Below are 57671 nucleotides of genomic sequence, written 5' to 3' on the forward strand. Positions count from 1 at the left end.
TGAAACGACCCATCCGACGCCTCCCGCTAACACCTCACAGCATAGCATATTACGTCGTTTTCACACAGCCTCGGTGGATTACGGCCCGGCCGCTTTCGAGCGCAAAGATCGCGTAAGCAGACGCTTGTTCATGAAGGTGGCATTAGACAGCTAAACGCGGCATTCGGCCATTTGTACCGTCAGCGAGTCCGAGCAACGGGGAGCCGGATCCCTAACCATCTCGTAATTGAGGACCTAGTCCGACAGGACGTTACGCGACTTGTGGCGGCTCTGCGCGCGCATTCTAAAGTACTTCGTCCCGCAACTAGCCACGTCCAATACGGCGCTTAGCGACTATAAGCCAGGTCGGCGGCTTCCTCAGATATCACATCTAGCTTGAAGGTGGACGCAAACAGAGTTTTCTCACGCGTATAGAAGAACGTCGGCAGTGGTGTTCCAGCGTCGATCAGTCCGATTACAGGCTGCGCGACCGCTCGCGCCAGCGTTCGCCATGCCTTCTTGTCCATCCCAGACGGGTCGCCTGAGCCATAAGGATGGGTGTGCCAATCGCCAAGAACGGTAATTAGGGCCTTGCTCCGACGCCATTCCGACTCGATGGCGCGGGCGTGAGCCGGATCGCGGCGCTCGAAGGTGTAGGCGGTGGCGACGTCCTGCGCCTGTTGCTCCGTGGCGCCGGTGATTTCCAGATGATGCCCGCGTCTCATGCCCAAAAGGAAGCCGCCCGTCTCGGCTGGCAGACGTCGCAGCCGCTGCGCGCGGATGCGGTCTACAACCGCCCGCGGTATCACCACCGTCGGCCTCAAGCTGGTGTGCACGCCGGACAATTGGCCGCCATGCCCGGACTGCTCGGATCGCGGCGCACCGATCGCTCCCAATCCAAGCGCACGGTCCGAAGCAGATGATGTGGGTGACCCCGCGCCCAATCCACCGCGTGCTGAACAGCGAGCGCGGCGGCCGCCGTCGGCGCCGCCGGGCCATAGGGCGTCATGAGCTGCTCGCCGCACGTTGCGACCGGCTCGCTCGGCGGCTCGCGTAGCGGATCGAATCGCGGGCGAGTCCCCTGATCAGGCTGGAGACATCGGTAACAGGCATAGCCCGGCTCGGTCGAAATGAAGCTCTGAACGGCGATCCCTGCACCGGAAATCCAGCAATGGAGTAGGGTCGGCTTCAGCGCCTCACGGCCAGCGCGCCCGAGATGCCAGGCGTTGAGCCAGTCACTCACCGCCTGTTCGCCGGTCGCGTCGATCAAGAGATCTGACGCTTCGAGGATCATCCGCTGGGATTGTGCAGGGGCCGGTCGGGAGACGACGTTTAGACCAGGGAAGTCGCGCAGCGTCGCTTCCGCTACCGCCTCGGCCTTGAAGCGCCCGATGGCAGACGCGCCGAGCGCATGACGACGGATATTGAACACGTCGAGGATGTCGCCATCGATGAGCGTCAACCGTCCTCGACCGAGCCCCGCGCCTATTTGCGCCAGCATACGGGCAAGATAGCCCCCGATCGCGCCGCAGCCCACCAGCGTCACCGCCTGATCGGCCAGAGGCGCTTCGTTCGCGCCGAGCACGCTCGCTAGGTCGGCACGGCGGCCATTTAGGCGCGTAATCCAGGTGGCGCGCGCCGCCCCCGTCTTCACCCAGCGTGACCAGGCACTCGGGCGTTCGAGCGAGCGCACGAAGGCCGCGCCGCTACGCGACACCATCAAACGCGCTATCGCGATCCCGTTGGGGGCTTCGATCGCCACCGCCGGGTCCGATGCATCCTGGGTCGCGAATGCGTCGGTGATGGCCGCAGGCAGCGCGCGATCCCAGTGCGCCGACCAATCTAGCAACCCGCCCAGCGTCGCCGGCTTGTCCTGGTGCGCCTCGAAGGAGAGACGCGCAGCCGTTTTCACCAAAGCGAGCTTCGGCTTTACCGCGGCCGACGTGCTCTTCCTAATGACCTTCGCTTCTCGGCATAGGTCCGCAAGCGAGTCGATATCGTAGCGGGATGCGCCCCAATAGGACGGGAACTCGCGCGCGATCTCCGCGGTCGCAGCCGAGGACAGGCCAGCGGTCAATAGTTCGGCTGCGCGCGCAATGATCCCTCGGGTCTGAGCAGGGGCACTATAGCGGTCGAACACGTGAAAGGCGCGGTTGATCACGCATAGCTCGCCCGCGTCGTCGAGGTGCGGCACCACCTTGCGCAAGAGCGCCGCAGGCTGCTCGACATACACTCGGGGCGGCTCGATAAACTCCAGGTCGTCGAACACCAACCGCAGGGCTATGGGTGTTTGTTTGACACGGACCTCGCCCGTCAAGGTCAGGCCACGAGCGGTAAGGTGTGCGGTGAAGCCGTCAGTGGCGACCGCGTCGATGACCGCTTGCGCGATCACCGCGCTCACCCCGATTGCGTCCGCGGCACCGTGGGCTTCGGCTGGACCTGCGCCGGGGTACTCCGCACCGCCGCGACGGCGCCGCCCATGGCGATCAAATCCTCGTTCGCGGGCACGCGGTCGCCAAAGACCGCTGTCGCGTGACTGAGAGCAAGTCCCTTGTGGAAGGTGCCGTCAATCGCCGCATCCATGCGGTCGGCTACGCTTAGAAAAATGCCGCGAACCCGCTGTCGGTAGTCGGGCGTCCAATCCTTACAAAGCAGCTTGTCGGTGTCGCCGGGAAATGCCGGGTTGCCGACTGGCTGCTCCACCTGCCGGGCGATCGCGCGCGCCGTCCTCACCAGCGCGATATCGAGCCGGGTCGGATCAAGATCCTTCATCGTCTCCATCGCGCTCACGACAAGCGCCATGATGCAGATCGACGACAGCCCTCCGTCGAAACGTGCGTCGCGCATGCCCTTGAAGCAGCGCGACAACTCCCGAACGATCGACCCGTGCAATTTCACGGCGTTCTCGAACCAGCCCTCAAGCTTGCGCGGGTCGGACTCGATCCAGCCGTCGTCCCGATGCGCGAGCATGATCTCCGCTTCGGCCAGGGTGCGATAGATGCGCTCGTCGAGATCGACGGAGTCACGCATTTGAAGCGATTTGGTGAGACTGTCCGCCGCCGTGAACTCTACGAGCTGCTCAAACGCACTGTCCTTGATGGCGTATAGGGGCAAGTCGATGTGGAGCCGCTCGCTGATCTCCACGCGGACGCACGACCCCTTACGCACGGGGTTCAAGGTCCAGCCCTCGCGCCGGCACAAGGGCGCCAGCGCCTTCTCCACCAGCTTGAAATAGGCCGCCGACGCGATCGTGGGGCGAACGCGGTTTCCGACTAGCACGAAGGACTGGGGGAGAAACACGCCATCGTCCTGGTCGATCTGCTGCCCCGGTGGGTTCTGGCAGTCATTCACTGTGTGGTAGGCGAAGCTACCCTGGATGCGGAACTTCGGCCGAGGCACCTGCGGGTCGAATGTCGTCGCGGCGAGTTCCCTGCCTAGCAGCTCCTCACGCAGAAGGTACTGGTTCCAGTTCCGAAAGGCGCCCCGAAGGGTGTCCCGGATCATCTCGCGCGCCGTAGCCAGCTCCCGCCGATCGAGCGTCTCGACCGCAATCTCGTCGAGATAGCCTTGGCCGACAGCCATCAACTTGTGCAGATTCAGCTTCGTTGCCATGCCGTCCCCACCTTTATGCTCAGTATGGGGCTGCTTCGGCTTGTGAACAAGAGGCGAACGGAACTCAGGGCGTAGCGGATCTTGGCGTGGGCACCAGGGGTAGAGCAAGTACCGCCGGGATTGCGCTTTGCAGCGAGACGCTTCACGTCGTCCTTATGAGCCAAACCGACCTTGGATTGACCGATGCTCTGCTCGGGCTCCTCGTTGAGGTCGACGCGCGTGCCGACGCCGACTTTTCAGGTACCGGTGTGATTGTCAGCGCGTCACCAAATGAACTGCCGATCCTTGCTCTGCGCTTGATCAGCGATCCGGGCGAGGTCGCGGATGTCGCAGGTATGCTCGCGACCATTTCCAATCCAGCGCACGAGCATCACGACGGGTTTCACGTGCTGAGCCCGAAGCTTCGTATCCTTCGCCTTGGGCAATACTTCTCGCCCCCGATCATCCACAACGCGCCCGTCGACCGCACTAGGCGTTTCGGCGGACGCTATCTCGCCGCGCTGTTCGGCTCGGCTGTTCCAGGAGTCGTCGCAACCGGCGTCGCGAGCTGCGAATTCGGCATCGCTGTCTTCCGTGAGGGCAAGGAGATCGCATATCGGTGCGGCCGTTCTCCGGCCGCCGTGACGGCTCAGGGAAATGCGTCGTGATCCTGGCGCTAAACCGGTCCATCATGCTGACAATCCTAGTCGCGTTGGTGCTCGCGCCGGTGGCGATCCTCGTCGGCTTCGACGTGGTGCGGACGCCCGCCGACATCCTCAAGTGGTCGAGTCGGATAGTTTCTTTCCTGACCTGCCTCAGCCTGCTTCTCAGCTGGACACCGGCCTTGCGCTTCGTCCACTGGATCACGCTGGGGCGCCTCTGGTGGTATCCCTGGATCGGAGGGGAGTGGCGGGCCGAGATCCGGTCCAACTGGCCGAAGATTGAGCGCCTCTACGAGGCCGCCAAGGGCAACGGGCGACGCTTCGATGCGCTGACCGAGCCGATCACCGAGGCCGACGCGAAGATCACGGGCGCCAATGTCACGATCAAAGTCGGCCTCTTCGAGATCGAGATCGAGATCGTGCCCGACGGTACGGAGAGGTGCAGCACCACCGATTACGTGCGGCCGAGCTGGGCCAAGCCCGAGAGGCCGAAGCTCAGCTACGTTTACACCCAGGTCGACCCGCTGCCGGTGGCCCCGACCGACACCCGGATGCATTCGGGGGCTGGGATCGTTCAGGTCATGTCGAACGGCGAGCTTCGCGGCGAGTACTGGACCAATCGCAAGGGCGAGAACGGCCTCAACACGTCCGGAACAATCATCATCCGCCGCGTCTCAGAGGAGGCGGTTTAACCCGTCACGTTGAGCGCGCGTAGCAGCAGCTCACTGAGGTTTGCTTTCGCCGGCAGCGCAAGAATGCTCTAAAACGGCGCCGTGGACTTCATCAACCTCAACCGCCGGTTCCGCTTGATCGACGCAGAGAAGCCGTTCGAGCTCACCGACTGGGAAGCCTTCGGAATTGATCGGGGCTTGGACTGGCCTGCCTTGTTAAAACGGCCGCGGGTGATCGTCCTCGCTGAAGCGTCGGCCGGCAAGACTGCCGAGTTCAAGGGCCAGCGCGATCTGCTCCGCGACGACGGCGAAGCGGCCTTCTATCTGACCGTCGAGACGCTCGCCAGCTCGGGCCTCGACCGCTCGCTGTCGCGCGACGACGCGCTGCTGTTCGCCGAATGGCGACGCTCGGCGGCGACCGGCTGGTTCTTTCTTGATTCTGTCGACGAAGCGAGGATCAACAAGAAGGATATCGAGACAGCGCTGAACGTCTTCGCCCGTGATCTTGGGCTTGCTTATGACCGGGCGCGCGTTCTGATTTCGTGCCGTGGCAGCGTCTGGACGGGCGAGGAGGATCTCGCGCTGGTCCACCGAACCCTGCGGCCGGAAACGCCTCGGCAGCCAAGGGCACCGGTCGATCGCAATGCCGCGCTCTTTGCCTCGTCCCGCACCGCCACGACCGAGACGAAGGTCGAGGACGGGCCGCGAGGGACGCTGCCCGACATTACCGTCGTCGGCCTAACCAAGCTCACCGCCGCCCAACGGCTGAGCTATCTCACCGCCGCCGGGATAGAGGATCCCGAAAGCTTCGAAGCGGCGCTCGTCGCGCACAACCTCGTTCAGTTCGCCGAACGGCCCGGCGACCTCAGCACGCTGGTGCGGTATTGGGCGAAAGCGCGCCGCTTCGACGGGCTGGTGCAGATGACCGAGCTCGGCATCACCGAGCGACTTACCGAACTGAGCAAGACGCGCCGCGAGCCTCGGCCTTGCCGCCACCATTGACCATGCGCAAACCAGTTACCGCGCACCGGTTGTCATAAGCGTCGAGCACGTGGCCGCGGAAGGCGGCGCTACGCACCTTGCGGTTGACCAGAAGCTGCGCGACACGCCGCTCGTCGGGCGGTGATGCCAGCAATGCGGCAGTGGGAGCATCGATGTTCCGTGGATCGAGCTCGAGCCGGATCGCGTGTTCGGGGGACAGCGTGTCGATAAGACCGCGGTTCACAATGGCGGCGAAATCAGCATCGTCGATGGGGCGAACCGATCGGCCGCGCAGCGCCCGACCGGCGATGGCCGGATTGTCCAACTCGCGCAGCATACGCTCGAGGAAGCGGCCGTCCGGATCACGGTACGGCACCGGGCGATCGAACTCGATGAAGTCGCTGATACGGGCATAAAAGAGCGTGCGGTCGGCGTGATCTGGGTCGATGCTGTGCACCCGATCGGCTGCCACATAGGCCTTTCGGCCACCAGCCGAGCCGGTCTCCCGGTAGACGATCCAGTCGCCGACGCATGCCTCAGCTGCGCGCAGGTAGACGCGCGGGAAGTGGTAGCGTTCGGCGATCAGGTCGTCGTAGCGCGATGCACCGCTGATCTCGAACACACCCTTCATGCCAGGATCGTGACGCGGTTCTCGGGCTGGAGCAACCTTGCTGACGATCTCCAACGGTCAGCATTCTTGAAGCAGGTTGTTGCTGAACGAACGGTCGCTTTCGAGGAGTGCAGATGCCGCCTCGAACGTCCGGGTCTAGGTCATCCTACTCCCATCCGGAGTTCTCCCTTCAGGCTTAAGGAGTTGGTCTTGGACGCGACCCCTGACCGAGGCAGCGCCGTGCTACTACAGCCGGATTGTTTGGAGGCGCAGAAACGAACTCCATCTCGAACTGCTGATCAGCGTTTGGCCCCAAGCAAGCATTGCCTGTTGCGAAATCAACCGTCACGCTAGCTATGGGCGAGGGCTAGGGGATTATGCGATGTCGGTAACAGCAGGACGGCTTCTGCGACAAGCGGGCGCTATTGCGATGTTCCTTCTCCCCGCACATGGAACGGCGCAGCTGAAAAAATCGCCAACCGGCCACGACCATGGCACCTTCGTGCTTCATAAATTCGCCCGAGCGATCGGAAAGGAAACCTGGCAGATCAAGCCGGATGCCAAGGGCAACACCGTACTTACCTCTGATTTTCTTTTTACCGATCGTGGCGGCAAGGTGCCGCTGAAGACGACATACGTCGCTTCCGCGGCGCACGAGCCGGTCTCGCTGAAGGTTGCAGGCAAATCCTCGCGGCTTTCCGAATTGAACGACGAGTTCCGGCTCGACGGCAAGCGGATCTCGTTGCTCCGCAGCGGCACGACGACGACCTACCTGACCAAAGGACCCGCTTTCTTGATCGACGGCTACTCGCCGGTCGCGATGCAAGGCGAACTCATGCGCTGGTGGCTGGCGCACAACAAGCCGGCGCTGATTGAGACGCCACCTGGCGGTTCCATCCATATTCAGCCCGCCGGAGACTTGATGGCCGGCGGCACGACGCTGCATGGCTACGTCGTCAACGGACTCATTTGGGGCGGGGAAACCCTCTGGCTGGACGACGACCGACAGCTGGCAGCGCTTGTCTCGACCGATGCCGAGTTCGACCATTTCGAAGCCATCCGCGAGGATCTCGAGCCGTCGCTCGGCACGTTCATCCAGGCGGCGGCCAAGAATAGTTTGGCGGCGCTCGCTCAACTAGCCTCAAGTGCCCAAGAGCCCCCAGCCAAGCGGCTCGCGATCGTCGGAGTGACGCTCATTGACGGCACGGGGGCGGCCGCCGCGCCCAACAGCACCGTCGTGATCGAGGATGGCCGCATCAGTAGCGTTTATCGCGGCGCGATGCCCAAGCTGAAAGACGTGACCGTCCTCGATGGGCATGGCAAATACCTCATCCCCGGTCTCTGGGACATGCACGCCCATTACGAGCAGGTCGAGTGGGGTCCGATCTATCTTGCTGCGGGCGTGACGACCGCACGAGACTGCGGCAACGAGTTCGACTTCATCACGACGGTCCGCGATACGCTCGCGTCAGGAAACAGCATCGGCCCGCGCTTGCTCATCGCAGGCATCGTCGATGGCACCGGCCCGCGTACGCTCGGCGCGATCACCGCAGACACGCCCGATGAAGCAGTGGCGGTCGTCCGAAGATATAAGGCTGCGGGCGCGCTTCAGATCAAGATCTACAGCAGTATGAAACCGGCATTGGTCCCGGTCATCACACGCGAGGCCCACCGCCTCAGCATGACCGTCACCGGCCACGTGCCCGATGGGATGACGACGGTGCAAGCCGTCGAAGCCGGGATGGATCAGATCAACCACATCAATTACCCGTATGCCGACTTCTTGCCCAAGGACCTCGTGCGGTCGGCGCCGGTGACCGATCTCGATTTTCAGACCCCTGCGGTCCAGCACGCGCTGGCTGTCTTCAGGCAGCACGCCACGGTATTTGATCCCACCATGACGGTGTTCGAAATGCAGTTGCACATGTCGACCATGCCCATCGCCTCCGTCGAACCCGGTATGGCGCATCTGCCCCCCCAATTGGCAGCGGCGCTGGACACGCCTGGCATTCCGCTATCGGAGGCCACCCACCTGGCGAAACTGTACTCAACGCTCACGGCAACGCTGCGGACGTTGCACGAGAACGGCAATCCGATCGTCGCCGGCACCGACCAGAGCGTTCCGGGCTACAGCCTCCACCGGGAGCTCGAAATCTATGTCGAGCAGGCGGGCTTTACGCCGATGCAAGCGCTGCAGTCAGCAACCATCGTGCCGGCCCGTGTAATGGGCCTCGACAAACAATTGGGTACCATCGAACCGGGCAAGCAGGCGGACATGGTCTTGCTCAATGCCGATCCGTTGGCGGATATTCATAATACCCGCCGCATCGCGAAGACGATCAGCGCAGGCGCGGTCTACGATCCCGCACCGCTTTGGACGGTGGTAGGCTTCAAGCCCTAATTGGAATACCTCGCGAGATCGCGGGCATCCGTGGCATCAAACACAGGCATGGCATGGATCTCGTTGGAAGGCGCAACAAACGGCGGCTCAGCGTCAAACTCTGTGAACGGCCGTCCGCTTTGGGAGCGCAGCGCAGCCGGGTGAAGGTCTGAAATTGGGTCTTTTCTGCCTGCAAGCGGCTGGCGGGCAAGTGGCACGAACAGACCTTCGACCGTTCGGCGCCGAGGCTGAAGACCATCGTAAAACTGACGGAAGTCCCAGTGCTACTTTTACGATGCTAGCCCCTGACGTTGCGCAGTGCTAGTTTTTATATACGCTCACCAAGTTCGTGCCGGGGGGTAACAATGATGCGTCGCAAGATCCTAGCAGCTTTCCTCAGCTCGGTTGCATCCGGCGTATCAGCACAGTCCGGCCTTCCGAGTGCACCGCCCAAAGCCGTGCCGCATCCGGTCACCGAAGCATACTTTGGCATGCAAGTCACCGACCGCTACCGATCCATGGAGAGTAAGGACGCCGAAACAATTATTTGGATGAAAGCACAGGATGCCTGGTCGCGATCTGTCCTTGATAGGATCACACCGCGAGAAGCATTTCTCGCGAAGATGACCACTTTCTCCGCCGCTTTTGGCAAGGTCGGCGGTATATGGGCGGCAGGCGGCAAGCTGTTCTACTTCGATCGTGCGCCGGGCAAGGATGTCTTTAGCCTCGGCGTTTTCGAGAACGGTCACAAACGAATATTGCTCGATATGGCAGCGTTCATGGCGGCCCACGGCGGTACGCCTTATGCAATTGACTGGCTGCAATCGTCGCATGACGGGGCAAAAATCGCCGTGGGTATTTCGGCCGGAGGGTCCGAAGATTCATCAATAACCGTTTTTGACGTTGCCACAGGGAGGGCTATCGCCGGCCCGATCGATCGGGCGGCGGATGACGGGGTTGATTGGAGCGAGGATGGATCGAGCCTCTTTTTCATTCGATCACAACCTTTTGGTCCCGCATCGAAGCCCACCGACAAATACCGCAACGAAGCTACCGATTATTGGGATCTTAAAAGCGAGCCGCGCGCGGTCCTAGGAGCTGCGTTACCTGGCGGTCCGATTACCGATCCGGATGAGGAAGGCTTCCTCAGGCACGTGCCGCACCGAAGCGAGCTGCTGCTTATGGGGGTTACAGGGGTCAAACCGGAGAGACGACTATGGTGGGGTAAGCCCGCAGATCCGCGGGCCCAACGTGTCACGTGGACGCCGATCGCCGCGTACGAAGACGGAATTACCAATGTCGAAATGAACAGGACAACGCTGTTCTTGATGACCCACAAGGATGCGCCTCGGTTTAAGATTTTAGCGCTGCCGATAGGCGGCACACTTGCCCAGGCGAAGACAATCATTCCCCCAAGCGACAGCCAACTCGTCGAAGGCGAAGTGGTAGCCGCAGACGGGCTCTACATCAGCGTACGAAGGGGGATCTATAGCCAGCTCTTACGCTTCAGCAACGATGGGAAGGTAAGCGAGATCGCTTTGCCGGTACATGGATCGATTGAAAATCTGGCGGCCGACGTGGACGAGCCTGGTGCAGTAGTTATGCTCGATGGTTCGAAAACACCTGTTGCGCACTATCGCTATGATCCGGCGCGCAAGGCGTTTGATGTGCTGCCACTCGACATCCATCCAGCGTTCGAACCTGACCGCTATGCCGTGTCCGATCTGGAGGCTATCGCAAGGGACGGAAGCAAGATTCCCCTCACGGTCGTCGGGCCGGCCGGGGCAATCCAGCCACGCGCGATGATCCTCACCGCCTATGGCGCCTATGGCAGATCGGACTTCCCTTACTTCGATTTCAATATGCCGACTTTCGTCGACGCGGGAATCAGCATGGCCAAATGCACTGTTCGGGGCGGTGGTGAACTTGGTGAAGCCTGGCGGCTGGCCGGTAAGGGCAAGGACAAGCCGAACACGTGGCGCGACGCTATTGCTTGCGCGGAAACGCTGATCGCAAAGGGGTATACGACCCCCGCCTTGCTTACCATAGAAGGTACATCAGCTGGTGGGATAATGGTCGGCCGTGCCGCGACCGAGCGGCCCGACCTGTTTGCCGCTGCGATCGACAGGGTCGGCGATGTGAACATGCTGCGCGCCGAGACAATGCCAGCGGGTCCAGCGAATATACCGGAGTTTGGTACGGTCACCGATCCGCAGGGTTTCAAGGACCTCTACGAGATGGACGTGATCCAGCACGTCAAGCTAGGCGTGCAGTATCCCGCGTTTTTGATCACGGCTGGCCTGAACGACGCTCGTGTTGAACCCTGGACCGGTGCGAAGCTCGCTGCGATGCTCGAAGAGAACCCTGCTCACCGCCCCGTGCTGTACCGCCTGGAGCAGCAGGATGGGCACGGATTAGGTAGTGCCAAATCTACCCGTGAGGCTGAACAAGCCGATATCGCAGCCTTTGTACTTTGGCAGACCGGCGCCCCTGCGTGGCAACCGCGTTGACCAAGGCCAGGATGAATAAGCGGCTGCTATCGGGGAACCGCTGAGCGTTGCTGGATGACCGAGAATGGGTCGAAGCAGCCAGCCCCATCATCCCTCGCAATGTTGGATTTTCCGTGCGACGCCCTCGGACATGCCAGCCGCTCGAACCCCGACATACGCGATTGCTGAAAGTGCAATCGCTCGCGCGGGGGCGATTCCCATCGCAACGTGGCCTCCACTTCGTCCACTTCCGATTGCATTTCCTGCAATCGTCGGCTGCGAATCACCCCCGGGCCCGCGCCTGCGGATAGGTCCCCAGCAGCCGTACCCATTTCGAATGGAACGCCAGTTCCTCGATCGCGCGGTCGAACCCCGCGTCGCCGGGCTTCCCGTCCACGTCCGCGTAGAATTCGGTCGCCGCGAAGGTGCCGCCGCGCTGGTAGCTTTCGAGCTTCGTCATGTTGACGCCGTTGGTCGCGAAGCCGCCCATCGCCTTGTACAGCGCGGCGGGGATGTTCTTCACCTCGAAGATCAGGCTGGTCATCCACGGCCCCGCGCCGGTCGCGGGCTTGCCGCCGCGCGCCAGCGTCACGAAGCGGGTCATGTTGTGGTCCGCGTCCGCGATATCGGTTGCCAGCAGCGTAAGGCCATAGGTGGCGGCGGCGGCGGGCGGCGCCAGCGCGGCGACGTGCGGGTCGCCGATCTCCGCGACCATCGCCGCGGCGCCTGCGGTGTCGGGATAGGCGACGGGCGCGATGCCGTGCGCCTTCAGCCAGTGGCGGCATTGGCCCAGCGCCTGCGGATGGCTCATCGCCTCGCGCACCTGGTCGCGCGTGCCGGTGCCCATCAGCGCGTGGCGGATCGGCAGGAAATGCTCGCCGGTGATGACCAGCCCCGATTCCGGCAGCAGGAAATGCATGTCCGCGACGCGGCCGTGGAGCGAATTCTCGATCGGGATGATCGCGCAGTCCGCGCGCCCGTCCTTCACCGCGTCGATCGCGTTGGCGAAGTCGAAGCATGGAAGCGGCAGTCCGTCGGGGAACGCCTGCACCGCGGCGACATGGCTGTTCGCGCCGGGCGCGCCCTGGAACGCGACGGTGCGTTCCGGTTCGGCGGCGGCGGCGGCGGTCATCGCGGCGACGATGGGGCGGGCGGGGGCGGCGAAATTCTCCACGGGGGCGAAGCGTTACGCGCTTGGCGACGCGATGAGCAAGCGCGCTTGCGGAGGCTTCGTGGCTTTTCTATGGGAATGAGGACGTATGACCGGGGCAGGCTGAGATAATGGACAATCGGACCAACACGATCGCGGGCTGGGTGCTGGCCGGTTGCGGGATCGCGCTCGGGCTGACGATCGTCGGGACCAAGATCTACGACACCGGCCGTCCCGAGAAGATGGGCTATGCAATCGAGGGAGTCGAGGATGCGGGCGGCGGCGGGGAGGCTGCGGCCATCCCCGTGGCGTCGCTGCTGCCGACCGCGGACGCTGTCAAGGGCGGCGAGGTGTTCAAGAAATGCGCCGCCTGCCACACGATCAACCAGGGCGGGGCGAACGGCATCGGCCCGAACCTGTACGGCACGCTCGGCGAAGCGATCGGCCAGGGCAAGGCGGGCTTCGCCTTCTCCGATGCGCTGAAGGGCGTCGGCGGCAATTGGGATTTCGAGAAGATGAACGCGTGGCTGACGAGCCCGCGCAAGTTCGCGGCGGGTACGAAGATGACATTCGCCGGCCTGTCGAGCCCGCAGGACCGGGCCAACGTGCTCCTCTATATCAACCAGCAGGGATCGAACCTGCCGCTCCCCGCCGCGCCGGCAGCCGGGGCAAAGCCCGATGCCAAGGTTGGTGGTGCCGCACCAACCGGTGCCACCGCAGCGCCCGGGGCGAAGAGCGCGGTGGACGCGGTCGCGACCGATCGCCGCAGCGCGACCGGCGACATCGCCAACACGGGCACCCCGGCATCTGGCGCGCCGTCGATCGATCCCGAAGCGGCCCGGCGCGGGGCGAAGGTGGGGAAGTAAATCCGGGCTTGCTGTCCTCACCGGAAGGGTGAGGGCAGGACGGACGGTGGTCTACGCTTCCCCCGCATCCTTCGCCACCGCCCGGTCCTGATAGAAGCGCTGCACGGCAGCCCAAGCCTCTTCTGCGGTCTCGACGAAGGTGAAGATCCCCAGGTCGCGTTCGCTGACCACGCCCTCCTCGACCAGCGCCTCGAAGTTCACCACCCGCTTCCAGAAGGCCCGTCCGAACAGCAGCACCGGGATCGGTTCGATCTTGCCGGTCTGGATCAGCGTCAGGAGCTCGAACAATTCGTCGAAGGTGCCGAACCCGCCCGGGAACGCCGCCAGAGCGCGGGCATGGAGCAGGAAATGCATCTTGCGCAGCGCGAAATAGTGGAACTGCATCGACAGCGCGGGGGTGACATAGGGGTTGGGGGCCTGTTCGTGCGGCAGGACGATGTTCAGCCCGATCGACTCCGCGCCGACATCCGCCGCGCCGCGGTTCGCCGCCTCCATGATCGACGGACCACCACCCGAGCATACGACGAACTGCCGATTGCCGTCCGCGTCGCGCGGCAGTACGCTGACGATCCGGGCGAGTTCGCGAGCGACCTCGTAATAGTGCGACTTCTCGACCAGGCGCTCGGCGATCCTGCGCGCCTCGTCGTCGGTCGCCAGCGCCAGCAGCGCCTCGGCCTTGGCGGGTTCGGGGATCCGCGCCGAGCCGTAGAACACGAAGGTCGACGCGATCTTCGCCTCGTCGAGCAGCAATTGCGTCTTCAGCAGCTCCAGTTGGAAGCGGACCGGCCGGAGATCCTCGCGTAGCAGGAAATCCATATCCTGGAACGCCAGGCGATAGGCCGGGTTCTCGGTCTGCGGCGTGCTGATCCCACGCTTGGCGGAGGCGGCGTCCTCTCCGGCGGGGGCGAAGACGCGAGTGGGTATGTGGGTGTCGGTCATCCGGGGCCGGTAGAGCATCGGTGCGCGGTACGCCAGCGACGGAAATCGGTGCGATCGTGCGGGTCGGCTGCAGGCCGGCATAACCCGCTTGCTACGATGCCCGGGCGTCCCTAGGGCCGTCGACGGGCCACGCTGTCCCAACGCAGCGCGCGCTCTCTGTGAGGAGAGAGACATTGACGGATATACTGACCGCTCCGGATACGGGTGCGCCGAATGCTGATGGTGCGAAGCCTGCGACGAAGCCGGCACGCCCCTATTTCTCCAGCGGCCCCTGCGCCAAGCCTCCGGGCTGGGACGCTGCGAAACTCGCCACCGCCTCGCTCGGGCGCTCGCACCGGTCCAAGATCGGCAAGCAGCGCCTGCAATATGCCATCGACCTGATGCGCGACGTGCTGAAGCTTCCCGATACGCACCGCATCGGCATCGTCCCCGGCTCCGACACCGGCGCGTTCGAAATGGCGATGTGGACGATGCTCGGGCAGCGCGGCGTGACGACGCTGGCCTGGGAAAGTTTCGGCGAAGGCTGGGTGACCGATGCGGTCAAGCAGTTGAAGATCGATCCGATCGTCATTCGCGCCGACTATGGGCGATTGCCCGATCTCGCGCAGGTCGACTGGTCGACCGATGTGCTGTTCACCTGGAACGGCACCACCAGCGGCGTGCGCGTGCCGGATGCCGAATGGATCCCGGACGACCGTGAAGGGCTGAGCTTCGCCGACGCGACGTCGGGCGTGTTCGCCTATGACGTCGACTGGGCGAAGATCGATGTGGCGACCTTCAGCTGGCAGAAGGTGCTGGGCGGGGAGGGCGCGCACGGCGTCCTGATCCTGGGCCCGCGCGCGGTGGAACGGCTGGAAAGTTACACGCCCGCCTGGCCGCTACCCAAGGTCTTCCGGCTCGTGTCCAAAGGCAAGCTGACGGAGGGCGTATTCAAGGGCGAGACGATCAACACGCCGTCTATGCTGGCGGTCGAGGATGCGATCTTCGCGCTGGAATGGGCGAAGGGGCTGGGCGGAGGCGGGCTGATCGCACGGTCGGATGCAAATGCCGCGGCACTCGATGCGATCGTCGCGGCGCGGGATTGGCTGGGGCATCTGGCCGCGGACCCGGCGAGCCGTTCGAAGACCAGCGTGTGCCTGACCGTCAAAGGCGCGGACGAGGCGTTCATCAAGGCGATGGCGTCGGCGCTGGAGAAGGAAGCCGCGGCCTACGATATCGCCGGCTACCGCGACGCGCCGCCGGGGCTTCGCATCTGGTGCGGCGCGACCGTGGACACTGCGGACATCGTCGCGCTCGGGCCGTGGCTCGACTGGGCCTATGCGGTGGCGAAAGCTTCTTAACCCTTTCCCTCTTTCATCGTCACCCCGGCCTCGAGCCGGGGTCCCGCTTCTTCGGCCCGCTGCGAATAGCGGGACCCCGGGTCAAGCCCGGGGTGACGGCTAGACTCTAGGATGAACCAAAATGCTCAAAGTCCTCATCTCCGATAAAATGGACCCTCGCGCCGCACAGATCTTCCGCGAACGCGGGGTCGAGGTCGATGAGATCACCGGCAAGACGCCCGAAGAGGTGATCGCGATCATCGGCGACTATGACGGTCTTGCGATCCGCTCCTCGACCAAGGTGACCAAGGCGATCCTTGATGCCGCGACGAAGCTGAAAGTGGTCGGCCGCGCCGGGATCGGGGTCGACAATGTCGATATACCCGCCGCGTCGGCGAAGGGCGTCGTCGTCATGAACACGCCGTTCGGGAACAGCATCACCACCGCCGAACACGCGATCGCGCTGATGTTCGCGCTCGCCCGCCAATTGCCCGAGGCGGATACCAGCACGCAGGCGGGCAAGTGGGAGAAGAACCGCTTCATGGGCGTCGAGCTGACGTCGAAGACGCTGGGCCTGATCGGCGCGGGCAATATCGGGTCGATCGTCGCGGACCGGGCGCGCGGGCTGAAGATGAAGGTCGTCGCGTTCGATCCCTTCCTGACGCCCGAACGTGCGATCGAGATCGGGGTGGAGAAAGTGACGCTCGACGACCTGCTCGCACGTGCCGATTTCATCACGCTGCATACGCCGCTGACCGACCAGACGCGCAACATCCTGTCGGCAGAGAATCTGGCGAAGACGAAGAAGGGTGTGCGGATCGTGAACTGCGCGCGCGGCGGTCTGATCGACGAGGTGGCGCTGAAGGCGGGCCTCGACAGCGGCCATATCGGCGGTGCCGCGCTCGACGTGTTCGTCAGCGAACCCGCCAAGGACTCGCCGCTTTTCGGGACGCCCAATTTCGTTTCTACCCCGCATCTCGGCGCTTCGACGACCGAGGCGCAGGTCAACGTCGCTATCCAGGTCGCCGAGCAGATGGCCGATTTCCTGGTCTCCGGCGGCGTCACCAATGCGCTCAACATGCCGAGCCTGTCGGCGGAGGAAGCGCCCAAGCTGAAGCCGTACATGGTGCTCGCCGAAAAGCTCGGCTCGCTCGTCGGCCAGCTGGCGCGTGGGGCGATCGACCGTATCTCGGTGCATAGCGAGGGCGCGGCCGCCGAGCTGAACGCCAAGCCGATCACGAGCGCGGTCCTTGCCGGCTTCCTGCGCACCCAGACCGCGACGGTCAACATGGTCAACGCGCCGCTGTTGGCACGCGACCGCGGGCTCGAGGTACGCGAAGTGCGTACCGAGCGCGAAGGTGATTACCACACGCTGCTACGAGTCGCGGTACGGACCGAAGACGGCGAGCGCTCGGTCGCAGGAACCCTGTTCGGCGATCAGGCACCGCGGCTGGTCGAGCTGTTCGGGATCAAGGTCGAGGCCGATCTGGCGGGACCGATGCTGTATGTGGTCAACGTCGATGCGCCGGGGTTCATCGGCCGGCTCGGTACGACGCTCGGCGAGGCGGGGGTCAATATCGGGACCTTCCATCTCGGACGGCGTTCGGCGGGGGGCGAGGCGGTGCTGCTTTTGTCGGTGGATGAGGCGGTGACGGGGGAACTGCTGACGAAGGTCCGCGCATTGCCGGGGGTGAAGACCGCGACCGGTCTGGTGTTTTGAACCTAATTCCTCCCCGTAAACGGGGAGGAATTTGCGTTGTGCTCCTACCACGCTATCAACCTCCGGGCATGACCGCGCTGCTTCCTCAGGGTTTCCACGACCGCCTGCCGCCCTTTGCCGACGCCGCCGCGGGGGTCGAGGCGCGAGTGTTGGAGGCGGCGCGGCTCTATGGTTATGAGCGCGTCGATCCGCCGCTGGCCGAATTCGCGGAGGGGCTCGGCGCGCGGCTGAAGGCGGGGGGGCTCGCGGATGCGGTTCGATTCGTCGATCCGGTCAGCCAGGCGACCCTTGCGATCCGCCCCGACCTGACCGCGCAAGTCGCGCGGATCGCCAGCGCGCGGCTGGGACATCATCCGCGGCCGGTGCGGCTGTCCTATGCGGGTACGGTGCTCAAATTGCGTGCGAGCGAATTATCGCCGGCGCGCGAAACGCGGCAGATCGGGGCGGAGTTGATCGGGCTCGACTCGGTCGCGGCCGCGCAGGAGGTCGTCGGCGTCGCGGTCGATGCGCTGGTCGCCGCCGGGGCGAAGGGCCTGTCGATCGACTTCACGCTGCCCGACCTGGTGGACACGCTTGCCGCCGGGCCGCTGCCGGTCGACCCGGCGTGGATCGGTCCTTTGCGCGAACGCCTCGATGCGAAGGATGCGGGCGGCGTCGCTGGCATCGCGTCCCCCTATCTGCCGCTGATTGAGGCGGCAGGACCGTTCGATCCCGCGATCGATCGGTTGCGGCGGTTCGATACCGGCGGCGTGCTGCGTAGTCGGCTCGACGCTCTGGTCGCGATCGCGACCCGGATCGGCGACCGCGTGACGCTGACGCTCGACCCGACCGAGCGGCACGGCTTCGAATACCAGACCTGGCTGGGCTTTTCGTTGTTCGCGGAGGGCGCGTCGCGTGAGGTCGGGCGTGGGGGCACCTATACGATCGTCCATGCGGATGGCAGCGAGGAACCCGCGACCGGGTTCTCGCTATTCGCCGATCTGTTGACCGGCGGCGCGCAGTCGGTCGAGCGACGGCGGCTATTCGTGCCGTTCGGCACCGCGCCGCAGGATAGCGCGGCCATGCGCCGCACCGGCTGGGTAACCGTCGCCGCGCTTGAGCCGAACGACACGCCTGGGGCGCAATTGTGCACGCATGTGCTGACGGATGGGATGCCCCGGCCGCTCGGCGATTGACACTTGCGGGGCGCACCCGCTAGCGCGCCCTCGCATCACTGAACCATCCGCGCGTCGAGCCCTGTCGAAGGGCGCGCGGGTCCGTCCGGCAGGCGGAGAATCATATCATGGCGAACGTAGCGGTCATCGGCGCGCAATGGGGCGACGAGGGCAAGGGCAAGATCGTCGACTGGCTTGCGAGCCGCGCCGACATGGTCGTCCGCTTCCAGGGCGGCCACAATGCGGGCCATACGCTGGTCGTCGGCGACAAGACGTACAAGCTGTCGCTGCTGCCATCGGGGCTGGTGCGTGGGACGCCGTCGGTGATCGGCAACGGCGTCGTGCTCGATCCGTGGGCGCTGCGCGACGAGATAGCGCGGTTGGGCGAGCAGGGGGTGGTCGCGACACCCGACGTGCTGCGCATCGCCGACAATTGCGCGCTGATCCTGCCGTTCCACCGGGATCTTGATGGCTTGCGCGAGGATGCGAGCGGGGCGGGGAAGATCGGCACGACGCGGCGCGGGATCGGGCCCGCCTATGAGGACAAGGTCGGCCGCCGCGCGGTCCGGGTGTGCGATCTGGCGCATCTGGACGATCTCGGCGCGCAGCTCGACCGCCTGACCGCGCATCACGACGCGCTGCGTGCCGGGTTCGGCCAGCCGCCGATCGATCGCCACCGTTTGATCGCCGATCTGCACGAGATTGCGGGTTTCGTCTTGCCCTTCGCCAAGCCGGTCTGGCGCGATCTCAATGAGGCGCGGTCGGCGGGTAAGCGTATCCTGTTCGAGGGCGCGCAGGGGGTGCTCCTCGACAACGACCACGGAACCTATCCGTTCGTCACCTCGTCGAATACCGTGGCCGGGGCCGCGGCTGCGGGATCGGGGATCGGCCCATCCGGCGTCGGCTTCGTGCTCGGGATTGCGAAGGCGTATACCACGCGCGTCGGCTCCGGGCCGTTTCCGACCGAACTGGATGACGAGACCGGCGAACGGCTGGGGCAGCGCGGGCATGAATTCGGTACGGTCACAGGGCGCAAGCGGCGGTGTGGCTGGTTCGATGCGGTGCTGGTCCGGCAATCGGCGGCGGTCGGCGGCGTCACGGGAATTGCGCTTACGAAGATCGACGTGCTCGACGGGATGGAACGGATCGCGATCTGCATCGGCTATCGGCTCGGCGACCGGACGCTCGACTATTTTCCCGCACACGCCGCGGACCAGGCGGCGGTCGTGCCGATTTACGAGACGATGGACGGCTGGCAGGGATCGACGGCCGGCGCACGAAGCTGGGCCGATCTGCCTGCACAGGCGATCAAGTATATCCGCCGCGTCGAGGAATTGATCCGCTGCCCGGTATCGCTCGTGTCGACGAGCCCGGAACGCGAGGATACCATCCTCGTCCGCGATCCCTTCGCCGACTGACGCAAACATGAAACCGGGCGACCTTGCGGCCGCCCGGTTTTCTGCGGCATCAAGCCGGTCGGCGATCAGCGCTGCGGCGGGGTCGTGGTGGTGCCGGTGCTGGTGCCGCCGCCCATCGTACCCGTGGTCGAGCCACCCATGGTCGACCCGGTCGTTCCGGACGACGAACCGGTACCCATCGATCCGCCGGTGCTGCTGCCCGTCGACATCGAACCGTCGGTGCTGGTGCCCGGCATCGCGGTCGACATCGACCCGTCGGTGCTCGTGCCCATCGTCGAGGACGTCGAACTGGTGCCCGACTTGCCGCGGGTCGACTTGCCGCGCGTCGTCTTCGTACCGGTCGTGGCCTGGCCATCGGTGCCCGACGACATCGTCGACCCGGCGGTCGATCCCGAGCCGGTCGAACCCATCGACCCGCCCGCGCTCGAACCGGTGCCGCCCGTCGTCTGGGCAGCAGCCAATGTCGGCAGCATCATCGCGGCGGCGGCGATCGTGATTGCAATACGCATCTTTTCTCTCCTGTATGTAGCAGGGGATGAACGATCGTTTAGCAAGTCCGTTCCGTGATTTGGCCGATCTGACCGCGATGGAGCAAGGACTGGTCGGCCAGAACGAGCGCCATCATCGCTTCCACGACCGGAACGCCGCGAATACCGACGCACGGATCGTGGCGACCTTTGGTGGCGATTTCCGTCGCTTCTCCGCCCCGCGTGATCGTGGCGACCGGCGTCAGGATCGAACTGGTCGGCTTGAACGCGACGCGCAGCCGGATCGGCTGACCGGTCGCGATTCCGCCGGCGATCCCGCCGGCATGATTGGACAGGAATGCGGGGCCGTCGGCACCGGGGCGCATCGCGTCCGCGTTGGTTTCGCCCGACAAGGCGGCGGCGGCGAACCCGTCGCCGATCTCGACGCCCTTGACGGCGTTGATCGACATGCAGGCGGCGGCGAGTTCGGCGTCGAGCTTGGCGTAGAGCGGTGCCCCCCAGCCGGCGGGCACCCCGGTCGCTTCGCACGCGACGACCGCCCCCAGCGACGACCCCGCCTTGCGCGCGGTATCGACCAGCGCCTCCCAGCGTCCCGCGGCGCCGACATCGGGACAGAAGAACGGGTTCGCATCGATCTGCGAATCGTCGAAATTCGCCGGATCGACCGCATCGCCGCCGATCGCCTCGACCCAGGCGCGGATCCGGACCTGGGGCACGACCAGCCGCGCCACCGCACCCGCGGCGACCCGGCTTGCGGTTTCGCGCGCGGATGACCGCCCGCCACCGCGCGGATCGCGCAGACCGTATTTCGCGTCATACGCGTAATCGGCATGGCCCGGGCGGTAGGCGCGCGCGACGTCGCCATAGTCCTTCGATCGCTGATCGACATTCTCGATCATCAGGCTGATCGGCGTGCCCGTCGTGCGGCCTTCGAACACGCCCGACAGGATGCGCACCAGATCGGGCTCGCGCCGCTGCGTCGTGAAGCGCGAAGTGCCCGGGCGGCGCTTGTCGAGCCAGGGCTGGATGTCGGCTTCGCCGAGTGCGAGGCCGGGCGGGCACCCGTCGACGACCGCGCCGATCGCGGGGCCGTGCGATTCGCCCCAGGTGGTGAAGCGGAACAGGCGACCGAAGCTGTTGACGCTCATGCGGAGGGGCCGCGCCTGAGGTTACAAAGTTTACGACAATGCGCGAGATTCACGCCCCCCGCTGCCGAAAGCGAACGAGGACAGGGCGTGAGGCGGCGGCGATCCATGTCACGGCCATGCCACAGCGCGTCCGTGTAGGACAGGCGCGACCGCGCCGTCGCGGCGGGACCGCGAGCGCGGTCGGACCGTCGGCGAAGCCTTGTGCCGCCGACCGGATCGCTCGCGGAAGTGGAGGAAGTGGAGGTGTGCCATTCGCCTTTCCACTTTGCGTAAAAACAACGGTTACGGCAAGGGGCGTCCGAACGGGCGACAGGTGATCAACGTAGCATCGCATCGTGCGAGCATGGCATATCGATTGGTTTGTAGGACAGAGGCGTATGTCCGGTTTCGACCCAAGTCGGATGCTCATGAGCGCAATCCGACCACCGAAAGCCGCCGTTCGTTCAACACCGCCTTTCCCGGTTCTCCGTCTCAGAGCAGCAATTTCAGGAAGCAATTGGGAACGGATTTCGAGAAAGCGGCACCTGCTGACATCCTCCGGCGAGACGGGCGGCATCGCTTTCCCGCTGTGGGCTCGTTTGTAGGACCGATGAACATCGTTATGAGGGCGGAACAACAACTCTCCTAAACGAGACGCAGGATGCAGAGTGCCCTTGATGTTGGTGATCAGGCCCGTGCCGAACTTGCAGACTTAATAGATCGGCAAATGAGACCCTTGGGGGAAGCGGTCCTGAACAAGCTGCCCCTTGCAGAAGGGCAAACGATCATGGACGTTGGTTGCGGGGCCGGAGAGGCAACTATGCAGCTAGCTGATCGGGTTGGCCCTTCTGGGCGTGTGATCGGTGTCGATATAGCTCCGCGTGTCCTGGCGCTTGCTAGCCGCAGGGCAGAGGGCGCACCTCAAGTGACGTTTGTGCAGGAGGACGCTGGCAGCATGTCGCTTCCCGATCGGACGCTAGACCTAGTCTATTCGCGCTTCGGAATAATGTTCTTTGCCGAACCTGTAGCCGCCTTCCGCAATTTGCATCGGATGCTGAAGCCCGGCGGTCAAATAGGCTTTGTCTGTTGGCGGTCGGTAGAAGAGAATGAGTTGGACTCTTTCTGCATCGAGGCCGCTGGTTTGCCGATCACGATCGATACATCGCCTTACAGCTTGGAAAAATCTGCCGCTATTCAGCAGGTGCTTGTCGCAGCAGGTTTTAGAAACATCACGATAGAGGCGCATGATGCGCCTATCGCCGCTGGCGATACTGCTACGACATTGAAAGTGGTGACGCGGGTCGGTGCTTTAGGGAAAGCGCTACGAGAAAATCCTGATCTTTTGCCCGAAGCGGAACCGGTAGTACGTTCCGCCCTTGCAGCGCGTGAGCGCGACGGCATGGTTCATCTGGGGTCGGCAACGTGGATCGTCACGGCCAGCGCGTAGAATAAGCCCGCGCCGGTAGGCGCTTGTCCATCGCTTCGCTTTGCCGATATTCGATCGTTGATCGGGAAAGGGCCCTGCCGGGTCAGGCGTGCTGGATCGAAGGGCGTCTTTACCGATCAGCGTTGTGGTCATCGAGCGTTCTGCGGCGCTTCGGGCGAGCCGAGTACCTTCACCCGCTCCTTGGTTAGCGCGTAGAGGCACTGCTGATACTCGAAGCCCTCCAGCGGAGCGCCAATCGCGACGGCGCTGCGATAGCTGCACTCCGCCGTGCGATAGCCGAGCCAGGCACGCTCGGACAGCACGAGACGCCGGATCACGGCCGGGTCGGATGGCGCGTGGGTGGAGCCGGGATGGCGCAGCGAGGCCATCACGTCGCGATAGACCGTGTTGAGAATGCTATCCGCAGCAACGAACGCGCCCTGCTCGCAGGACGCGCTGCCCGGAATGTCCGGATGCGCGGCGCTGCATTGCCTTAGCCGCGCCTCGATTGCGGGGAAGTTGCCGGTCGATTGCGCGGATGCCGGCGCAGACGCGATCAGGGTCAACGCCGCCGCTTCCAAAAGCCTCATCTCAAGTTCTCCGCCAAGCCGCATCGCTTTCCTGCGCCTTGCGGCTTGTATGTTCGGTGAACCGGGGCAGCGTTTCTCTTTTCACCATCGATTCCGAGAACGTCCGCGCCGTCTCGCTCGCCGTTCCTTTGCGGGAAGGCCGCTTTACCGGTGAGCCATAGCGAGCACGATGAGCGTCGCGGCCGTTGCGGCATGCAGGATCGTATGAAGAGCGTTCGGCACCATCCCGTTGCGTTCGGGAAGGAACGTCGCTGTGCCACCGAACATCACCCTGTAGCGTGCGGCTCTTACGGGGTCGGGTCGGACTAGGTAGGGCCACCACCAGGCGCGAAGTTCGCCGGCGAATAAGATGGCGTAGCTGATCCACAGCCAACTCCAGACCCATGATGGATGTCCGGTTCGTGCGAAGACGATGCTGGCAACCAGACCAACCGTGAAGGGCAGGCTCTGGATGACCGTAACTCGGATCAGCCGACCTCGGCTGTCTTGGGCCTGAGCCTCTACCACGTCGTTTAAGGGCCTCAGCGGGAGCCAATCGTGCAACCACAGGATCGCAACCTGTAAGGCTTGTAGGGCGATCAGCACCGAAAGCATCAGGCGGCTCCAAGACTTTTCCCCAGCAAGCTTGTCGCTGCGCTCGATCGTAGTCAAGATCCGCCGATCTCCTGGAACTCGATCCTCTTTGGGCAAGCCGGCGGCGCTCGACTACGTCAGTTATTCGCATCCGCTGGCCAGAGAGCGAACGGAGGGCTCACCACCATAACCGGGCCTAAATCCGCCCGCTATCACACCAAAGCGATATCCGGTGCGTCCTCCGCCTTCATCCCAATCACGTTGTAGCCCGCATCGACATGGTGGATCTCGCCCGTCACGCCGCTCGCGAGGTCGGACAGCAGGTACAATCCCGCGCCGCCGACATCGTCGATCGTCACGTTGCGCTTCAACGGGCTGTTCAGCTCGTTCCATTTCATGATGTAGTTGAAATCGCCGATCCCGCGCGCCGCGAGCGTCTGGATCGGCCCGGCGGAGACCGCGTTGACCCGGATGCCGTCGCGCCCGAGATCGACCGCGAGATATTTGACGCTCGTCTCCAGCGCGGACTTGGCCAGGCCCATGACGTTGTAATGCGGAATGACCTTTTCGGCGCCGTAATAGGTGAGCGTCAGCACGCTGCCGCCCGCCGGCATCATCTTCGCGGCGCGCTGCGCGACCGCGACGAAGCTGTAGACGGAGATGTTCATCGTCATCAGGAAATTGTCGAGCGTCGTGTCCATGAACCGGCCGCGCAGCTGGGTCTTGTCGGAGAAACCGATCGCATGGACGACGAAATCGATCGTCTCCCATTCCTTCGCCAGCGCGGCGAACGTCCGGTCGAGCGCGTCCATGTCCGCGACGTCGCAATCGAACAGGCGCGCGACGCCCAGTTGTTCGGCGAGGGGGCGGACACGCTTCTCCATCGCGGCACCCTGGTAGCTGAAGGCCAGTTCCGCACCCGCTTCGCTGAGCTTGCGCGCGATACCCCATGCGAGCGACTTGTCGTTGGCGAGCCCCATGATCAGCCCGCGCTTGCCCGCCATCAGTCCATTCACGCGCCGCTCCCCGCCGTTTCTGCCTGGCCCTCCTGTAGCGCCACCTCGGGTGGTTCTGCCAGCGCCGCGTTCAGATGCGCCCCGAAAACCAGCCCCAGCCCGACGAGGTAGAAGAACAGCAGCGCGACGATCACGCCCGCCAGGCTGCCATAGGTCATGTCGTAGCCGCCGAGCTGTGCCAGCACGATCGGCAGGAGCGCGGTGATCGACACCCACCAGACCGTCGTGAACAGCGCGCCGGGCCATTTGCGGCTGCCGGTGTAGCGGTATTTGGACGGCGTCACCGAATAGAACAGCGCGTACAACGCGAAGAACATGATGACCCCCGGGATCGCACGCGACACGCCGATCCAGGTCACGGCATCCGCGGCGAAGGGCAGCAGGCGGTAGATGAACTGCTCGACCGCGGTCAGGACGCCCTGCGCCAGGAACGACAGCATCGCGATCACGACCGAGGCGACGATCGCCAATGTCGATCCCAGCCGCGCCCGCCAGAACGGCGATGTGGACGTGACCCCGTAGGCGCGGCGGAAGATGTCGCGGATCGTCTCGACGAAACCGCCCACCGTCCAAAGCCCGACCAGCCCGCCCAGCCACAGCAGCGAGCCCGTCCGCGCGGCGAGGACGGTGGCGATCGGCGCGCGCAGGATCTCCGCGACCTTGTCGGGCACGACGTGGAGAAAGCTCTCGACCGCACGGTGCGTATCGTAGCTTTGCCCCAGCAGCGACAGGATCGCGGCGGCGACGATGAAGAACGGGAACAACGTCATGATCGCGAGATAGGCGAGGTTCCCGGCATGGATGAACCCGTCTCTGAAGACGCCGAAGATGGTGCGTTTCGCAATTTCGAAGGCGTAGGAGCCGGGCCGGACCTTCGCCAGCTGCCGGTCGAACCGCGCGCGCGCGGTGCCCCCATGACGGCCGCGATCTTCCGGGGTCAAAGTGATCGCATCGGTCATTACGATGTCAGACGCCCATCGCCGCCCGCGGGTTCCCGGCCTGTTCGACCGCCCAATGCTCGACGAACGCGGTCAGCGCCGCGTCGTCGGCCGGCACGTTCACCATCAGCGTGATCAACTGATCGCCGCGCCCGCCGCCCTTCTTGTGGAAACCCTTGCCCTTCAGCCGCAACGTCCTGCCCGAACTCGTGCCCCTGGGGACCGTCAGCATCACCGGTTTCTCGACCGTCGGTGCCTTGACCGAAGCGCCCAGCACCGCCTCGCCGAGCGTGATCGGCAGGTCGACCCGGACGTCGTCGCCATCGCGTACGAAGAAACGGTGCGGCAGGACCTCGATCGTGACGATCGCGTCGCCCGCGCCGCCGGGAGCGGGCTCGCCCTTCCCCGCGAGCTTCATCTGGGTGCCCGTTTCGACGCCGGCGGGGAGTTTCAGATCGATCGTCTTGCCGTCGCCGAGCGTCACGCGCTGCGCGCTCAGCATCGCCGCGTCGACGAACGGCACTTGCAGCGAATAGGCGATATCGGCACCCCTCGGCTGCGGGCGGCGGCCGAAGCCGCTCGCGAACCCGCCGCCGCCGCCGCCGCGCTGCGCACCGCCGAACAGCCCTTCGAAAATGTCGCTCATGTCGGGCTCGCCGCCACCGAACCCCTGGCTGCGAAACCCCGCGCCGCTCGACTGCGGCCGACCGCCGCCGCCCCCGCCATGGCCGAACGGTGCGGCGGGATTGCCGTCGCCGTCGATCTCGCCGCGGTCGAACCGTCCGCGCTTTTCCTTGTCGGTCAGCAGGTCGTACGCGCCGGTAACCGTGCTGAACCGTTCGGATGCTTTCGGATTGTCCTTGTTGCGATCCGGGTGCAGCTCCTTGGCGAGCTTGCGATAGGCCTTCTTGATATCGGCCTCGGACGCGTCGCGCGCCACCCCGAGCGTCTTGTACGGATCGGCCATTCTATCCCCGTTCGCGTGTATTGCCCGCCTATGTGGGGCAGGCGTTCCCCCAAGGCAATCAGGTGGCGTATTCGTCGACCGGCGCGACGTCGACGCTGACTTGCATGTCCTGCGCGCTCGCGCCCAGGACGACGCCGTCGACGGGTGCGATCTCGGCATAATCGCGGCCCACCGCCATCACGACATGATCCTGCGCCATCCAGATGCCGTTGGTCGGGTCGAGCCCTACCCAGCCGCGTGCGGGGCCGCACCACAGCAATACCCAGGCATGCGTCGCGTCCGCACCGACGAGCCGCGGCCGGCCGGGCGGCGGGATGGTGCGGATATAGCCCGAAGCATAGGCGGCGGGCAGGCCGGCGGCGCGAAGCCCGGCGATCATGATCTGCGCGAAGTCCTGGCAGACCCCGCGGCGGTGGGCGAACGCTTCGGCGGGGGTGGTGGTGACGATCGTGGCCGACCCGTCGAAGGTGAAATCGCGCTGGATCCGCCGGGCAAGGGCGATCCCCGCCTCCAGCGCGCCGCGGCCGGGGTCGAGATCGGGCAGGCAATAATCGCGGATCGCGGCGTCGAGCGGGATCAGCGGGGAAGGGTAGAGATACCCCGCGGGCCCTGACGCCGACAGGTCGCGACTGGCGCGCGCGAGGGTCGCGACCTCCGCCAGCGTGGGATCGTCCGCGGCGGGGACGGGGACGAGCCGATCGACGACGACGCGTGCGCGGCTTTCGATCGTCAGCGTGCGGACGGGCGTGTCGATCACCAGCCGCGTGACGTTCGCCACCCCCGCTTCCGCGCGCGCCGGCCGGAGCCGGCCCGCGGGCGCGACGGTCAGCGTATAATGCTCGAGCCGCTGGCCGGGCCAATCGACGGGCTTGAGCCGCAGGTTGCAGCGGGCGAATTCGACCGTGCCGCCATAGTCGAAGCGGGTGAGGTGCCGGATGTCGTAGATCACCTAATTCCGCCCCGCTTGGCAGGGAGGGGGACCGCCGCGCTCTTGCGCGGTGGGGGAGGGGGGGTGCCACGAGCGGACCGCCGATTGCCTGCCCCCTCCACCAGCTTCGCTGGTCCCCCTCCCCGTGCCGGGGAGGAATGAGCATGCCCCGTCATGCCAGCGTCAGCCCGCCGGCGCGCAAGGGTTCGGAGCCTTGCAGGAAATACCGCCGCGCGATCGCGTCGGACAGCGATCCGAGCCGCCGTTCGACATCGCCGAGCAGGTCCGCGTCCAGTGCCGCCGCAGTCGCGGTCGCCAGCACGGCGTCGAGCGCCACGCCTTCGGACTGCTGCGCCTCCGCCATGCCGTCGTCCGCCAACACGGGCAGTTCGCGCAAGCACGCGACGATCCGCTGCGACTGATAGGCAAGCGCGCGCGGGTTTCCCGGATCGAGTGCGACCAGATCGACGACGGGTACGCGCGCGATACCCGTCAGATACCGCTGGCGATAGCTGATCTGGCTGTCCGCCAGGTCGAGCAAGGTCGACAGATCGTCCGCCGACGCGCCGGACATGCCGAACAGCCGGATCGCGCGGGAGATGGTCGCCGCGCGCTCCACCCGGCGGCCGAGATCGTGAAAACGCCATGCCGCCGTCCGGCACATATGTTCCGCCGACAGCCCCGCGATGGCGACGTAGCGGCGCTGGAGCGAACCCGCACGGTCGAGCATCCCGCGGTGGGTAGGGAAGGGTGCTTCGAGCAGCCGGATCATGTCCGCGGACAACCGGTCGCGCGAACCCTCGCCGATGGCGCGGGCATGGCCGTTCATCGACGCGACCGACTGATGCCCCATGTCCTCCATCGCGGTGCGCGCGAAGGCCTGCAGATCGGCGCGACGGAGCGAGGGCGGGTGCGGCGCGGCACCCGCGCCCACGATCAGCCCGACCAGCCGACCGACCGTGTCCGCCGCCATCGCCGCACCACCGTCCACGTCGATCGAATTGCCGAGCAATACGCGGATCGCCGCCAGCAAAGCCTCGCCGCGCTCCAGATACCGGCCCAGCCAGTAGAGATTGTCCGCGACCCGGCTGGGCAGGGTACCCGGATTGCGACGGACTTGCAGCGACGTGCTGGCGGGGAGCAGCGATGTCGGCGCGACCGGATCGCTGCCATGGACGCACACGTCCGCCGACCACAGCCCTTCGCGCATCACCGCCGCGCGCGGGTCCGGATGCTCGCCGATCCGCGCGAAGCCGCCGGGCAGAACGGTCCAGCCGCCATCCGCGCCCCGCGCCGCGAACACGCGCAGCGTAAAGGGCCGCGCGACCAGCGAATCCTCGGCGACGACGGGCATCGTCGACAGGCGCACGATCTCCCGACCGACATAGTCCTGCGGCCGCCGTGCCATGTCGGCGAGCACCGCCGCGCGGGCTTCGCCGGTGATGTCGCTGCCCGGCACCGGCCGGTCGCCGGGCAATCCGAGCGGTGTCGCGCCGAACGCCGGTCCGATCAGCATCGCATCGAACGCCTCGACGATCCGTGCCGCTTCGCCCGGCTGGCCGCCCCACCATGTCGCGATGTTCGGGAGCTGGAGGTCATCGCCCAGCAGATGCTTCGCCAGCATCGGCAGGAACGCGCCGAACGCAGGTACCTCCAGCACGCCCGCCCCCGGTGCGTTCGAGATCACGACATTCCCGGCAGCATAGGCGTCGATCAATCCGGGGACGCCGATATGCGACCGGGTGTCGAACGCCAGCGGATCGAGCATCCGCGGATCGACCCGCCGCCAGATCGCGTCGATCCGCTTCAGCCCGCCGATGGTGCGGACGTACAGCCTGTCCTCCAGCGCGGCCAGATCGTCGCCCTCGACCAGCAACAGCCCGAGATAACGCGCCAGATGCGCCTGTTCGGGATAGGTCTGGTTGTAGCGTCCCGGCGTCAGCAGCCCGATCCTCGGATCGCTGCGCTTGCACAGACCCGCCAGTCCGTCGCGGAACGCCGCGAAGAACGGCGCGTGACGCTGGATGTTCAGCCTGTCCTGCAACCCGCCGAGCGTCCGCGCGAGCGCCAGCCGGTTCTCCAGCGCATAGCCCGCGCCGGCGGGTGCGCGCAGATGATCGGCGAGCACGAACCATTCACCGGTCGGTCCGCGGCCCAGATCCATCGCGACGAATTGCAGATGGCTGCCGCCGGGCGGCTCCAGCCCGACCATCGGCCGAAGGAAATACGGGTTGCCGGCCACCAGCGCCGCCGGGATCAGCCCATGTTCGACGAGCCGCGCGGGGCCGTAGAGATCGGCGAGGATCGTCTCCATCAGTTCGGCGCGCTGCACCACGCCGCGCGCGATCCCCGCCCATTCCCGGGCCTCGATCAGCAGCGGGACGGGGGAAACGGGCCAGGGCCGCTCGTCCGCCTCGCCGATGATGCGGAAACCCGTGCCGATATCGGCGGCATGGCGCTGCACCCGCTCGCGCGCATGACCCAGGTCGTCGGACGCGACCGCGGCCAGTTCCTCGAACATCGCGGTCCAGGCGGGATCGTCGCTTTGCGCCAGCACGTCGCCGGCATGGACGTGCGCGCGGTAGTCCGCGATCAATCGGCGCGCGTGGAGTCCGGCGTCGAACAACGTGGCCGCGTGCGTCGCCATCCTTGCCGCTGTCCCTGTTCCCGTGCCCCGGGTGCAGTTGCACGGGTTTGGCAGTATGGCGCAATGGTTAAATTGGTTCGTTGCCCGGCGACTATCCCCACCCCGGCGAAGGCCGGGGCCCAGTTGGGAAAAGCTTGGCATATCGACGGTCGACCGTCGTCACGCCGTTCATTGCAACTGGGCCCCGGCCTTCGCCGGGGAGGGTAGGGAGGTCGCGCGCCCGCCTCCTACAAATCCGGCAATACCTGATCTGCCACGCCCCAGTCCGCCAGCGCCCGCCCGTTCGCCCGCTCCACCAGCGCCGCGCCGTCGCGCACGTTCCATTTCGCCGCGGTGTCGATATCGCGCAGTTCGGTCCACGACACCGGCACCGCGACCGGCGCGCCGGCCCGCGCGCGCGCCGAATAGGGCATGATCGCGGTCGCACCGCGCTGGTTGCGCAGCCAATCGATGAAGATCCGGCCTTTGCGCTTCGCCTTCGTCATCACCGCGACATAGCGTTCGGGCTCCGCGCCGGCCAAAGCGCGCGCGAACCGGTCGGCGAAGTCCTTGACCGCAGGCCATTCCGCTTGCGGCGTCAGCGGCACGACGACATGAACGCCCTTGCCGCCCGACAGCAGCGGGAAGCTGACCAGGCCCAGTTCGGCCAGCTGTTCCTTCAGATGCTCCGCGGCCTTCTTGGTGTCGCCGAAGTCCAGCCCTTCGTCGGGGTCGAGATCGAACACCATCCGGTCGGGCTGCTCCAGCGCGGCGTTGGTCGATCCCCAGCCGTGGAATTCGATCGTTCCCATCTGGACGCACGCGACCAGCCCGTCGGCATCGTCGACCCACAGATAATCCTCGGTCGATCCGTCCTTCTCGCGGATCGGCACCTGATGGACCGCGCCGCCGAAGCTGCCGGCATCGTGCTTCTGGAAGAAGCACGCCTTGGCGCGACCCTGCGGGCAGCGGACGAGGCTGACCGGTCGCGCGCCGGCCCAGGGAAGCATGATGGGCGCCAACGATGCGTAATAGTCGGCCAGTTCGCCCTTCGTCACGTCGCTGTCGGGAAAGATCATGCGGTCGCGGCTCGAGACCTTGACGGTGACGGTGGACGGTTCGGGCAGCGCGGCCGGCGTCTCGGCAACCACGTCGTCCGCCGCCTTGTCCTCGCGCAGGCCGAGGAAGCTCGAATGGCGCAGCACGCCGTCTGGCGTCGTTTCGGCGAACGCGATCTCGGCGACCATTTCGGGGCGCACCCAGTGTGCGTGGCGGACGGCCGCCCGGGGCGCGTCGACGGTCGGCGTCTTGCGTTCCAGCCTGGCCATTCGCGCGGACAGATCGTCCATCGTCGCCTGATCGAACCCGGTGCCGACCTTGCCGGCATATTTCCAGCCGTCGCCTTCGCGCACCCCCAGCAGCAGCGACTTGAACCCGCGGGTCTTGTCCGACGGCAGCCACCCGACGATCACGAACTCCTGACGAAGCGTGCATTTGGTCTTGAGCCACGCCTTCGTCCGGCCCGCGCGGTAGGGCGCGTCCGCCAGCTTGGAGACGACACCCTCCAGCCCCTCGCGACACATCGCCTCGAACAATTTCTCGCCCGACCCGATGACGTGTTCGGCATATTTCAGGCGGTCGTGATCAGCGGGCAGGATCGCCGCGAGCCGATCCTTGCGCGTGACGTTAGGCAGGCCGGTCAAGTCCTCGCCATCCAGCGACAACAGGTCGAACGCGAAGCACGTCATGTCGCCGGCGCTGGATATCGCGTCCTTCAGCGTGGAGAAATCGGGCTTGCCGTCCTTGAACGCGACGATCTCGCCGTCGATCAGTGCGGACCGGACGGGCAGGGCTGCTGCTGCTTCGGCGATTGCCGCGAACTTGTCGGTCCAGTCGAGGCCGGAACGCGTGAAGACCTTCGCCTTGCCGTTCGCGACCGCGATGCGCGTGCGGTAGCCGTCATATTTCACCTCGTGCAGCCATGCGCTTCCGGTCGGGACGGTGTCGACCAGGGTGCAGAGCTGGGGTTCCCTGAAAGCGGAGGCATCCGACCCTGTTCTCCCGCGAACGCGGGAGCCCAGGGCCGCGGGCGGTGCGCTTGGAACCCTGGGCCCCCGCTTTCGCGGGGGAACAGCAGGCTTCCCCTCCTCGATCTCCATCATCGTCCGCCCGGTCGAGACGCTCGTCAGCCTCTCGTCGACCAGCACGTCGGTGCCACCCGCCGCGGCATCCTCGACCTTCCGCAGCAACCAGTTCTCGCGCTTCTCCTTCGCGCGGGGTTTCAGGCGGATGAGGATCCACTCGCCCTTCATCCGTTCGCCTTCGAGGACGAAGTGCAGATGGCCCTTGTCGATGTCCTTGGCCGACTTGCCCTTGACGGGCGACCACGTGCCGCGATCCCACAGCATGACGGTGCCGCCGCCATATTCGCCCTTGGGGATCGTCCCCTCGAACGTGGCGTAGGACAGGGGATGATCCTCGGTCCGGACCGCGAGCCGTTTTTCGTTCGGGTCGATGCTCGGCCCGCGCGTCACCGCCCAGCTTTTCAGGACGCCATCGACTTCGAGCCGGAAATCCCAGTGCAGCCGGGTGGCATCGTGCTTCTGCACCATGAAGCTGTTGCCATGACCGGGTGCGAGCGTACCGGCGGGTTCGGCGGTTTTCGCGAAGTCGCGCTTGGCGTTGTAGAGCGCGAGGGGGTCGATTTGCGTCGTCATGCCGGGCTCGTCCCGGCATCCAGGGTTGCGGGCGTCACGCTGCTTGGCTCTGGACCCCGGGACGAGCCCGGGGTGACCGGTGCGGCCTCAGGCACGTTTCTTCGCCGCGGGCTTCTTCGCCGGTGCCTTTGCCGCGGGCTTCTTCGCTGCCGGTGCCGCCTTCGCCGGCGCATCGTCCTTCGGTGCCGTCCCCATCGACTTCTTCAGCGCCGCCATCAGGTCGACCACGTTCGATCCACTCCGCTTGCCGTCGTCCTTGTCCTCGATGATCTTGCCGCCGCCCTTCGCCTTGCGCTTGCGCTCGACAAGATCCTTCAGCGCGTCGACATAGCGGTCGTGGAATTCCTGCGGGTGGAACGTGCCGCTGCGCTTGCCGATCAGCGCTTCGGCCAGTTCGAGCAGTTCGTCCGAGGGCTTGTCGTCGGGAATCTCCCGGAAATAGCCTTGCGCCTTGTGCACTTCGTCGGCGTAGCGCAGCGTCTCCAGCACCATGCCGCGCCCGCACGGCTTCAGGCTGACGACATATTCGCGGCCGCGCATCGCCAGCTGGCCCAAGCCCACCTTCTTCGTCCGCCGCAGCGCCTCGCGCAGCACGATGAACGCCTCCTCCGCCAGATCGTCGGCGGGCACCACGAAATAGGGCTTTTCGTAATACAGCACGTCGATCTCGCTCGCGTCGACGAACTGCGTCAACTCCAGCGTCTTCTTCGATTCCAGCTTCACCGCGTCGATCTCGTCCTGGTCGAGCAGGACATATTCGCCCTTCGAAATCTCGTAGCCCTTCATGATCTCGCCCACGTCGACCGGGCCGACCCCGGTGACGACTTTCTCGTAATGGATCGGCTGGCCCGACGGTTCGTGGATCTGCTTGAACGAAATCGCCGCGCCCGATTTGGTGGCGGAATAGATTTCCACCGGGATCGAGACGAGCGCGAGCCTGATCTGTCCCTGCCAATAGGCGCGTGCGGCCATGTCGATCGTTCCCCGTTTCGAAGGCGATTCAATCCTCAGGCGGGGGAGTCGTTCCCAATCCTCCCCGGGACGAGGAGGGGGACCGTCGGGCGAAGCCCGATGGTGGAGGGGGTGGGCCGCAAGTGGTTCGCTCGCGGCCTGCCCCCTCCACCATTTGCTTTCTGCAAATGGTCCCCCTCCCCGTACCGGGGAGGATTGGCTATATGCCCCGGATGACCACCAATCCCTTCGCCCTGTTCGACGAATGGTATGCCGCAGCGAAAGCCGGCGAACCCAATGATCCCAACGCGATGGCGCTGGCCACCGCGGACGCCGACGGTCGCCCGTCGGTGCGCATGGTGCTGTTGAAGGGGCATGGGCCGGACGGGTTCACCTTCTACACCAACCGCGGCAGCGACAAGGCGGCGCAGCTGGCGGCGAACATGCAAGGCGCGCTGCTGTTCCACTGGAAGTCGCTGCGCTGGCAGATCCGCATCGAGGGCGCGGTGGTGCTGGCGACGGACGCGCAATCGGACGCGTATTTCGCGAGCCGCGGCCGCGACTCGCGGCTTGGGGCCTGGGCATCGGACCAGTCGCGGCCGCTGGCGGACCGCGCGACGTTCGAGGCGCGGGTCGAAGAGGCCAGGGTGCGGTTCGAGGGCGGCGATGTGCCGCGGCCGCCGTTCTGGGGCGGCTATACGGTCGTTCCCGATCGGGTGGAATTTTGGCAGGACCGCGCGCATCGTCTACATGAGCGTCGCCTGTTCGTGCGCACCGGCGATGATTGGACGGAAGGGTTGCTGTACCCATGACGCAGGACGAACGCCGCAAGCTGCTGCCCCTCGCCACGCGCGCGGCGCTCGCCAGCGTGGCGATGGCGACGTTCCTGCTGCTGTTGAAGGGTTTCGCCGCATGGCTGACCGGATCGATCGCGATGCTTGGATCGCTTGCCGATACCGGACTCGATCTGCTCGCGAGCCTCGTGACGCTGTACGGCGTCCGGTTGGCGGCGACGCCGGCGGACAGCGACCACCGCTTCGGGCATGGCAAGGCGGAGGCGCTGGCAGCCTTGTTCCAGGTCGCGCTGATCACCGCATCCGCGGTCGGTATCGCCTGGCGCGCGATCCTGTCGTTCGGGAACCAGACCGCGACGACCGACGCGAATTTCGGGATCGGCGTGTCGATCGCGGCGATCGCGGCGACGGGCGTGCTGCTATGGTATCAGCGGCGTGTGATCCGAAGCACGGGATCGGTCGCGATCATGGCGGACAATGTCCATTACCAGTCGGACATGCTGCTCAACGGATCGGTGATCCTGGCACTGGTGCTGGACCAGTATTTCGGGTTCCACGATGCCGATCCGGTGTTCGGCATCATCATCGCGTCGTGGCTCGCCTGGGGCGCGTTCCAGGCATCGTCGAACGCGATCGACCAGCTGATGGACAAGGAATGGCCCGAGGATCTGCGCGCGCGCTTCCTCGATGTCGCGGCGCGGCAGGACGGGCTGAAGGGCATCCATGATTTCCGCACGCGGCGCTCGGGCAGCCACGACTTCGCGCAGTTCCACATGGAGGTCGACCGGCACCTGAGCGTCCACGACGCGCACGAGATCGTCGAGTCGGTCGAATGCAATCTGAAGAAGGCGTTTCCCAAGGTCGAGGTGCTGATCCACCTCGATCCGGAGGGTCATGTCGATACCGACGATCCGCTGGTCGAGGCGGACGTGACACCGCACTGGTTCGCGAAGAGGTTGTGATGCGCATTCCTTTCACGCAGGTCGACGCGTTTGCCGACAAGGCGTTTGCCGGCAATCCCGCGGCGGTGATGCCGCTCGACCAATGGCCGGACGACGCGGTGCTTCAAGCGATCGCCGCGGAAAACAATCTGTCGGAAACGGCGTTCCTCGTGGCGGCCGATGACGACCAGGCGGATTTCGAACTCCGCTGGTTCACACCGGTCGACGAGGTGCGGTTGTGCGGTCATGCGACGCTGGCGAGCGGGCATGTCGTGCTGTCGAACGACGCCGCGCGGGATCGAGTCCGGTTCCGTACCCGCAAGGCAGGCATGCTGGCGGTGGTCCGCGCGGGTGCCGGCTATGAATTGGCGCTGCCCGCCTGGAAGCCCGAGCCATGCCCGCTGCCCGAGATGGTCGCCGCGCTCGGTGTGACCGATGTCGCCGAGACGCTGTGGCGCGATGGCGGATACGGCGTGATCGTCCTCGAAAGCGAAGCGGCCGTGCGCGCGGTGATGCCCGACTTCGCCGCTCTCGCGGCGTGCGGCGATCGTCAGGCGATCGTCACCGCGCCGGGTGCCGAGACGGATGTGGTCAGCCGGATGTTCGCGCCGGGTGCGGGGATCGACGAGGACCCGGTGACGGGTTCGGCGCACGCGGTGGTGGTGCCTTATTGGGCGGAGCGGCTCGGCCGCGACCGCTTCACCGCGTTTCAGGCGAGTGCGCGGGGCGGGCGACTGACCTGCACGCTGGATGGCGAGCGGGTGGTGCTTGGCGGGTCGTGCGTGACGGTGATCGAGGGGACATTCCTGTTGCCTTGAATACTTCCTGGTCATGCGGGCCCGTCCCGGCATCAGAGCCGCGCGCGATAGGTTCTTGGCCCTGGACCCCGGGACAAGCCCGGGGTGACGGTAGCACGGCTACCGCTTCCGACCCTTCGTCATCGGATCGGGCTTCTTCGGTTTCACCCACCCCGGCGGCGGCACCATGCGCTGCTGGCTGGTGCCGAGCCCCATGCTTCCCGGCTGCTGGCGCACCAGCCCCGCCAGATCGTTCGCCGGATCGTCGCCGCCACCACGCAACACGCTGATCCGGTCGCGCAGCCGGCCTGCCTCCTCGAAGTCGAGCGCGGCGGCGGCGGCGTGCATCGCCGCCTGAAGCTCGTCGATCGTCATGCCGCGGCCCGTGCCGCCTCGGTTTCCGCGATCCAGCCGCCGCCCAGCACGCGCTCGCCCGCATACAGCACCGCCGCCTGGCCCGGCGCGACGCCGTATTCGGGCGCGTCGAACACCACGCGGTCGCCGACCAGCCGCGCCGGCACGGGCTTCGCCATCGACCGGACCTTCGCGGTCAGCGGCCCGGCGAAGTCGCCGCCAAGCCAGTTGACGCGCTCGACCCGCGCCGCATCGACCGCCAGCGCGGCGCGCGGGCCGACGACGACGCGGCGGGTGTCGGGTTCGAGCCGCACGACATAGAGCGGCTCCGGCACGCCGCCGATCTCCAGACCGCGACGCTGGCCGACGGTGTAATGGATCAGCCCGCGATGCGCCCCCAGCCGCCGCCCGGCCATGTCGACGATCTCGCCCGTGGTATCCACGCCCGGCCGCAGTTTCGCGACGAGGCCTGCATAATCGCCGTCCGGGACGAAACAGATATCCTGGCTGTCGGGCTTGGCCGCGACGCCGAGCCCCATTTCGGCGGCGATCGCGCGGACCCGGTCCTTGGGCAGACCGCCGAGCGGGAAGCGAAGATAGTCGAGCTGGGCCTGCGTGGTCGCGAACAGGAAATAGCTCTGGTCACGCGCCGGGTCCGCGCCGCGGTGCAGTTCGGCACCGCGCGGTCCCTCGACCCGGCGGACGTAATGACCGGTCGCCAGGCAATCCGCGCCCAGGTCGCGCGCGAGCGTGAGCAGGTCGGTGAATTTCGGGCCCATGTTGCACTGGACGCACGGGATCGGGGTGCGGCCCGCGATGTAATCGTCCGCGAACCGGTCGATCACGTCCGCGCGGAACCGCGTTTCGTGATCGAAGACATAATGCGCGATCCCCAGCCGATCGCAGACCGCACGGGCGTCGCGGATGTCGCGGCCCGCGCAGCACGAGCCGGCGCGCCCGATCGCCTCGCCATGATCGTAGAGCTGCAGCGTGACGCCGATCGTCTCCGCAGCCGTAGCCGCCGCCAGCGCGGCCACGACGGAGCTGTCGACACCGCCCGACATCGCCACGACGATACGCTTGCCCCGCGGGTCCGCCCCGATCTGAAAGTCGGCTTCCATCGCGGACGGGCCATAGCGCAAGCGCCGGCGGCGCGCAAAAGAACCGCGAATTCATACGTGTTCACGAAGCGTTGCGGCGGGCTTTACCCGGTTTTCATTCGCCCCGGCCTAGGGCGTACATCCCCCCGCCGTTCCAGCGAGTATGCTTTTTGGACCTGAGTTTTCCCCCCTTCGTCGGCCCGACCGAACTCACCGTGCTGCCCGCCGATCTGGCCGCGCTGATGACCGGTATCGCCGCGCGCCAGGCCGGCAGCACGACCGCCGCGATCCAGGGCGACCTTTCCTATCGGACGATCGACCCGCGCCTGTTCGCGCCCGTCGACGGCGCGTTCAACGGCCCGATGGCGGCGACGATCATACGTTGGAAAGAGCAATGAAGACCGCGTTTACCGAAGCGTTTCAGGCGATCTTCAAATCCCGCGCCTACACGCAGCATCACTGTTGGAGAGGGGGCCCCCCGCCCCGATCGAGGTTGAGTTTATGATCGAGAACCAGAAGATCCGTCCCGCCAAAGTCATCGGCCCGCTCGGCGAGCAGCTGACGATCGAGAGCTTGCCGCCCCCCTCCACCACGCGCTGGGTGGTACGCCGCAAGGCCGAAGTGGTCGCTGCGGTGAACGGCGGGCTGCTGTCGGTGGACGAGGTCTGCGAACGCTACGGCCTGACGCCCGAGGAATTCGCCGGATGGCAGCGCGCGATCGACCGATCGGGCATGCCGGGCCTGCGTGTGACCCGGATCCAGCACTACAATGCGCTTTACGAGCGTCAGCAGAAATATTGATCGAGGTTATCGGACCGCCTACGGAACAATAATCCCGGCTCGCGAGTCTGTTGGTCATCGCCCGGTAACGGGGACCAATAGAGGGACGCGATCATGGGTATCATCATCTGGCTTATCGTGGGTGGCCTGTGCGGCTGGCTGGCCGGGCTTATCATGCGCGACAATCAGGGCATCTTGCTGAATATCGTCGTCGGGATCGTCGGCTCGGTCATCGCCTCGGCGATCTTCGGTGCCGGGATCAACGAGGTGATCACGGTATCTACGTTCATCTATTCGCTGGTCGGTGCGATCATCCTGCTCGCGATTGTCAACCTCATCCGTCGCGGCCGCGTGCGGTAAGCATCGGCAATCGGAATTCAGGAAAGGCCGTCCGGGCGACCGGGCGGCCTTTTTCATGGCCGCGCTATTCCAGCAGGAATCGCACTGATAGCGTCGCCGTGACGTCCTTCTCGCCCGGCGCGATCGCGGTATCGACCTTTAGCTGGGCACGCGCGTAGACCATCGGCGCGTTGCCGCCGCCCGTATTCTCGCCCGACTCCGAAATCGAAACGATCCGCACGACGTGCAGGCCGGCCGCGCGCGCGTACAGATCGGCGCGGATGCGGGCGCGGCGCACCGCATCGGTACGCGCTTCGTCCAATGCGGCATCGGGATTGTCGAGCGACAGGTCGGGCCCGTCGATCTGGTTCGCCCCTTCCGCCACCAACGCGTCCAGGATCGGACCCGCCCGGGCGATGTCGTGGAACCGGATCGAGACGCTGTCGGTCGCCTGGTAACCCGTCAGCGTCGGCGGCCGATTGTCGGCGTAGCGATATTGCGGGTTCAACCTTACGCTGGCGGTCGCGATGTCGCGGGGTGCGATACCGGCCTTCTTCAACGCGGCCAGCACGCGCTGGATCCGCATCGCATCGTCGGCCAGCGCGGCGGATGCGGTCGCGGCCTGCGCCACCACCCCGGCCCGGATCGTCGCCAGGTCGGGTATGCGGGTCGTGCGCCCTTGCGCGGTGATATCCAGCACGGTGCCCGTCGCCGGGACCATCGGCGGGACCGATTGGGCACGGGCCCGGGCGGTCGCCGCGACCAGCGGCAGGGCGGCGAGGGCGGACATGGCGGTGCGTGACGGACGGAACATCGGGGCCTCCCAGCGAAGTGACGACGGGCATCGTGACACGGAAACGATGAAACCCCCGGTGAACGCAAGGGGTCGGCTTGCGGAAAACGGGCTTTTCGGCCATGTCGCTGCCCACTTGAGGTTGGTGACTTATTCCTATAACACAGTCACTCCGAAGGGTGGGGACGAACATGAATTACGAGTCGCGACAGATCGGCGGCGAAGACCGGGCCGCGTTGCCCGACTATACCGACGCCCGGCCGGGCCGCGGACGTCGCGCGCTCGGCCTCGTCGGCCTCGTGCTGCTCGCGGCCGTGCTGATCTGGGCGTTCTTCCTGCGCGGGCATGCCGCGCCCAATACGCAGCCCGTCGAGCAGGTGCCGAGCGTCAGCGTCGTCGTCCCCGGGCGCAAGACGATCGACCGTCAGCTGAGCGCGAACGGCAGCCTGGCCGCCAAGCGGGAAATGCCGGTCGGCGTGGCCGGCGAAGGCGGGATGGTCCGTCAGGTCCTCGTCGAGCCGGGCCAGTGGGTCCAGGCGGGGCAGGTATTGGCGACCATCGACCGGTCGGTGCAGACGCAGACCGCCGCTTCGCTCGGCGCATCGATCAAGGTCGCGCAGGCCGATGCGACACTGGCGCAATCCGAACTCGACCGCGCGCAGCAGCTGGTGGCGCGCGGGTTCATTTCGCGGTCGGATATCGAAACCAAGACCGCGACCCGCGACGCCGCCGCGGCGCGCGTCAAGGTGGCGCAGGCGCAGCTCGCGCAGCAGCAGGCGACCAATGGCCGGCTCGATATCCGCGCGCCCGCGGCGGGTCTGGTGCTGACCCGTCAGGTCGAACCCGGACAGATCGTCAATTCCGCGTCGGGCATGCTGTTCCGGGTGGCGATGGACGGCCTGCTGGAAATGCGTGCGGCGCTGAGCGAATCCGATCTGGCGACGGTCCATGTCGGCGCGCGCGCGACGGTGACGCCGGTGGGTTCGACCGACAGCTTCCAGGGCGTGGTATGGCAGGTGTCGCCGGTGATCGATCCGACGACGCGCCAGGGCATCGCGCGCGTGCAGCTGACCTACAATCCCTCGCTTCGCCCCGGCGGGTTCGCCGCGGCGACGATCGTCAGCGGTGCCAATGTCGCGCCGCTGCTGCCCGATTCGGTTTTGCAGAGCGACGACAAGGGCAATTTCGTGTATGTCGTCGGACCGGACGACAAGGTCGAACGCCGCAACGTGAAGATCGGGCAGGTCTCCGATTCCGGCGTGACGATCCTCGGCGGGCTGACGGGGACGGAGCGCGTGGTGGTGTCCGCGGGCGGGTTCCTGGCCCCGGGACAGAAGGTGAAGCCGATCGTGCAGAAGGCATCCTGATATGAATTTCCGCAACATCTCCGCCTGGGCGATCCGCAACCCGGTGCCGCCGATCGTGCTGTTCGTCGCGCTGACGCTGGCAGGCATCGTCAGCTTCATGGGGATGAGCGTCAACGATCAGCCGGATATCGATTTTCCCGTCGCGATCGTCGTCATCAGCCAGCCGGGTGCCGCGCCGACCGAGCTTGAGACGCAGGTCACGCAGCGCGTCGAGGCGGCGGTGCGGTCGTTGCAGGGCATCGACGAAATCAGTTCTACCGTGACGGAAGGGCAGTCTCAGACCGTCGTTCAGCTGGCGATCGGCACCCCGATCGACCGCGCGGTCAACGACGTGCGCGACGCGATCTCGCAAATCCGCGGCAACCTGCCGCAGGGCATCCTGGAACCGCAGGTGTTCCGCGCGAACACGACGGGCAACGATCTCGCCAGCTATTCGGCCGTCGCGAGCGACATGACCGTCGAACAGCTGAGCTGGTATATCGACAATACCGTGACCAAGGAATTGCTGTCGATCCCCGGCATGGCCGAGGTGGACCGCAACGGTGGCGTCAGCCGTGAAATCCGGGTGATCCTCGATCCGCTGAAGCTTCAGGCGCAGGGCGTCACCGCCAGTCAGGTCAACACGCAGCTGCGCTCGGTCAATCTGAACGCCGCTGGTGGTCGGGCCGAGATCGCCGGGTCCGAACAGTCGGTCCGCGTGCTCGGCAACGCCCGCAACGCGGTCGATCTCGGTCAGTCGCAGATCAACGTCGGCGGCGGCAGGACGGTGCGCCTGTCCGATCTGGGTCAGGTCCGCGACCTGTTCGCCGAACAGCGCAGCCGCGCGGTGGTGGACGGACGCCAGGTCATCAGCTTCGATTTCCAGCGCGCGAAGGGTGCGTCGGACGTCAGCGTCTACAACGAAGCGGTCAAGAAGCTGACCGCGCTGGAGCAGCGCAACCCGCGCGTGCATTTCGTGCTGCGCCAGAACAGCGTGAAGCGCACGGAAGAGAATTATCACAGCGCGATCGAGGCGATGATCGAAGGCGCGGTGCTCGCGGTCTTCGTCGTGTTCCTGTTCCTGCGCGACGTGCGCGCAACCGCGATTTCCGCGCTGGCCATTCCGCTATCGGCGATCCCGACCTTCTGGTTCATGGACCTGATGGGATTCACGCTGAACCAGATGACGTTGCTCGCGCTGTCGCTCGTCGCCGGTGTGCTGGTGGACGATGCGATCGTCGAGATCGAGAATATCGTTCGCCATATGCGGATGGGCAAATCGGCGTATCAGGCGTCGATCGATGCCGCGGACGAGATCGGGCTGGCGGTGCTGGCGACGACGATGTCGATCGTCGCCGTGTTCCTGCCGGTCGCGCTGATGCCCGGCGTGTCGGGGCAGTTCTTCAAGAATTTCGGCATGACCGTCGTCGCGTCGGTGCTGATGAGCCTGGCGGTCGCGCGTCTCGTCACGCCGATGATCGCGGCCTATTTCCTGAAGGCCGCGGGGCCCGCCAAGCATGGCGAGGGTCGCATGATGGACGGTTACATGGCGACGCTGCGCTGGACGTTGATCCGCGGGCGCGCCGGGGGTCAGGCGGCGGGGGGTTTCGGCCGGCGACTGATGGCGCGTCTGTGGGACCATCGTTTGTGGGTGACGGGGCTCGGCGCGGTCGCGTTCGTCGCGACGATCGCGATGTTCGGCGTGTTGCCGATGACGTTCCAGCCGGCGAGCGATAGCGATACCTCGACCGCGACGATCGACATGGTACCGGGAACGACGCTGGCCCAGACGGACGTGGTCGTGAAGCGAGTGGCCGCGCTGCTCGGCGCGCAGCCGGAAGTCGCATCGGTCTATTCGCGTACCGGCCAAAGCGGCGCGGTGAATTCGGGTCGCGTCACCGCGACGCTGAAGGACAAGCGCACGAAGACCAGCACGCAGTTCGAGCGCGATCTCGCACCGCAACTGGCGAGCATACCGGACGCGCGGATCGCCTTCCGGTCGCAATTCGGGTTCGGGACCAGCTCGCGCGACGTGAACGTGACGCTGGGCGGCGACGATCCCGTGATGCTGCAGCAGACCGCGGACAAGATCGTCGCGCAGATGTCCAAACTGCCGATGATCACCGCACCGCGCGTATCCGGCAATCTGCAACGACCCGAAATCGTGCTGAAGCCGCGGATGGATCTGGCCGCCAATCTCGGCGTGACGACCGATGCGCTGTCGAACGCGATCCGGATCGCGACACTCGGCGATATCGATCAGAACAGCGCGAAATTCTCGCTGTCGGATCGCCAGATCCCGATCCGCGTCGCGCTGGACCAGAATGCGCGGACCAGCCTGTCGACGATCCAGAACCTGCCGGTCGCGACCGCGTCCGGCGGCGCGGTGCCGCTCAGCCTCGTCGCGGATATCGGCCTGGGATCGGGGCCGACCAAGATCGACCGGGTCAATCAACAACGTCAGATCACGCTCGGCGCCGATCTCGCGCCCGGCGTCGTCAGCGGTGTCGCGAACAAGGCGATCCACGATCTGCCCGCGATGAAGGACTTGCCGATCGGCGTCGCCGAACTGACGCTCGGCCAGTCGAAATGGCAGGAGGAGATGGTCACCAATTTCATCATGGCGGTGATCGCGGGCATCTTCCTCGTCTTCGCGGTGCTGGTCCTGCTGTACCGCCGCGCGCTGCCGCCGTTCGTCAACATGGGGTCGCTGATGCTGGCACCGCTCGGCGGCCTGGTGGCGCTGTGGGTGGCGGGGCAGCCGCTGTCGCTCCCCGTCTTCATCGGCATCCTGATGCTGCTCGGCATCGTCGCGAAGAATTCGATCCTGCTGATCGACTTTGCGCTGGAGGAGATGGCGAAGGGGGTGGACGTCGTCACCGCGATCATCGATGCCGGGCACAAGCGCGCGCAGCCCATCGTCATGACCACGGTCGCGATGGTCGCCGGTATGGTGCCGACCGCCTTGTCGCTCGGCGGCGACGGATCGTGGCGTGCGCCGATGGGTATCGTCGTGATCGGCGGGCTGTTGCTGTCGACCGTGCTCACCCTGCTGATCGTGCCGGCGACGTTCAGCCTGGCGGTCGGGATCGAACGCTGGGCGGGCCCGCGGCTCGGACGCCGCCTGCTGACGTATCGCCCGGGCGACGACGGCAGCGAAGTCATCGGCATCGCCGGCCCCCGCGGTCCGGCGCTCGGCCCGATGCCCGGACGGATCGGTTACGACGACGACGGCACGCAGCCGGCGGAATGATCGCTTGAACCATCCCCCCGTTCGGGGATTGTCCGACGCGATGTCGAACCGCGCCATTCGTACGACCGCCGCTGGCGAGCCTGCGCCCGCGGCACTGGTGCGGATGCGGCTGGTGGCGACCGGGCTGCTGGTCGCGATGGCGATCCTGTTCCTCGTCGCCCGTGCGGCGCTGCGGAGCGGGCATCCCGCCGGATGGGGTTTCGTCCTGGCCTTTGCCGAGGCGGCGATGGTCGGCGGTCTGGCGGACTGGTTCGCGGTCACCGCCTTGTTCCGGCACCCGCTCGGCCTGCCGATCCCGCACACCGCGATCGTGCCGCGCAACAAGGACCGGATCGGCGACACGCTCGCGCAATTCCTGCGCGACAATTTCCTGATCCCCGCCGTCATCGCCCGGCGGATGCGGCCGCTCGACGTCGCATCCGCCATCGCGCGCTGGCTGACCGATCCGCCCGAGGGCGCGGGCGGCCGGTTCCGCAAGGGCGCGTCGAAGCTCGTCGCGCAGATGCTGGAAGGACTCGATCCGCAGCGAATGGGCGGGATGGTCAAGGCGGCGATCGCGACCCGGCTGCGCACGACCGGACTCTCGCCCGTGCTCGGCCGGCTGATGAAGGCCGCGATCGCCGAGAACCGCCACGCGCCGTTGCTGGAGGCGGGGGTTCGCTGGGGGGCGAAGGCACTGGCGCAGAACGAACATCTGGTCCGCCGGATGGTGCACGACCGCGCGGGCTCGATCTTGCGCTGGACCGGCCTCGACGAAACCGTCGCCGACAAGCTGATCGCGGGGCTCGACAAGCTGCTGACCGACATGGCGGACGATCCGCAGCATCCGTTGCGGCTGCGGGCGGAGGAGGGGCTCGATCGCCTCGCCTGGGACCTGCAATATGACCGCCGTGTGCGCGCGCGCGTCGAGGCGATGAAGGAGGAACTGCTCGCCAACCCGGCGATGCAGCGCTGGATCGACGGGTTGTGGGAACAGGCGCGCGGCAGCCTGCTGAGGATCGCGCGCGATCCGGAGGCGGCGATGGCGGGCCGGCTCGGCGAGATCCTCCGTCAACTGGGCGAGACGCTGCAGAACGACCGCCGGCTTGCGCGCACGATCAATCGTTTCGTTCGCCGCAGCGTCGTCGGCGTCGCGGCGGATTATGGCGACGGGATCGTCCGACTGGTGTCGGAAACGGTCCGCGGCTGGGACTCCAGGACGATCACGCGGCGCCTGGAAAATGCGGTCGGCCGGGACCTGCAATATATCCGCGTCAACGGTACCATCGTTGGGGGCCTGGTCGGGCTGACGATCCACGCGGTCGATCTGGTGTTGTAGAAGCGCACATAATCATTTCGTTTTCGGACGCCCCGTCGATCAACGTCATCCCGGGCTTGTCCCGGGATCCGGAGCCAAGCAGCGACACGCCCGTAACCCTGGATCCCGGGACAAGCCCGGGATGACGCAAGGGGTACCGACAGCCCTGATCGCCAATCGCGCCAGCGCGCCGTCGCACGCCGCAATCGTCTTGCCGTGCCTGCCGCTTTCCCGCAAAGGTACGGGCGATGAGCGCAACCGCCGACTTCGAACGCACCGACCAGGACGGCGGCACGCTGCGCTTCACCGGCAATCTTTCGCTGTCGCGGATCGGCGATCTGCCCGAACGGCTCGGAAAGCTCGACGGCCCGGTCAGGATGGTCGATCTGAGCGGAATAGAACGGATCGACACCGTCGGCGCGTGGATCGTCCACCGCTTCGCCGCCACGCACGATGCCGCGGTCGAGGGCCTGAACGACAATGACCAGCATCTGATGGATCAGGTGATCCGATCGGATCAGCCGGTCGACATGCGGCCGGGCCATGTCGGTGCGGTCACGCGCCTGGTCGGCGAGGTCGGTACCGCGGCCGTCACCGCGGGCCGCACGATGCTCGGGCTGCTCGGTTTCCTCGGCGCGACGGCGCTGGCCTTCCTCGCGACGATGCGGCACCCCGGCCGCTTCCGGTTCAACGCGGTGGTGCAGCAGTTCGAGGTCGTCGGCGTCTCCGCGCTCGGCATCATCGGCCTGATGAGCTTCCTGATCGGCGTCGTCATCGCACAGCAGGGCGCGGTCCAGTTGCGCCAGTTCGGGGCGGAAGTCTTCACGATCAACCTGGTCGGCCGCCTGACGCTCCGCGAGATGGGCGTCCTGATGACCGCGATCATGGTCGCCGGTCGATCGGGCAGCGCGTTCGCGGCGCAGATCGGCACGATGAAGCTGACCGAGGAGATCGACGCGATGCGAACCATCGGCGTGTCGCCGATGGAGGCGCTGGTGGTCCCGCGCACGCTCGCTGCGATCATCCTGATGCCGCTGCTCGGCTTCTACGCGTCGATGATCGCGTTGATCGGCGGCGGATTGCTGGTGTGGATCACGATCGGCGTGCCACCCGTCACCTATATCCAGCGGATCCGCGAAGTCGTGCCGATCACCGATCTGTACGTCGGCCTGATCAAGGCACCCGTGTTCGGCGCGATCATCGCGATCGCCGGCTGTTTCCAGGGCCTGCTCGTCGAGGCGGACGCCGAACAGGTCGGGCTGCGCACCACCGCGGCGGTGGTGCAGGCGATCTTCCTCGTCATCGTGCTCGACGCCTTCTTCGCGGTGTTCTTCACCTGGCTGGGGTGGAACTGATGCCCGTCGAAACCGCCTGGCCGCGCGGCGACGACATCGTCATATCGGTCAAGGGGCTGAAGAATTGTTTCGGCGACCAGGTCGTTCATGACGGGCTCGATCTCGACGTCAGGCGTGGCGAGATCCTCGGCGTGGTCGGCGGATCGGGCACGGGCAAATCGGTGCTGATGCGCTCGATCATCGGGCTGCAGGTGCCGAATGCCGGCGATGTCACCGTATTCGGTGAGAACGTGTTGCGGCTGAGCGACGCCGATGCGGTCGAACTGCGAAAGCGCTGGGGCGTGTTGTTCCAGGGCGGCGCGCTGTTCTCGACGCTGACCGTCGCCGAGAACGTCCAGGTTCCGCTTCGCGAATTCTACCCCGCGCTCGACCAGGCGCTGCTGGATGAGATCGCGTCGTACAAGGTCGTGATGACGGGCCTGGCGGCGCAGGCCGGTCCGAAATTCCCCGCCGAGCTTTCGGGCGGCATGCGCAAACGCGCCGGGCTGGCGCGCGCGCTGGCGCTCGATCCCGACCTGCTGTTCCTCGACGAACCGACCGCCGGGCTCGACCCGATCGGCGCGTCGGCGTTCGACGATCTGACCAAATCGCTCCAGAAGACGCTCGGGCTGACCGTGTTTCTCATCACCCACGATCTCGACTCGCTCTACGCCATCTGCGACCGGGTGGCGGTCATCGCGGACAAGAAGGTCATCGCGGTCGGGACGATCCCCGAACTCATCGCGCTCGACCATCCGTGGATCGAGGAATATTTCAAGGGCCCCCGCGGCCGCGCGGCGGTCGCCACGCAAGAAGCGCAGGCGGGGATCGCGGCCCACCGGACACCGGTGGACGCCGACCAACCGGCAAGGACGACGCGCTGATGGAAACCCGATCGAACCATGTCCTTGTCGGCACCGTGGTGCTGATCCTGCTCGCGGTCCTCGCGCTGTTCACGGTGTGGATCGCGCGGCTGGGCGGCGCGTCGACCAAGGAATACGACATCTTCTTCAAGACGTCTGTCGACGGCCTCGCCAAGGGGTCGGCGGTCACCTTCTCCGGCGTGCCGTCGGGCCAGGTGAAGGAGATCGCGCTGTGGAAGCCCGATCCCCAGTTCGTCCGCGTGCGAATCACCGTCAACCAGGACACGCCGATCCTGCAGGGCACCACCGCGACGATTTCCGGCGTCGGCTTCACCGGGGTCAGCCAGATTTCGCTCGACGGCGCGCGTAAGGGTGCCGAAGCCATCGGCTGTCCGGACGACAATCCGCAGAGCCAATGCCCCTACGGCGTCCCCGTCATCCCGACCAAGCAGGGCGGGCTGGGCGCGATCCTGAATTCCGCGCCGCAACTGCTGGAGCGGCTGTCGACGCTGACCGAACGGCTTACCGGGCTTCTGACCGACAAGAACCAGGCGTCGATCGCGGGCATTCTGGCCAACACCAACCGCCTGTCCGCGGCGCTCGCGGATCGGGGCCCCGAAATCGCCGCCACGCTGGCGCAGACGCGGGTCGCGATCCAGCAGGCGGGCGATGCGGCGCAGCAGATCGGCGCGCTGGCGCAGACGTCGAACGGCGTGCTGACCAGTGACATAAAACCCGCGATGGCCAATCTGGACCAGGCGATCCTGTCCGCGAAGAAGAGCGCGGACACGCTGAACGGTGCGGTGGAGGATGTGCGGCCCGGGCTCCAGTCCTTCTCGAAACAGACGATCCCCGAGGTCGGGCAGCTTGTCCGCGATCTCAGGGTCATGTCGGCATCGCTATCGTCGGTCGCCGAAAAGGTCGACCAGCAGGGTGCGGGATCGATCCTGGGCCAGCCGAAGCTCCCCGATTACAAGGGCAAGTGACATGAAGACACCGTTCCTCCTCTTCGCCGCGTTGCCGCTCGCGGGTTGCATCAGCTTCGCCGCGAAGCCACCCGCCTCGCTGCTGACGCTCGACACGCAGGCCAGCGTGCCGGTGGGCCAGGCCCAGAATTCCGCGACCGCCAAGGCGATCACGATCCAGGTTCCGGCGGTGCCGCAAAGCCTCGCGACCGCGCGTATCCCGGTGCAGGCGACGCCGACCTCGATCGCCTATGTGAAGAACGCTTTATGGGCCGAACCGCCCGCACGACTGTTCGCGCGGCTGCTGTCCGACACGATGACCGCGCGCACCGGCCGCGTCGTGTTGTCGAGCGCGCAGTCCTCGGTCGACCCGGGGGCACGGCTTTCCGGCGAATTGCGGACCTTCGGGCTCGACGCCGGGCAAAACCAGGCGGTCGTCATATTCGATGCGTCGCTCATCCGGATGAACGCGACGACGGTCGAGAAGCAGCGTTTCGAGGCGCACGTGCCGGTGACGGCGATCGACGGACCTAATGCCGCGACGGGGATCAGCGCCGCCGCCAACCAGGTTGCGCAGCAGGTCGCCGACTGGGTAGGGCGCTAGATTACGTTCAGCGCGCCCGGCGGGTCGCCAGCGGCACGTCGCACACGTCGACGCCGCCCAGCCCGACCGTCGGCGGCTTGGGCGCTACCCGGGCGGCGACCATTGCGGTGAAGCGTGGATTGTCGGCGGCGCGGTATTCGAACCGCGGTCGCGTCGCCGCCGGAATGTCGCTCGCCAGCCGGACCGACACGATCGGCAGCCGTTCCGCCGCGGTCGCATACATCCCCATCGCCGCCCCACTGCGCGGCAAGCCCGACAGATACGCCATCCCCTCGATGACGCGGCCGACGATGGCGTAGTTTCGATCGAGCCGTCGCGCCGACCCGCCGATCGGCGTGAACAATTCCGCGCCGCTGCCCGTATCGGGGCTGGCATCGCGCGCGACGCCGACGGTGCCGTAGCAGTGAGTGAGCCACGCCGCCCCACCGTCGGATGCCGTCGCCCAGCCGTCCGCCGTGATGCCGGACGCGGTGGAATATGCATCCGCGCGCGCCATCGTCTGCGCGACCCTCAGCCCGCCAGGCACGAGATCATATTCCGCCGCGGGCCGCACGGCGACACCGGGCGGCAGCGGCTTCTTCTCGGTCTGGTCGCCCCACTGCGTCACCCAATTGTCCTGCACGCGGTAGACGCTCGTGCCGTCCCACCAATGCGCCAGCGCGAGCGCGCGGACATTGGCGACATGCTCCGGCGCATAGGCCGCGGCGAGCCGGATCACGACCGTCCGATCCCCCGCCAGCGTCATGACGAGGAGCTGGTCGTCGGCGATCGCCACCCAGTCCGCCGCGACCGGATCCCCGGGGGTCGTTGCCGTCGGCGCGGCTGCGGGCGGGGCAGGGGGCGGAGGCGAAGCAGGCGCGGCCTGAAGCGCGGCGGCAAGCGCGAGGAGCGGAGCGATCATCGCGTCAACCTGCCCGACCGCGACGCCCTGCGCAATCGCTTGCGCTAACCACTGCCCCGCTCTACGGCCCGTCCCCTCCAGTGCACAGCGGAGCGGTGGCCGAGTGGTCGAAGGCGCTCGCCTGGAAAGTGAGTATACGCCAAAAGCGTATCGAGGGTTCGAATCCCTCCCGCTCCGCCAAAAGCCATTGTTTATTAAGCATTTTTCTATGCTACTGAACTGGCAACCCGGTCTGCAACCCTGTTTCATACCGGACAGATGCGGTCAAGCGTGGCCTGTAGCGGGTGATCTGAGGCAAATCCGTCATACCCCGCTGCTTAGGATGCAGGTGGGAGTCCGCTACGGCGAAGGTCGCTTGGTGCGACAATACCGGTCGTTTCAGGCGATCCTCGAAGGCCTGCTTCTCAACGCTCTAGTACTGGCCTCCAACGGCTATGCATTTTGCCTGATGCTACGGTCCATGCTCGAACGCTGGCACCTCGCCGGCAGCTTGGATCTAGCCGGGCTTCTGATGATCGGCTTCTTCGCAGCGGCCGCCGCCTATGCCGTGATCGTAGGATTTCGCGGCCTTGCCCGATCGGATGCGGTCGGCTTCTTCGCCGTCATCGTCGCCGGCATCATGCTTGCGGCTTTCGTGCTGGCCCGGCTGCCTGACGGGTTGTCGAGTCTCGCGACGAAGGAAGCGGTCCGTGCTGGGCAACCCGTCTTCGGCGCTTGGCCCAACAAGGACGCCTTCGGCCCGCTGCTCCTGCTTGCGGTCGGCTGGTGGCACTCCGCGCCCGGGCGCGGCATGCTGATACAAAGGGTCGTAGCGTCGCGGGACGAAGCCTCCGCGATGAAGACGGTCGGCGCCTTTGCGGCATTACACTACGTCGTCCGCCCCTGGAGCTGGTACGTCGTCGGTGCGGCGGCGCTGCTCTACCTGCCCGCCGGCGCCAACCCGGAGGGCGCACTTCCTCTGATCGCTGGTCGCCTCCTCCCGCCAGGCTTCTTTGGGATGATTCTCGCGGTCACCACGCTCGCCTTCATGGGCTGCGTCAACAGCCGCCTGAACTTCGGCGCATCCTACATCGTCAACGATGTTGCCGCCCCCCTGCTGCCAAGCGTTGGCCCGGTATGGATGCGGCTGATCGAGATCGCGACCGTGATCGCATTAACGATCTCGGCTGTGTTCCTCGTTCGCGCAGGCATCGTCTCTCAGATACGGGCTCTGTACCAGTTCCTGGCCATGATGCTCGCCGGTACAGGCTTCGTCGCTATCGCAAGGTGGTACTGGTGGCGCACCACCATAGTCTGCGAAATCGCCTCCCTAAACAGCGCGGTCGTGGTGGCGGGCGTCGCCGCTCTCCTCTTTGACATCGCGCGTCCAACTGAGTTCGCCGAGGCGGTCGCGGTCAACTTCCTCGTTGGCGCGGTAACTACCGTTGTGGCGGCGCTCGTCGGCCGGCCGACCGCGTCCGAGGTGGTTCGGCACTTTAATGACAAGGTGTCTCCGGGCGGCCCAGGCTGGCCTCCGCTCGGATCGAGGGAAGCAAATGCGTTCGGTATCCTGGCAACCCGTTGGCTATTGGCGACGGGCGCCCTGTTCGCGATTGTGGCGGCGGGCTCCCGCCTGCTCGCGTTGGCCTACCGAGACGCCGCTATCGCGCTCGCGGCGGCCGGAACATGCCTGCTGATTACCGCCATCTTGCCGGCAAAGCGGCTCGTTTGACGCCCGTCAGGCAGGAGGGCCAACTTGCCGGGCCTGGGAGAAAACCTGCGCGATGGGTAGGGACTGCCCTGTCCGTAGACCCTAAGTATAGAGTTGAGGCCATCGACCTCGCGCCCGATCTGCGCGGCCGCCCCGTCGTCCGGCGCAACTCGGTCAGCCGACGCGACCGGCGCGGCAGAGGCGAGCAACTTTCGCTCGTCGTCGGTCCAGATCGAGGCCGCGATGACGCAGCGGGCATCCTGCCCGCACCGTTCGATCCGGATGCGCCTCGCGTCCAGCATGCGCCGCGCCGCCCCCTCCAGCCGATCACCCCGGATCGACTGGACGAAGGGGAATAGCGCAGCCGCCATCGCGGCGGAATGCACATCCCTTACGGGTAGCGGCCCGGCTTCGGGCCGTGCGGCGACGAGGACTGTCGCCAACGCGAGCGAGGTCATCGCCGTCATAAACCCGTGTTGAAACAATGCTTCGGTCCGCTCAGAACTTGTACCGTAGCTGGACCAGCACCTCCCGGCCGTCGATCGACCGCGCGAGCTGCGGCCCCGGGGCGGGGATCCCGGACCCGAACGAGACCCGCGGATTGATCTCGGTTATCCCGATCTGGTCCGTCAGGTTCGTGCCCGACACCAGCAGGTTCCAGTGGTCGCCGTAGGTAGCCTCAACCCCTGCGCTAAGCGCGTAGTACGGGCGGAGCGCCTGGGCCTGGAGCATGTCGCTATAGCGGTGCCCAACGTAGTCGAGATTGTCGAAAATCCTCGCGGTCCCTCGGCCGAAGTCGGCCTTGTAGGCGGGCGAGATGCGCGTCTGGAAGTCCGGCTGCCGCGCAAGCTTCTTGCCGGTGAAGTTATCCGCCGCGACGCAGTATGTCACCGGAGTGACGCCGCCGGTGTAGTAGATGCATCCGTTAGTCTGCGTATACGTCCCGGTTGCGTAATTGCCCGTCGCGGCTAGGGTGAGGCCCCCAAGCGCGCTACCGCGACCGAACGGGGTCAGAACGAGCGAATACAGCAGTCCCGGCGTGTTCGACCCGTAGACGATCGTGCCAATGCCGGTTGTCGTCGTTCCGGGAACCGGAATGCCAGTGATCTGAACAGGCACGTTGCGGAACGTCCGATAGAAGCCGCTGATGTCCGCATACAGGAAGTCTGTGTTAATCTTGATGCCCGCTGATAATTATGAGCAGTCTGCAGCGGCCCGTAATTATTCACGGGCAGGCCGAGGACGTCCGACATCGACAGGAAATGAACGCCCTTGTTGGCGCGCACGTAGGCGCTGAACCGGTCACTGAAGGTGTAATTGAGGCCAGCGGTCCACGAGAAGCCAAGCTGGTTGAAGTGGTAGCGTGTCGAGCCCGTTCCGGTTAGGTAACGACCCGTTCCCCAAAGATCGGTAGCGTTGCCCGTCAGGTTGGTCGAGGCGGTGTTCTGGAGATACTCGTTGAAGCTCTGGTTTTCGCCGCGCCCACCCAAATCTAGCAGGAAGCCACCGAACTTCCAGCTGTCGCTGATGAAAAGGGCGTTATTGACGCCGCTGCCGCTCGCCGACTGGAGGCCGGTCGCGCCGTTGACGAACCCTTGCGCGTTCGTGAGCTGGTAGTTGGTCGTGCCGTTTGTCAGACTGACCTGGACCGGCGTCGGGTTGTCCTGCGCCTGGAGCAGGATATCGCCGCCCGTGTAGGAGAGCAGGTTGATGTCGTAGATCGAAATCTTATGACCAAACGTGACCGTATTGCCCGGGAAGACGTCAACGCTCAAATGTATCTCGTTCGAGGCGTCGTGAAATGCCTGCCGCAGGTAGCGCGTCTCGGCCTCCAGCACGTTCTGCGCCAGCGGGACGGCCGAGCCGTCCGTGGTAAGCGACGCAGTGATCCCGGTTATACCGGTCAGCTTGAGTTGGGTCTGGCGCAGCGTGACGAAGGACTGCAGGCTCTGCGGATTAATCGGTGAGCTGTAGAGGGCGTTGTTGAAGACGATGCCGCGGGTTACGTTGAAATTGTCGAGGATTTGGACGCCGTCGCCCGCCTTCAGCTGAAGTTCACCGCCAAAGGAGCCGCCGATCGCTCCGCGGCCGTCCGCACCGTTGCTCCTCAGCATGCCGGGGGCGCACCCGGTACCCGTACAGGGCGCGATGGGAAGATCGAGGTACTGGTTCGCCCGGCTGCTGAGCGTGCTCGTCAGGGCGCTGAAACCCGGACACGAGCCCTTTCACTCACCGCTCGCTGCTCCTCGTCGTCAACGAGCGTGGCACGGTGCGGCTGCCGTAGTGCCTGTCGAAAGAGGCCAAGGCGGCACTTGCCACGCTGGACGCGCATGGCGAGCGGACGGCCGTCTGCAGATCCGTGGGAAAGTAGGTTGTTCAAAGCCGCCAGCTTGCTGCTCGATCAAGGAATGGCAGGTTTAAGGGCAGCGCTGAATCAAGCCGAACGAACGTGATGAAGGCGCGAAGCTGCCGCCGACGCGTCGATGAACGAAAGGCGAATATCGAAAAACGCCGTGGTACCGCTGAGCGGCCGACTATGGGTCTTACTGTTTAATACGACGGATTCTCAATTACGTCCGATTACCAGATGTGCACCCGCTGCTCAGGCGCGAGGTAGAGAGTGTCGCCCGGCTTTACGTTGAACGCTCGATACCAAGCATCAACGTTGCGGATGACGCCGTTTACCCGATCGTTGGGTGGTGAGTGCGGATTGCTCGCGAGACTTTGACGCAGCAAATCTTCGCGGAATTTCATTCGCCATGCTTGCGCATACGCGAGGAAGAAGCGTTGATCGCCTGTCACGCCCCCGATCACGGGCGCCTTCCCATGCCGCGCCTGATACCGCTGGAACGCAGCATACGCCGCCTCCACGCCGCCAAGATCTCCGATGTTCTCGCCCAATGTCAGCTTGCCATTGAGCTTGACGCCCGGCACCGGCTCGAACGTACTATATTGTGCAGCTAGCGCTGCAGTTCGGGTCTCGAATGCCTTCTTCGCATCGTCGGTCCACCAGTTTTCGAGCTTGCCCGTAGGGCCGAACTGGCTTCCTTGGTCATCGAAGCCGTGGCCCATTTCGTGGCCGATTACGGCACCGATGGCACCATAATTGACGGCGGCATCGGCATTGGGGTCGAACATCGGCGGTTGTAGGATGCCGGCCGGGAAGGTGATCTGATTGGTCTGCGCGTTGTAGTAAGCATCCGACGTCTGCGGTGTCATTTCCCACAACCCGCGATCCACGGGCTTGGGAAAGCGCGAAAGGTCAAGACGATGCTGGAACTCTTCTGAACGGATGACATTGCCGAGCAGGTCGTCCCGGTCGATGACCAGGCTCGAGTAATCGATGTACTTGACGGGATGGCCGATCCGCGGATCGAACGCCGCGAGTTTGACCAGTGCAGCCTGTCTGGTCTTCGCATCCATCCACGTCGATGCGTCGAACCGCTCCTTGTAAGCGGCCCGTAAGTCTTCGATCAGCTCGCCCATTTTGGCTTCGGAGGTCGGCGGGTAATAACGCTTCACGTAGATCTGGCCGACCGCTTCGCCCATTTGCTTATCGAGCAGTGCTACGCCGCGCTTCCAGCGCTCGCGTTGTGCCTGTGTGCCGGAAAGCGTGTGCGAGTAGAACTGCCAATGAGCCGTGTCGAACGCGCTGGACAGATACGGGGCATTACTGGCGATGAACCGGAACGCCAGATAGTCCTTCCAGGTTTGAAGCGGGGTCGAAGCGAAAATCTTGCCCAGGGCCGTGATGGCGGAATTGGTAGCCATGAGGATTTGTGGAGAGGCATCGAAGCCGCTGGTCTTGAGCATCAGCGCCCAGTCGAACTCGGGCGCCTTGGCCTTCAGGCCGGCAAGCGTCTCTGGATCGTTCATGCGCGGAATGTCCCGCAGTTCCTCGGGCGACCATTGCGCATTGGCCATTGCGGTCTCCAGGGCGAAGATCCCCTCGGCCTTGGCGCTTGCATCCTGGATGCCGGCAAGCGTCAGCATCTGCTGTATTAAGGCGCGGTAGGCGGTTCGGTACGCATCATAGCGCGCGCCGGTCTTGATGAAATAATCGCGTGGCATGCCGAGATCGCTTTGCGATACGGCTGCAACGTAACGTGTCGGATCCGCCAGGTTGGGCGTGTCGTTGACATCCACCGGGGTTGCATAGCCAGGCGTGGCGAATAGCACCTGAAGGTCGGACGTGTTCCTCACGGCCGCTATGCGTTGGAGATACGGTGAGAGGGGTGCCGCACCTTTGCGCTCGAGCGCGGCGGTGTTCATCCAGCTGGCGTAGAACCCGCCGACCTGTTGGCCGACCTGCCCGAACGTTGCCGAATGGGCCGATACGTCGTCCAGGATCGAGCGAACCTGAATGTCGATCCCATCCACTACGTCGATGAACGCGCCAGCCATTGGGCGATCGGCGGGGAAGGGTGTACGCTTGTCCCAGCCGCCATTGGCGAACGACCAGAAGTCATCGCCCGGCTTTATGGCGGGATCCTCAGCAGTCAGGTCAACGCCGAACTTGCCATATTTGGGCGCGGTTGCCTGCTGTGCGATAGCTGGCATCGCGGTCGCGAATGCCAGAGTGCCAAGCCCCAACTTTGACCACGCTCTGATTGTCATCTGCGCGCACCTTTATCTGAGTCGAAGGAACGTAACTGTCGGGGCGAGACTTCGCAATACAGCCCGGGATGGAGTCCGATTCGACGCTGTCATCGCTCTTTTGCGCCCATTCTCGGGCTTCCCGCCCTATTTGCCGTGCGCTCGCGCCTTATGGGGCCGGCATGACCTGGACTACGGCCCTGCGCGCCGTTGCCGACCAGTGGCTCGAACTCGTTCCAGCATGGCGCATGTTCGGACGTCGGGTCGCGGCGCGCCTGCCTAACCATGGCGACTGCGCGCAGCTGTTTGCTAGCATGGACATGATCCTTCCGGGTATCGCGACCGCTGCCGGCAAACCGAGCGCAATACGTTGCCCTTCGAACAGCCAAGTTGAGAATCAGTGCCAATGAACAGATGTTGGAAGTTGGGCATCGCGAAAGGACCGCTGAACGTCTGCTTCTCGGTCTCACAGCGCTACGACATCGGCGATCTCGACTCAGCATCAATAGCTCCCGTTCAACGCGAAGCTCGAGGACTGTCAGGATTTCCGTGTGTGGGCGGGCGGTTTAACATTACGCCGCCATGGCCCTGATCAAGGGCTCGTCGAAGATGACGGCGATGTTGCACTCGGGCGAGGTCAGACCCGAT

General features: G+C 65.6%; 48 protein-coding genes and 1 tRNA gene. 26 read left to right on the forward strand and 23 right to left on the reverse strand.

Annotation, left to right across the window (positions count from 1 at the left end):
• Positions 1–326: 326 nt before the first annotated feature.
• From HUU99_RS08660 to HUU99_RS08670, 3 genes are read right to left on the reverse strand one after another with little or no spacing between them, the layout of a single operon-like run.
• Positions 327–815 carry a Mov34/MPN/PAD-1 family protein gene (locus HUU99_RS08660; protein WP_254603067.1) on the reverse strand — a complete coding sequence of 163 codons (489 nt, stop codon included), beginning with the start codon at positions 813–815 and terminating at the stop codon, positions 327–329.
• Positions 800–2380, reverse strand: a complete 1581-nt coding sequence (locus HUU99_RS08665; protein WP_174286185.1) for a ThiF family adenylyltransferase — start codon at positions 2378–2380, stop codon at positions 800–802. Before HUU99_RS08665 ends, HUU99_RS08660 begins: the two co-directional genes overlap by 16 nt.
• Positions 2377–3591, reverse strand: a complete 1215-nt coding sequence (locus tag HUU99_RS08670) for a CBASS cGAMP synthase (protein WP_174286186.1) — start codon at positions 3589–3591, stop codon at positions 2377–2379. Before HUU99_RS08670 ends, HUU99_RS08665 begins: the two co-directional genes overlap by 4 nt.
• Before the next feature lie 155 nt (positions 3592–3746).
• Here HUU99_RS08670 and HUU99_RS08675 point away from each other — a divergent pair, with 155 nt between their 5' ends.
• From HUU99_RS08675 to HUU99_RS08685, 3 genes are all read left to right on the forward strand, one after another.
• Positions 3747–4238 (forward strand): hypothetical protein, encoded by a 492-nt coding sequence (locus HUU99_RS08675; RefSeq protein WP_174286187.1) that lies wholly within the window; start codon positions 3747–3749, stop codon positions 4236–4238.
• A complete protein-coding gene (locus HUU99_RS08680; protein ID WP_174286188.1) occupies positions 4235–4924 on the forward strand; it encodes a hypothetical protein in 690 nt (229 codons plus the stop codon). The genes HUU99_RS08675 and HUU99_RS08680 overlap by 4 nt, the downstream gene beginning before the upstream one ends.
• Before the next feature lie 81 nt (positions 4925–5005).
• Positions 5006–5905: a hypothetical protein gene (locus tag HUU99_RS08685; protein ID WP_174286189.1), complete on the forward strand. Its 900-nt coding sequence runs from the start codon at positions 5006–5008 to the stop codon at positions 5903–5905.
• On the opposite strand, the gene HUU99_RS08690 is transcribed toward HUU99_RS08685, so the two are convergent.
• A complete protein-coding gene (locus tag HUU99_RS08690) occupies positions 5853–6515 on the reverse strand; it encodes an HNH endonuclease (protein ID WP_174286190.1) in 663 nt (220 codons plus the stop codon). The two genes, HUU99_RS08685 and HUU99_RS08690, sit on opposite strands and share 53 nt — an antisense overlap.
• 409 nt (positions 6516–6924) lie before the next feature.
• On the opposite strand from HUU99_RS08690, the gene HUU99_RS08695 reads away from it, so the two are divergent.
• Both HUU99_RS08695 and HUU99_RS08700 read left to right on the forward strand, forming a co-directional pair.
• Positions 6925–8895 carry an amidohydrolase family protein gene (locus HUU99_RS08695; RefSeq protein WP_174286191.1) on the forward strand — a complete coding sequence of 657 codons (1971 nt, stop codon included), beginning with the start codon at positions 6925–6927 and terminating at the stop codon, positions 8893–8895.
• A 347-nt stretch (positions 8896–9242) separates the two neighbouring features.
• Complete coding sequence (locus tag HUU99_RS08700; protein WP_174286192.1) at positions 9243–11384, forward strand: prolyl oligopeptidase family serine peptidase; 2142 nt, start codon at positions 9243–9245, stop codon at positions 11382–11384.
• A 262-nt stretch (positions 11385–11646) separates the two neighbouring features.
• On the opposite strand, the gene HUU99_RS08705 is transcribed toward HUU99_RS08700, so the two are convergent.
• Positions 11647–12537 carry a prephenate dehydratase gene (locus HUU99_RS08705; RefSeq protein ID WP_174286193.1) on the reverse strand — a complete coding sequence of 297 codons (891 nt, stop codon included), beginning with the start codon at positions 12535–12537 and terminating at the stop codon, positions 11647–11649.
• A gap of 107 nt (positions 12538–12644) precedes the next feature.
• On the opposite strand from HUU99_RS08705, the gene HUU99_RS08710 reads away from it, so the two are divergent.
• Complete coding sequence (locus HUU99_RS08710) at positions 12645–13379, forward strand: c-type cytochrome (RefSeq protein ID WP_174286194.1); 735 nt, start codon at positions 12645–12647, stop codon at positions 13377–13379.
• A gap of 51 nt (positions 13380–13430) precedes the next feature.
• Here the strand turns inward: HUU99_RS08710 and HUU99_RS08715 are convergent, their stop codons facing one another.
• On the reverse strand, positions 13431–14318 hold the full coding sequence (locus tag HUU99_RS08715) for a TIGR00730 family Rossman fold protein (protein ID WP_174286195.1): 888 nt from the start codon (positions 14316–14318) through the stop codon (positions 13431–13433).
• 173 nt (positions 14319–14491) lie between these two features.
• Here HUU99_RS08715 and HUU99_RS08720 point away from each other — a divergent pair, with 173 nt between their 5' ends.
• The 4 genes from HUU99_RS08720 to HUU99_RS08735 all read left to right on the forward strand — a co-directional run bounded on the left by HUU99_RS08720 (position 14492) and on the right by HUU99_RS08735 (position 19929).
• Complete coding sequence (locus HUU99_RS08720; protein WP_174286196.1) at positions 14492–15658, forward strand: phosphoserine transaminase; 1167 nt, start codon at positions 14492–14494, stop codon at positions 15656–15658.
• Positions 15659–15779: 121 nt separating this feature from the next.
• Entirely contained in the window at positions 15780–17357 is a 1578-nt protein-coding gene (serA, locus tag HUU99_RS08725; RefSeq protein WP_174286197.1) for a phosphoglycerate dehydrogenase, read from the forward strand.
• 68 nt (positions 17358–17425) lie between these two features.
• Positions 17426–18532: an ATP phosphoribosyltransferase regulatory subunit gene (locus HUU99_RS08730; RefSeq protein WP_174286198.1), complete on the forward strand. Its 1107-nt coding sequence runs from the start codon at positions 17426–17428 to the stop codon at positions 18530–18532.
• 107 nt (positions 18533–18639) lie between these two features.
• On the forward strand, positions 18640–19929 hold the full coding sequence (locus HUU99_RS08735; protein ID WP_174286199.1) for an adenylosuccinate synthase: 1290 nt from the start codon (positions 18640–18642) through the stop codon (positions 19927–19929).
• Between the two features lie 65 nt (positions 19930–19994).
• Here HUU99_RS08735 and HUU99_RS08740 read toward each other — a convergent pair whose 3' ends face one another.
• Entirely contained in the window at positions 19995–20438 is a 444-nt protein-coding gene (locus tag HUU99_RS08740) for a hypothetical protein (protein WP_174286200.1), read from the reverse strand.
• Positions 20439–20476: 38 nt separating this feature from the next.
• On the reverse strand, positions 20477–21565 hold the full coding sequence (gene aroC / locus HUU99_RS08745; RefSeq protein WP_174286201.1) for a chorismate synthase: 1089 nt from the start codon (positions 21563–21565) through the stop codon (positions 20477–20479).
• A 706-nt stretch (positions 21566–22271) separates the two neighbouring features.
• On the opposite strand from aroC, the gene HUU99_RS08750 reads away from it, so the two are divergent.
• Positions 22272–22991: a class I SAM-dependent methyltransferase gene (locus tag HUU99_RS08750; RefSeq protein WP_302479982.1), complete on the forward strand. Its 720-nt coding sequence runs from the start codon at positions 22272–22274 to the stop codon at positions 22989–22991.
• A gap of 128 nt (positions 22992–23119) precedes the next feature.
• Here the strand turns inward: HUU99_RS08750 and HUU99_RS08755 are convergent, their stop codons facing one another.
• From HUU99_RS08755 to HUU99_RS08795, 9 genes are all read right to left on the reverse strand, one after another.
• On the reverse strand, positions 23120–23560 hold the full coding sequence (locus HUU99_RS08755) for a lysozyme inhibitor LprI family protein (protein WP_174286203.1): 441 nt from the start codon (positions 23558–23560) through the stop codon (positions 23120–23122).
• Between the two features lie 144 nt (positions 23561–23704).
• A complete protein-coding gene (locus HUU99_RS08760; protein WP_174286204.1) occupies positions 23705–24211 on the reverse strand; it encodes a hypothetical protein in 507 nt (168 codons plus the stop codon).
• Between the two features lie 134 nt (positions 24212–24345).
• Positions 24346–25137: an enoyl-ACP reductase FabI gene (gene fabI / locus HUU99_RS08765; protein WP_174286241.1), complete on the reverse strand. Its 792-nt coding sequence runs from the start codon at positions 25135–25137 to the stop codon at positions 24346–24348.
• A gap of 8 nt (positions 25138–25145) precedes the next feature.
• Positions 25146–26108 carry a YihY/virulence factor BrkB family protein gene (locus tag HUU99_RS08770; RefSeq protein ID WP_174286205.1) on the reverse strand — a complete coding sequence of 321 codons (963 nt, stop codon included), beginning with the start codon at positions 26106–26108 and terminating at the stop codon, positions 25146–25148.
• Positions 26109–26115: 7 nt separating this feature from the next.
• Positions 26116–27054 carry a DnaJ C-terminal domain-containing protein gene (locus tag HUU99_RS08775; RefSeq protein ID WP_174286206.1) on the reverse strand — a complete coding sequence of 313 codons (939 nt, stop codon included), beginning with the start codon at positions 27052–27054 and terminating at the stop codon, positions 26116–26118.
• A gap of 58 nt (positions 27055–27112) precedes the next feature.
• Positions 27113–28003, reverse strand: a complete 891-nt coding sequence (locus HUU99_RS08780; protein WP_174286207.1) for a transglutaminase family protein — start codon at positions 28001–28003, stop codon at positions 27113–27115.
• Positions 28004–28154: 151 nt separating this feature from the next.
• A complete protein-coding gene (locus HUU99_RS08785) occupies positions 28155–30629 on the reverse strand; it encodes a circularly permuted type 2 ATP-grasp protein (protein ID WP_174286208.1) in 2475 nt (824 codons plus the stop codon).
• A gap of 227 nt (positions 30630–30856) precedes the next feature.
• Positions 30857–33325 carry a DNA ligase D gene (gene ligD / locus HUU99_RS08790; RefSeq protein ID WP_174286209.1) on the reverse strand — a complete coding sequence of 823 codons (2469 nt, stop codon included), beginning with the start codon at positions 33323–33325 and terminating at the stop codon, positions 30857–30859.
• 87 nt (positions 33326–33412) lie between these two features.
• Positions 33413–34297, reverse strand: a complete 885-nt coding sequence (locus HUU99_RS08795; protein ID WP_174286210.1) for a Ku protein — start codon at positions 34295–34297, stop codon at positions 33413–33415.
• Between the two features lie 212 nt (positions 34298–34509).
• On the opposite strand from HUU99_RS08795, the gene pdxH reads away from it, so the two are divergent.
• Genes pdxH through HUU99_RS08810 form a run of 3 tightly spaced genes read left to right on the forward strand, consistent with a single transcriptional unit; the run spans position 34510 to position 36829 of the window.
• On the forward strand, positions 34510–35088 hold the full coding sequence (gene pdxH / locus HUU99_RS08800) for a pyridoxamine 5'-phosphate oxidase (protein WP_174286211.1): 579 nt from the start codon (positions 34510–34512) through the stop codon (positions 35086–35088).
• Complete coding sequence (locus tag HUU99_RS08805; protein ID WP_174286212.1) at positions 35085–36032, forward strand: cation diffusion facilitator family transporter; 948 nt, start codon at positions 35085–35087, stop codon at positions 36030–36032. Before pdxH ends, HUU99_RS08805 begins: the two co-directional genes overlap by 4 nt.
• Positions 36032–36829, forward strand: coding sequence for a PhzF family phenazine biosynthesis protein (locus tag HUU99_RS08810; RefSeq protein WP_174286213.1), 798 nt, complete (start codon positions 36032–36034; stop codon positions 36827–36829). Before HUU99_RS08805 ends, HUU99_RS08810 begins: the two co-directional genes overlap by 1 nt.
• A 99-nt stretch (positions 36830–36928) precedes the next feature.
• Here the strand turns inward: HUU99_RS08810 and HUU99_RS08815 are convergent, their stop codons facing one another.
• Positions 36929–37183 carry a UvrB/UvrC motif-containing protein gene (locus HUU99_RS08815; RefSeq protein ID WP_174286214.1) on the reverse strand — a complete coding sequence of 85 codons (255 nt, stop codon included), beginning with the start codon at positions 37181–37183 and terminating at the stop codon, positions 36929–36931.
• A complete protein-coding gene (mnmA, locus tag HUU99_RS08820) occupies positions 37180–38283 on the reverse strand; it encodes a tRNA 2-thiouridine(34) synthase MnmA (RefSeq protein WP_174286215.1) in 1104 nt (367 codons plus the stop codon). Before mnmA ends, HUU99_RS08815 begins: the two co-directional genes overlap by 4 nt.
• 149 nt (positions 38284–38432) lie before the next feature.
• On the opposite strand from mnmA, the gene HUU99_RS08825 reads away from it, so the two are divergent.
• From HUU99_RS08825 to HUU99_RS08835, 3 genes are all read left to right on the forward strand, one after another.
• Complete coding sequence (locus HUU99_RS08825) at positions 38433–38660, forward strand: hypothetical protein (RefSeq protein ID WP_174286216.1); 228 nt, start codon at positions 38433–38435, stop codon at positions 38658–38660.
• A gap of 103 nt (positions 38661–38763) precedes the next feature.
• Positions 38764–39063, forward strand: coding sequence for a CtrA inhibitor SciP (gene sciP, locus HUU99_RS08830; RefSeq protein ID WP_174286217.1), 300 nt, complete (start codon positions 38764–38766; stop codon positions 39061–39063).
• 93 nt (positions 39064–39156) lie between these two features.
• Positions 39157–39402, forward strand: coding sequence for a GlsB/YeaQ/YmgE family stress response membrane protein (locus HUU99_RS08835; RefSeq protein WP_174286218.1), 246 nt, complete (start codon positions 39157–39159; stop codon positions 39400–39402).
• Between the two features lie 64 nt (positions 39403–39466).
• Here the strand turns inward: HUU99_RS08835 and HUU99_RS08840 are convergent, their stop codons facing one another.
• Positions 39467–40195, reverse strand: coding sequence for an SIMPL domain-containing protein (locus HUU99_RS08840; RefSeq protein ID WP_254603060.1), 729 nt, complete (start codon positions 40193–40195; stop codon positions 39467–39469).
• 170 nt (positions 40196–40365) lie between these two features.
• Here HUU99_RS08840 and HUU99_RS08845 point away from each other — a divergent pair, with 170 nt between their 5' ends.
• The 7 genes from HUU99_RS08845 (at position 40366) to HUU99_RS08875 (ending at position 49836) form a co-directional block, all read left to right on the forward strand.
• On the forward strand, positions 40366–41541 hold the full coding sequence (locus tag HUU99_RS08845) for an efflux RND transporter periplasmic adaptor subunit (RefSeq protein ID WP_174286219.1): 1176 nt from the start codon (positions 40366–40368) through the stop codon (positions 41539–41541).
• Between the two features lies 1 nt (position 41542).
• Positions 41543–44773 carry an efflux RND transporter permease subunit gene (locus tag HUU99_RS08850; RefSeq protein WP_174286220.1) on the forward strand — a complete coding sequence of 1077 codons (3231 nt, stop codon included), beginning with the start codon at positions 41543–41545 and terminating at the stop codon, positions 44771–44773.
• A gap of 103 nt (positions 44774–44876) precedes the next feature.
• A complete protein-coding gene (locus HUU99_RS08855; RefSeq protein WP_174286243.1) occupies positions 44877–46091 on the forward strand; it encodes a DUF445 domain-containing protein in 1215 nt (404 codons plus the stop codon).
• A gap of 227 nt (positions 46092–46318) precedes the next feature.
• Entirely contained in the window at positions 46319–47425 is a 1107-nt protein-coding gene (locus HUU99_RS08860; RefSeq protein ID WP_174286221.1) for an ABC transporter permease, read from the forward strand.
• Positions 47425–48288: an ABC transporter ATP-binding protein gene (locus tag HUU99_RS08865; protein ID WP_174286222.1), complete on the forward strand. Its 864-nt coding sequence runs from the start codon at positions 47425–47427 to the stop codon at positions 48286–48288. The genes HUU99_RS08860 and HUU99_RS08865 overlap by 1 nt, the downstream gene beginning before the upstream one ends.
• Positions 48288–49253, forward strand: coding sequence for an MlaD family protein (locus HUU99_RS08870; RefSeq protein ID WP_174286223.1), 966 nt, complete (start codon positions 48288–48290; stop codon positions 49251–49253). The genes HUU99_RS08865 and HUU99_RS08870 overlap by 1 nt, the downstream gene beginning before the upstream one ends.
• A 1-nt stretch (position 49254) precedes the next feature.
• The gene (locus HUU99_RS08875; RefSeq protein ID WP_174286224.1) at positions 49255–49836 is read left to right on the forward strand and encodes an ABC-type transport auxiliary lipoprotein family protein; all 582 of its coding nucleotides are present in this window, start codon (positions 49255–49257) and stop codon (positions 49834–49836) included.
• Positions 49837–49843: 7 nt separating this feature from the next.
• Here HUU99_RS08875 and HUU99_RS08880 read toward each other — a convergent pair whose 3' ends face one another.
• Positions 49844–50737, reverse strand: a complete 894-nt coding sequence (locus HUU99_RS08880; RefSeq protein ID WP_174286225.1) for a peptidylprolyl isomerase — start codon at positions 50735–50737, stop codon at positions 49844–49846.
• 89 nt (positions 50738–50826) lie between these two features.
• Between HUU99_RS08880 and HUU99_RS08885 the strand changes: the two genes are divergently transcribed.
• Both HUU99_RS08885 and HUU99_RS08890 read left to right on the forward strand, forming a co-directional pair.
• Positions 50827–50917, forward strand: a tRNA-Ser gene (locus HUU99_RS08885).
• Between the two features lie 142 nt (positions 50918–51059).
• On the forward strand, positions 51060–52448 hold the full coding sequence (locus tag HUU99_RS08890; RefSeq protein WP_174286226.1) for a sodium:solute symporter family transporter: 1389 nt from the start codon (positions 51060–51062) through the stop codon (positions 52446–52448).
• A gap of 477 nt (positions 52449–52925) precedes the next feature.
• On the opposite strand, the gene HUU99_RS08895 is transcribed toward HUU99_RS08890, so the two are convergent.
• Together HUU99_RS08895 and HUU99_RS08900 are read right to left on the reverse strand one after the other, a co-directional pair.
• Positions 52926–53609: a TonB-dependent receptor domain-containing protein gene (locus HUU99_RS08895; protein ID WP_174286244.1), complete on the reverse strand. Its 684-nt coding sequence runs from the start codon at positions 53607–53609 to the stop codon at positions 52926–52928.
• Between the two features lie 1398 nt (positions 53610–55007).
• On the reverse strand, positions 55008–57044 hold the full coding sequence (locus tag HUU99_RS08900) for a M13 family metallopeptidase (RefSeq protein ID WP_174286227.1): 2037 nt from the start codon (positions 57042–57044) through the stop codon (positions 55008–55010).
• Positions 57045–57671: the final 627 nt, after the last annotated feature.

It is taken from the genome of Sphingomonas bacterium (assembly GCF_903642285.1).
Classification (GTDB): Bacteria; Pseudomonadota; Alphaproteobacteria; order Sphingomonadales; family Sphingomonadaceae; genus Sphingomonas.

Coding starts and splice junctions, on each gene's coding strand:
- aroC (WP_174286201.1), bottom strand. CDS start 21,565: ATGAGCGTCAACAGCTTCGGTCGCCTGTTCCGCTTCACCACCTGGGGC.
- HUU99_RS08855 (WP_174286243.1), top strand. CDS start 44,877: ATGCGGCTGGTGGCGACCGGGCTGCTGGTCGCGATGGCGATCCTGTTC.
- serA (WP_174286197.1), top strand. CDS start 15,780: ATGCTCAAAGTCCTCATCTCCGATAAAATGGACCCTCGCGCCGCACAG.
- pdxH (WP_174286211.1), top strand. CDS start 34,510: ATGACCACCAATCCCTTCGCCCTGTTCGACGAATGGTATGCCGCAGCG.
- HUU99_RS08870 (WP_174286223.1), top strand. CDS start 48,288: ATGGAAACCCGATCGAACCATGTCCTTGTCGGCACCGTGGTGCTGATC.
- HUU99_RS08805 (WP_174286212.1), top strand. CDS start 35,085: ATGACGCAGGACGAACGCCGCAAGCTGCTGCCCCTCGCCACGCGCGCG.
- HUU99_RS08755 (WP_174286203.1), bottom strand. CDS start 23,560: ATGAGGCTTTTGGAAGCGGCGGCGTTGACCCTGATCGCGTCTGCGCCG.
- HUU99_RS08750 (WP_302479982.1), top strand. CDS start 22,272: ATGAGACCCTTGGGGGAAGCGGTCCTGAACAAGCTGCCCCTTGCAGAA.
- HUU99_RS08860 (WP_174286221.1), top strand. CDS start 46,319: ATGAGCGCAACCGCCGACTTCGAACGCACCGACCAGGACGGCGGCACG.
- HUU99_RS08700 (WP_174286192.1), top strand. CDS start 9,243: ATGCGTCGCAAGATCCTAGCAGCTTTCCTCAGCTCGGTTGCATCCGGC.
- HUU99_RS08740 (WP_174286200.1), bottom strand. CDS start 20,438: ATGCGTATTGCAATCACGATCGCCGCCGCCGCGATGATGCTGCCGACA.
- HUU99_RS08730 (WP_174286198.1), top strand. CDS start 17,426: ATGACCGCGCTGCTTCCTCAGGGTTTCCACGACCGCCTGCCGCCCTTT.
- sciP (WP_174286217.1), top strand. CDS start 38,764: ATGATCGAGAACCAGAAGATCCGTCCCGCCAAAGTCATCGGCCCGCTC.
- HUU99_RS08810 (WP_174286213.1), top strand. CDS start 36,032: ATGCGCATTCCTTTCACGCAGGTCGACGCGTTTGCCGACAAGGCGTTT.
- ligD (WP_174286209.1), bottom strand. CDS start 33,325: ATGACGACGCAAATCGACCCCCTCGCGCTCTACAACGCCAAGCGCGAC.
- HUU99_RS08710 (WP_174286194.1), top strand. CDS start 12,645: ATGGACAATCGGACCAACACGATCGCGGGCTGGGTGCTGGCCGGTTGC.
- HUU99_RS08675 (WP_174286187.1), top strand. CDS start 3,747: ATGAGCCAAACCGACCTTGGATTGACCGATGCTCTGCTCGGGCTCCTC.
- HUU99_RS08845 (WP_174286219.1), top strand. CDS start 40,366: ATGAATTACGAGTCGCGACAGATCGGCGGCGAAGACCGGGCCGCGTTG.
- HUU99_RS08840 (WP_254603060.1), bottom strand. CDS start 40,195: ATGTTCCGTCCGTCACGCACCGCCATGTCCGCCCTCGCCGCCCTGCCG.
- HUU99_RS08775 (WP_174286206.1), bottom strand. CDS start 27,054: ATGGCCGATCCGTACAAGACGCTCGGGGTGGCGCGCGACGCGTCCGAG.
- HUU99_RS08690 (WP_174286190.1), bottom strand. CDS start 6,515: ATGAAGGGTGTGTTCGAGATCAGCGGTGCATCGCGCTACGACGACCTG.
- HUU99_RS08785 (WP_174286208.1), bottom strand. CDS start 30,629: ATGGCGACGCACGCGGCCACGTTGTTCGACGCCGGACTCCACGCGCGC.
- HUU99_RS08770 (WP_174286205.1), bottom strand. CDS start 26,108: ATGACCGATGCGATCACTTTGACCCCGGAAGATCGCGGCCGTCATGGG.
- HUU99_RS08695 (WP_174286191.1), top strand. CDS start 6,925: ATGTTCCTTCTCCCCGCACATGGAACGGCGCAGCTGAAAAAATCGCCA.
- mnmA (WP_174286215.1), bottom strand. CDS start 38,283: ATGGAAGCCGACTTTCAGATCGGGGCGGACCCGCGGGGCAAGCGTATC.
- HUU99_RS08795 (WP_174286210.1), bottom strand. CDS start 34,297: ATGGCCGCACGCGCCTATTGGCAGGGACAGATCAGGCTCGCGCTCGTC.
- HUU99_RS08850 (WP_174286220.1), top strand. CDS start 41,543: ATGAATTTCCGCAACATCTCCGCCTGGGCGATCCGCAACCCGGTGCCG.
- HUU99_RS08880 (WP_174286225.1), bottom strand. CDS start 50,737: ATGATCGCTCCGCTCCTCGCGCTTGCCGCCGCGCTTCAGGCCGCGCCT.
- HUU99_RS08815 (WP_174286214.1), bottom strand. CDS start 37,183: ATGACGATCGACGAGCTTCAGGCGGCGATGCACGCCGCCGCCGCCGCG.
- HUU99_RS08835 (WP_174286218.1), top strand. CDS start 39,157: ATGGGTATCATCATCTGGCTTATCGTGGGTGGCCTGTGCGGCTGGCTG.
- HUU99_RS08715 (WP_174286195.1), bottom strand. CDS start 14,318: ATGACCGACACCCACATACCCACTCGCGTCTTCGCCCCCGCCGGAGAG.
- HUU99_RS08875 (WP_174286224.1), top strand. CDS start 49,255: ATGAAGACACCGTTCCTCCTCTTCGCCGCGTTGCCGCTCGCGGGTTGC.
- HUU99_RS08865 (WP_174286222.1), top strand. CDS start 47,425: ATGCCCGTCGAAACCGCCTGGCCGCGCGGCGACGACATCGTCATATCG.
- fabI (WP_174286241.1), bottom strand. CDS start 25,137: ATGGCGGGCAAGCGCGGGCTGATCATGGGGCTCGCCAACGACAAGTCG.
- HUU99_RS08890 (WP_174286226.1), top strand. CDS start 51,060: ATGCAGGTGGGAGTCCGCTACGGCGAAGGTCGCTTGGTGCGACAATAC.
- HUU99_RS08670 (WP_174286186.1), bottom strand. CDS start 3,591: ATGGCAACGAAGCTGAATCTGCACAAGTTGATGGCTGTCGGCCAAGGC.
- HUU99_RS08735 (WP_174286199.1), top strand. CDS start 18,640: ATGGCGAACGTAGCGGTCATCGGCGCGCAATGGGGCGACGAGGGCAAG.
- HUU99_RS08900 (WP_174286227.1), bottom strand. CDS start 57,044: ATGACAATCAGAGCGTGGTCAAAGTTGGGGCTTGGCACTCTGGCATTC.